Origin of the sequence: Microbacterium croceum (assembly GCF_023091245.1) — a bacterium.
In the GTDB taxonomy this organism is placed as follows: domain Bacteria; phylum Actinomycetota; class Actinomycetes; order Actinomycetales; family Microbacteriaceae; genus Microbacterium; species Microbacterium croceum.
Map to the genome: position 1 here is coordinate 2,153,844 of NZ_JAHWXN010000001.1, position 56,221 is coordinate 2,210,064.

Genomic DNA, 56,221 nt, shown 5'->3' on the forward strand with positions numbered 1-56,221 from the left:
GCGGCGCCGGAGAACGCGAGAGCGATGCAGGCGAGCACGATCAGCGCGATGTGCGGACTCGTCTCCGTCGCGGGGTCTGTCCCGGCGCCGACCAGCAGGACGAGTCCGAAGAGCAGGATGGCTGCACCGTAGGCTTCGACCGCGCGCTCGATGCCGCGCCCGTGCCAGCGGTACTGCACCACGCGGCCGGAGAACAGGCTCGATGCGAACGTGCCGACCGCTACGGCGGCGGTGAGCAGCCCCGTCGTGAGTGCTCCACCCCCGAGGAGGACGGTGCCGAGCGCGGGGAAGAGTACCAGGGGCTGCCCGAACGTCATCGCGATGATGTCGAGGATGTACTGCATCCGGATGTTGCCGGCTCGGCGCAGGAAGCGCCAGCCGTCGACCAGAGACGCCAGCCCTGGGCGCACCACGTCTCCCTCGGGTCGCAGTGATGGCAGCGTCCACAGTCCGAGGAACATCGAGAGCATGAGGACGACGTCGATCGTGTAGGTCCAGCCGTAGCCGGTCAGGGCGACCAAGAGGCCGGCCAGTGCGGGGCCGGCCATGACGGTGAGCCCGAAGGCGACCCCGTTGAGGGCGGAGGCGGCGGCGAGCTTGTCGCGCGGGATCAGGCGAGGCACGATCGCGGTACGGGTCGCCATCCCGACCGAGTTGGCGGCCGAGTTGATCATGCTGAGAGCGTAGAGCCACCAGATCGTCTCGCCGCCCGACCACGTGAGGGCGGCGAGCAGCGCGGTCGACGCGAACGTCACGGTGGCGGCGATGAGTGCCACCCGGCGACGGTCGAACGCGTCGGCGAGCATGCCGCCGTAGAGGCCGGCGAGGATCATCGGGATGAGGCCGGCCACCGCGATCATCGAGACGGCGAAAGTGCTGCCCGTGAGTGCGAACACGTGCAGCATCACAGTGACGAGTGTGAGCTGTCCTCCGATGCCCGAGAGCGTGGATCCGATCCACATGCGCGCGAACGCCGGATTCTCGGTGAGAGGGCTCAGATCGATGAGTACTCCGCGCCGCGCACTCATCCTGTGATCTCGCCGTATCGCACCTCTCGAGCGTATCGGAGCACGAGGTCGGCGGCCCGTGCGGGCGCGGTCGTCGAAGAGCGTCCCGGGCTGGTAGACTCTTCAGGTTGCCGTTTGATCGGCCGCGGATAAAGAGAGCCCACGTATCAGGCGTCGGGCGCCGCGCAACGAACTGAAAGGGGATCCCATCTATGCCGCTCGAGTCTGACGCCAAGAAGGCGATCATGGAAGAGTACGCGACGCACCCCGGTGACACCGGATCCCCCGAGGTGCAGGTCGCAATGCTGACGCAGCGCATCAAGGACCTCACCGAACACCTCAAGGAGCACAAGCACGACCACCACTCGCGTCGTGGTCTGTTCCTCATGGTGGGTCAGCGCCGTCGTCTGCTCGGCTACCTCCAGGACATCGACATCGAGCGTTACCGCTCGCTGATCGAGCGTCTCGGGCTTCGCCGATAACGCGACCCTGCGTACAATCGCGCAGAACATTCTTGAGAAGGCCGTCCCAGGTGTGGGGCGGCCTTCGTCGTCGTCGGAGTTGATTCACGTGTGAGTTTCCATTAGGAAAGTGGTGAGCTTTCCACTCGGAAACAGAATGCGAGGTCGTCATGGACCAGAAACCGATGCGGGGCGCAGCGCCACTCGACCCGCCTTCGCCCGAAGTCGCGCGCCGCTATATCGACGAGGTCGGTCGTGTTCGCGAGCGCCGCGATGATCAGGTGAATCTCCGTCCGCAAGGCTGGCTGACGATCGTCCAAGGCGTGCTGGTGGCGGGACTGGTCGGCTCCACGATCGTCGCGTTCCGTGCCGGCGAGACGTCGGTGGCGATGCTTCTCGTCCTGGCGTTCCTGATGGCCGGGCAGGTGCTGACGGGCGTGACCGAACGATTCGGCGGGCAGCGCCGCTTCACTCGCCGGCGGTGGTTCTACTACGGCGCACTCGTGCTCGCGGGAGCGGGCGTCATCGCCACGTACCTGCTGAGCCTGTTGTCCGAGAACGGATCCTTCCTCCCGCTGGGCCTGATCCTCGCTCCCGCCGGCTTCGCGGTCCTCGTGCTCCTCGCCATCGGGACCTGTCAGTTGTGGCTGTCGCGTGGTGCACCGCAGGCAGCCAGACGAGAGCTCCCGCCGTTCGTCTGGCCGGCGCGGGGGACGACTCTGGCGTTCGGGATCCTGCTCGGCACCATGATCGTCACTGCAGCGATGGGAGAGACGCTGTTCACGTCGGTGCTCACCGTGCTGGCCGGCATCGCGCTCATCGTCGCGAGCGTCGGCGGCGGAACAGACTGGGGCCTGGCATACCTCGGCCAGGTCTGGCGGTGGCCGCAGTTCCTGATGCTGTTCGCAGGGATCGCGGCGCTCGGTGTCACTGTCGTCGTCGGGTCGACGGGGGCCGTCAATGCTCACGTCGGTGTCCTGGCCGGAGCGGGCATCGTCGTCCTGGCCCTGATCGCGTCGCTCGCGCCGTTGTCGGCGAAGGCGGACGGGCGTGCCTGACATCCGCGCGGCTGCGGACAGAGGTCACCCGCGTACCCGCCTCGACGACAACTTCGCCACACCGATCCGTTTCTCGATCCTCGCGTCGCTCGGCGACGGGGTCGAACTCGACTTCGCGACCCTCGCCGGTGTTCTGCAGGCGAACGATTCCGTGCTCAGCAAGGCGATCGCCCACCTGCAGGACGCGGGTTACCTGTCGACACGGAAGGGGTACGTCGGTAGCCGGCCGCGCACCTGGGTTCGGTCGACGACTGCCGGGCAGCGGGCTTTCGCCGGTCACCTCGGCGCGCTGCGGGAGATCGTCGAGCTCGGCGGAGGTCAGCTGACCTGGTCGTCAGGCCCGCACGACTGAACCTCTGATCGCGTCAGGGAGCCTGATCATCAGGCGCTCGCAGAGGCACTCGACTGGTAGCCGAACGCCTCTGCGCGTGCGTCAGGCCGAGGTGCCGACGAGGTCCGCATGGTGGATGGCCGCGACGTCCGGATGTGCGCGCAGGCGCGACTTCAGGGCGTTCTCGCCGTACAGTGCATGGATCGGGTTGCTCGGGTCATCGGTGACACCGTTCGCTTCGGCGGCGAGCTCGGCCGGTAGCTCGATCAGCGGAAGGCGCTTGTCGAGTGCCGGGTTGAAGAAGAACGGGATGGAGATGCGCTCGTCCGGGGCCTTCGGGGAGACGACGCGGTGGTTCGTCGCTTTGAGGTAGCCGCCGGTGGCGTACTCGAGCAGCTCGCCGATGTTGACGACGAAGGCACCCGGCACCGGGGGTGCGTCCACCCAGGCGCCGTCGCGCTCGACCTGGAGCCCGCCCTTGCCCGGCTCCACCCACAGCAGGGTGAGCACACCCGAGTCCTTGTGTGCGCCGACGCCCTGTTGGGGCTCGGGCGCATCCGTCCCCGGGTAGCGCACGATCTTGATCAGCGTCGAGGGTTCCCCGAAGTGCTCGTCGAAGTATGTCTCTTCGGCACCGAGCGTCTGCGCCCAGGCGCGCAGGAGCTTGCGGGCGACATCGGACAGGGTGGCGTGCCACTCGGCGACCACGTCCTGCAGCTCCGGCTGCGCGGCCGGCCACAGGTTCGGGCCCACCAGGCGGTTGAACGCGGGGCCGCCGACGATCGGCTGGCGCTCGGGTCCGATGTCGATCTGCTCGCGCCAGTCGACCTTGCCCTGCGTGCGTTCGCCGCCGACGCGCGTGTAGCCCCGGAAGTGCGGGCTGTTGACGTTCTCGATCGCGAGCTTGTCGGCCTCCGGCAGGGCGAAGAAGTCGAGCGCGGCCTGGTGCAGTCGCGCCTCGAGCTCGGGGGAGATGCCGGTTCCGGTCAGGTAGAAGAACCCGACATCGTGCGTCGCGGCGCGCAGATCGTCGCGGAACCGCGTGGCCGACTCGGGGCCGTTGTCGAGCTCGGACAGGTCGAGGATGGGAAGCGAGAGTTCAGCCATGACCCGAGGGTAGATCCGCGTGCTCGGAGCGCGGCCGAGTGTTGCGTCGCGTTACTTTCCCCGACGACTGCCCGCATCTCCACTGTGGCTGCCCTTTGTCCGCACATCGGATGTCACGAACGGTCGACCTGCGGTGATAAAGTCTCGTTGGTAAGGGATGCCTTACCTCATCGATCTGCAGAGAGTTTCATTCCGTGCTCGCCACCTTCCTGATCGGCCTCCGCGAGGGGCTCGAAGCCGCGCTCGTCGTCGGCATTCTCGTCGCCTACCTCCGACGGCTCGGCCGCCAGGACGCGCTTCCGAAGCTGTGGGCGGGTGTGGGTCTCGCGATCGTCCTCGCCCTCGGAATCGGTGCGGTACTCACCTTCGGTGCGTACGAGCTGACCTTCACGGCGCAGGAGCTGATCGGCGGCCTGCTCTCCCTCCTCGCGGTCGGCATGGTCACCTGGATGATCTTCTGGATGCAGCGCGCCGGCCGCACCATGAAGGCGACACTCGAAGGCGGCGTGGACAAAGCTCTCACCACGGGGGGCCTCTGGGCGCTCGTCGCGATCGGGTTCGTATCCGTCTCGCGCGAGGGAATCGAGACCACCCTGCTGCTGTGGTCGATGGTGCAGTCCTTCGGCGATGCTCCGACTGCGATCGTCGGGGCCTTGCTCGGGCTCGCTGCCGCCGTCGTGATCGGCGGGCTGATCTCGCGGGGCGCTGTCACGCTCGATCTCCGACGCTTCTTTGCCTGGACCGGCGGATTCCTGGTCGTCGTCGCCGCCGGCGTGCTCGCCTATGCGGTCATGGATCTGCAGGAAGCCGGTGCGATTCCCGGGCCGTTCACGCCCGCAGCCCCCATCGACCCCGCCACCGGCGATGTCGCGATCGGGTGGGCTGCCTTCCCGTTCGGATGGGCCTTCGACGTGTCGACCGCCATCGCCCCGCGAGGACCGCTCGCGGCGATCCTGCAGGCGACCGTCGGCTTCATGCCCGCCATGACCTGGTTGCAGGTCGTCGGGTGGACCCTCTACATCACCATCGTCGGATCGTTCTACGTCCGCGGTCTTCGTCCGCGTCGTCCCTCGACGCCGCAGCCCGCTGCGGACCCGGACGCCGCCACGAAGACCTCTCTCGCACAACAAGGAGCAGCATGACCACCCCCTATCGGATCCTCGGCGTGCTCGCCGCCACCGGAGCTGCGGCGCTCGTCCTGAGCGGATGCGTCGCCAAGACCGACGTCGACGCTGCCGCCGCGTTCGATGTCTCCTCCACCGACAGCGACTGCGTCGTGTCGGGTTCGACGGCCGCCAGCGGAACCCTGACGTTCTCGGTGGCCAACGACACCGATCAGATCACGGAGTTCTACCTGCTCGCCGAAGACGGCCTGCGCATCGTCGGCGAGGTCGAGAACATCGCGCCGTCGGCGTCGCGTACCCTCACGGTGGTCGCGCAGCCGGGCGAGTACTACACCCTGTGCAAGCCCGGCATGATCGGCGAGGGCGTGGGCAAGGCCTCCTTCACAGTCACCGGCGAGCGGGTGAGCGTCGATGGTCCGGGCGCCGAGCAGAAGCAGCAGGCCGTCGACCTCTACGGCGCGTTCGTCAAGGATCAGGTCGGCCAGCTCGTTCCCGCCGTCGAGGACTTCGTCGCCGCCTACGAGTCCGGCGACGATGAGACCGCCCGCGCGCTCTTCCCGCAGACCCGCGCCTACTACGAGCGCATCGAACCGGTCGCCGAGGCGCTGGGCGACCTCGATCCGCGCATCGACTACCGCGAGGTCGACGCCGTCGCCGAGGGACTCGACTGGACCGGCTTCCACCGTATCGAGAAGGACCTGTGGGTGCCGGCGAAGGACGCGCTGAACGCCGACGGCGAGACGTCGGCGTGGCAGGACTGGGCGCCGTCGACACCCCAGGAGCGCGCCGACTTCGGTGACATGCTCCTCGCCGACGTGCAGGAGCTCTACGACTACGTGCACTCCGACGACTTCACCACCGCGCTCGACGACCAGGGCATCGGCGGCATCTCGAACGGGGCGATCGCGCTGCTCGACGAGGTCGCGACCGGCAAGATCTCCGGCGAGGAGGACTGGTGGTCCGGCACCGACCTCTACGACTTCGCGGCGAACGTCGAGGGATCGAAGATGGCCTTCTCTCTCGTGCAGGACTTCGCAGCGGCCCAGGGCGACGACGGCGCGGCGCTCGTCGCCGAGATCGAAGACGGCTACGCCGCGCTCGAGACATCGCTCGCCGCGCACGGCTCCCTCGCCGATGGCTTCGTGGGCTACTCCGAGCTCACCGACCAGGACAAGCGGGAATTCACCGATCTGATCAACGCCCTGGCCGAGCCGCTGTCGCAGCTCACCGGCACGGTGCTCGACTGATCCGCTGACCGGATACGATCACGCACGTGAATGAATCAGGAACGGATGCCGCGGCCGAAGAAGCGTCGAGCGCGGAGCAGGCTGCGGCATCCGCTCCGGCCGGTCTGAGCAGGCGGGGTCTGCTCGGACTCGCGATCGGCGGTGGAGTCGCGGGGCTCGCCGTCGGTGCGGGAGCCGGACTCGCCGGTGGAGTCGCGCTAGGGAGGGCGCGGGCCGCGGCGGACGCGCAGGACCCCTACGCCTTCTTCGGCGACCATCAGGCCGGAATCACGACTGCGGTGCAGGATCATCTGCACTTCGCGTCGTTCGACATGATGCCGCGCACCGACCGCGACGACCTGATCTCTCTCCTGCAGGACTGGTCGTACGCGGCGTCTCGCATGACCCAGGGCCTCGAAGTCAGTGCGACGGGTGCTGTCGGCGGTCCGGCGGAGCAGCCGCCGGAGGACACCGGCGAAGCGCTGGGCCTGCCCGCAGCGGGGCTCACGATCACCTTCGGCTTCGGTCCTGGACTGTTCGAGAACGAAGACGGCGACCGGTATGGAATCGCGGCGCTGCGCCCGAAAGGTCTCGAGCGACTTCCCGCCTTCCTTGGCGACGACCTCGATCCGCAGGGTTCGCACGGCGACCTGTGCATCCAGGCCTGTGCGGACGACCCGCAGGTGGCGGTGCACGCGATCCGCAATCTCAGCCGGCTCGCGTTCGGGCGTGCGCGACTGCGCTGGTCGCAGCTCGGTTTCGGCAAGACCTCGCGCACGACCGCGACCGCCGCGACTCCACGCAATCTGTTCGGCTTCAAGGACGGTACTGCGAACATCCTGGCCGACGACCAGAAGGCGCTGGACGCGCACGTCTGGGTGGCGGATGAGGACGAGCCGAGCTGGCTCGCCGGCGGGTCGTATCTCGTCGCCCGCAAGATCGCGATGCTGATCGAGACCTGGGATCGGGTGCGTCTCGCCGAGCAGGACACGATCGTCGGCCGAGACAAGGGGGAGGGCGCTCCGCTCTCCGGAGGCGACGAGTTCACGGCGCCGAACTTCAGCGGGACATCGATCGACGCGAACAGCCACGTCAGGCTCGCGCATCCGGAGCAGAACGACGGTATCCGCATCCTCCGCCGCGGCTACAACTACGTCGACGGCAACAACGACCTCGGGCGTCTGGACGCCGGACTCTTCTTCCTGTCATACCAGCGGGATCCGGCGCACTTCATCACACTGCAGCGGCGCCTGTCAACGGACCTGATGAACGAGTACATCCGCCACGTCGGATCAGGCATCTGGGCGATTCCGCGTGGGGCGCGGCCGGGTTCCTATGTCGGCGCCGAGCTGTTCGCCTAGCCGCGCAGGCGCTCCGGTCTGCGCCACAGGCTCAGGAGGCGAGCGTCTCGACCACGAAAGCCACCATCGCGTCGGCGCCGAAGTGGTCGTCGGCAGTGATGGTCACCACTGCGTCAGCCGTGAAGATGAGCAGCTGACCATAGGCGCCGTGGAGTCGCCAGGCGTCGCCGGGTCCACCCCAGCCGGCAAGCGCGTAGCGGTCGTACCCCGGGCTCTCACCCGCGACCACCCAGTCGGAGTGCATGGCATCGATCCACGCCGGCGCGACCAGCTGACGCCCCTCCCAGACACCGCGATCTCGGATCAGTCGCCCGAGGCGGGCCATCTCCTCTGTCCGCAGAGCCACGCCGCCACCGGCGACGATCCGGCCGTTCGGGCATCGCTCCCACGGGACCTGCGTCAATCCGAGCGGGGCGAACAGTCGGGGTTCGAGGTAGGCCGCGACATCGCCGACCTGCGTCTCGATGACGCGCATGGCGGTATAGGTGCTCGCGTTCGAGTACTGGAAGCGCCGCCCCGGCGTTGGCCGCCCGAGGAACTCCGACGCGAGGTCGGGCCAGTCGGTCATCATCGTCTCCGACCAGGGGAGGTCGATGCCGCTCGTCATCGTGAGCAGGTGGCGGAGCGTGACCTGATCGACCCCGTCACCGAGCGCGAAGCCCTTCAGATACGCCGCGACCGGTGCGTCGAAGGAGATGTACCCTTCCTCGGCGGCGATCGCGGCCGCCATGACGCAGATGCCCTTCGCCACCGAGTGGATGTCCTCTCGGATGTCGGGGGTCCATCGGTGCGTGGCCGTGTCCGCACCGATCAGCACGTGGAGGCCGTGTGCCCCGAATCCGGTCGAAGCTGTTTCCTGCACGATGCGGTCACGGATCGTCTCAGCACGGGTCACCCCTTCACGGTACCCGGAGTCGGTGGTTCCGCGGCGCCGTCATCGGCGCGGTCGGCGTGCCCCGGTGGGATCGTTCCGGCTGCCCTCTCGTGAGGCGAGGGCAGGGTCGGCGAACAGCCACTTCGGTCGCGGTTCGACGAGCGGCCGGAACACGCGTCGTACGGGCGCGGTGGCCAGTGCCAGCGCGACGAGCACCGAGAGCACGGTGACGAGCGGCAGCCAGAGCCAGGTCGGCTCCAGGTCGCGCAGCACCCCGGTCTCGCGGAAGGGGTAGAGGACGAAGGAGTGCAGGAGGAACACGTACATCGTGTACTGCCCGAACTTCGTCCACCAGTGCGTTCCCCGCGGGATCAGTGCGAAGAACGCCGTGCTCAGCACGACGGCGAGCACCATCAGCGCGAGGCGGACGCCGCCGGCCCACCACTGCTCGCCTCCGAGGTCGGCATAGGAGTCCTCGTAGAACAACCAGTGGCGCAAGTCGGCAGCCTGCCAGACGGGTAGCCAGTTCCAGGCGGCCCACCCGGTGGCGGCGATCACGCCGATCGCGACTGCGCGCACCCACCACGGACGGAGATCCAGAAGTCGGAAGCGGCGGACGATGTCGTGCTCGCGCAGCCACCACCCGAGGGCGAAGAAGGGCAGGAGTCCGAGGGTGCGGGACAACGAGAAGGTGCTGTCCACGTTGGGCAGGTAGCCGACTCCGAGGGATATCAGCACGGTCCAGGCCAACGGCCAGCGCAGCAGCGCCAGATAGGGGAGCACCAGGCGGAAGATCCCGAGCGCGAGCAGGAACCACAGCGTCCAGGACGGCTGCGTGATGTTCGGGTTCGCCTGACCCTCCACCAGCCACTTCGTCAGGGTCCAGAGCAGTTCGAAGATCACGTACGGCACGAGGATGTCGGTGATCACCCTGGCCATCTGCGTCTTGGTGGGCGAGCCCGACTTGGAGAAGTAGCCGGAGATGATCGCGAACGCCGGCATATGGAACGCGTACAGCGTGAGATAGAAGGCGAACGCGATGTCGGAGTCGTAGATGAGGCGCTGGATCGCGTGCCCGAGCACGACGAGCACGATGCACAGGTAGCGTGCGTTGTCCCAGAAGGGCACGCGGCGCCGCGGCTTGGCAGCGGAGCCCGCGCCCGTCGGTGGTCCTGCGATGTCCGCGCCGGCGCTGTTCATCCTCCGAGGCTACTCGGGGAATAAAGTTGCTCGTGTCACGTTGACTCAGATACATTCAAATGAATAGAAGCGGATGCCGAGTCATCCGGTTCGGAGAAGACGGAGCAATCATGAGCGAGCAGTCAGGCGCGCAGGCGATGCAGTTCGGCATCATGTCGGTCAGCGACATCACCCGCGATCCCACCACGGGAGTCACGCCCAGCGAGCAGGAGCGGATCAAGGCCACCCTGGCCATCGCGAAGCACAGCGAAGAGGTGGGCCTCGACGTGTTCGCGATCGGCGAGCACCACAACCCGCCGTTCTGGTCGTCCAGCCCCACGACGTTCCTCGCCGCCCTCGCCGCGCAGACCGAGCGTCTGATCGTCTCGACGTCCACGACGCTGATCACCACGAACGACCCGGTGCGCATCGCCGAGGAGTACTCGATGCTCCAGCACGTCTCCGACGGTCGCATGGACCTCATGCTCGGTCGCGGCAACACCGGACCGGTCTACCCCTGGTTCGGACAGGACATCCGCCAGGGACTCCCGCTCGCGATCGAGAACTACGCCCTGCTGCACAAGCTGTGGCGGGAGGACGTGGTCGACTGGGAGGGCAAGTTCCGCACCCCGCTGCAGGGGTTCACCTCGACGCCCCGTCCGCTCGACGGCGTCGCGCCCTTCGTGTGGCACGGCTCCATCCGCACGCCGGAGATCGCCGAGCAGGCTGCGTACTATGGCGACGGCTTCTTCGCGAACAACATCTTCTGGCCCAAGGAGCACTACCAGCGTCTGATCGAGCTCTACCGTCAGCGCTACGCCCACTACGGTCATGGCACGCCGGAGCAGGCGATCGTCGGGCTCGGCGGTCAGGTGTTCATGGCGGCGAAGTCGCAGGACGCCGTGAACGAGTTCCGGCCGTACTTCGACAACGCTCCCGTCTACGGCCACGGCCCGAGCATGGAGGACTTCACCGAGATGACGCCGCTCACCGTGGGCTCGCCCCAGCAGGTGATCGACCGCTACGCCGCGATGCGCGAGCACTATGGTGACTACCAGCGTCAGCTCTTCCTGATCGATCACGCCGGCCTGCCGCTGAAGACGGTGCTGGAGCAGCTCGACATCCTGGGGTCCGAGGTCGTACCGGTGCTGCGTAAGGAGCTGGCGAAGGATCGTCCGGCCGCGGTTCCCGACGCTCCGACCCACGCCGCGCGCGTGAAGGCGGAGTTCGGCGACGGCCCCACCCGCCAGGCGCGTCCCGGTGCGAATCGCGGAGACAACCTGACCGGGGACTCGCCCTACCAGGACACGCCCGCCCCCGCGGGCGCCGCGTTCGGTCTCAGCCGGAAGGAGGCCTGAGATGGCCACCCGCCGCATCGCGGTGATCTCCGCGGGGCTCTCGAATCCTTCCTCGACGCGGATGCTGGCTGACCGCCTCGCGGCCGAGACCGTGAAGGCGCTCGCCGGGCACGACATCGAGGCCAGCGTCGACGTGATCGAGCTGCGCGACTACGCACACGACATCACGAACAACCTGCTCACCGGGTTCGCGCCGCCCGCACTGGAGACCGCGATCAACACCGTGGTCTCCGCGGACGCGCTGATCGCCGTCACGCCGATCTTCTCCACGAGTTACAGCGGGTTGTTCAAGTCGTTCATCGACGTGCTCGACCCCGATGCGCTCACCGGGAAGCCCGTGCTCATCGGCGCCAATGCGGGGACGGCGCGGCATTCGCTCGCGATCGACTACGCCATCCGTCCGTTGTTCGCCTACCTGCACGCCGAGGCCGTGTCGACGGGCGTCTTCGCCGCGTCGAGCGACTGGGGCGGGGCAGGGGATGATGTGGCACCGCTCGCGAAGCGTGTCGAGAAGGGCGCACGCGAGCTCGCCGAGGCGATTGCACGCCGAGAGACCGCGGCCGTGGTCGACCCCTACGACCCGGCGACCTACCTCGGTGAAGGGCGCTCCTTCGGCCACATGCTCGGCGGTCTCGCGGGCGAGTGATCGTGCGGGGCATGACGCCGTCGACGATGTCCGAGGGGCATCATATGGTGGCGTCATGTCCCGTTTCACTGCATTCGACGACGTCCGCGGCGCGCTGACAGGATCCCTGATCCTTCCCTCCGACGACGGATACGACGAGGCGCGCCGCCCCTGGAATCTCGCCATCGCGCAGCATCCCGCCGTCGTGGCGACGCCCGCCGATGTGTCGGATCTGCGCATGCTCCTGGGGGCAGCGGCCGACCTCGGTGTGCAGATCGCGGTCCAGCCGGGCGGTCATGGGGCTTCAGGCGACCTCGCCGATGCGCTGCTGGTGCGCATGTCGGGCTTCGACGCGCTCGACATCGACCTCACGCGGGGAACGGCCGTCATCGGCGCCGGTGTGCGCTGGGGCCGGGTGGTCGACGCCCTCGAGGGAACGGGATGGGTGGCGCCCGCCGGCACGAGTCCCGTGGTCACCGCGACGGGCTACACGCTGGGCGGTGGGCATTCGTGGTTCAGCCGCACAGCGGGACTCGGATCCGACAACCTGCGCGCGGCGTGGGTGCTGCGCACGGATGGCACGCACGAGCGCGTCGACGACGAGACCGATCCCGATCTGATGTGGGCACTGCGCGGTGCCGGGGGTGTCGTCGGCATCGTCACCGCGATCGAGATCGACCTGGTCCCGGCCCCGTCGCTGTGGGGTGCGACGCTGGTGTTCGACGCGGCAGATGCACCCGCCGTGCTGCGTGCGGTGCGTGACCTCTCTGCCGACGCGCCCCCGACGCTGAACGTCTTCACGAACTCGATGCGCATGCCCGACGCGCCTCCGCTGCCGCCGGAGATCCGCGGACAGAGCTTCGTGATGGTGCAGGCTCTCTCGACGGAGGGCAGCGCAGACGCATTCCTCACGGCGATCCGGTCCGCCGGCACCGTGCGCCGAGACCAGTCCGGAGCGACCTCGCCGGCCCTCCTGAGCGCGCAGTCGAACGAGCCGACCGATCCGACGCCCAGCCGCGGAGCATCCGTGGCCCTGCGCACGCTCGACGATGCCGTGATCGACGAGTTGATCGCGTACCGCGATCGACCGGACCAGGCGTCGATCATCGGCATCGACATCCGCATGCTCGGCGGAGCACTCGATGCGCCGCGTCGGCCCGGCTTCGCCTCGCTGCAGGGGGTGGGGTGGATCGTCTACGCGCTTGCGCCGCTGTTCCCCGGCGCGCCGAGCGAACCGGGAGACGCCAGCCTGTCCGGTCTCCGTGCGCTCCTCGCGCCGAGCGCTGCCGAGCGCACGGTACCGACCTTTCTCAGTCCGGGGCGCACGCTCGAGCAGGCTGCCCCGGCGAGCGAGGTCGCGCGGCTTCGCGAGATACGCGAGAAGTCCGACCCTTCTGCGCTGCTCCACGAAGGGCGGCTGCCACGCTGACATTCACGCGGCCGGTGCGACGCGGCGCGGCTATCTCCAGCGGTACTCGGTCTCCGGCCGGCCACGGGCGCCGTAACGTGCGCCACGCGCCACCAGGCCCTCCGCCGCGAGATGCTCCAAATAGCGCCGCACCGCGACTCGCGACATGCCGAGATGTTCCGCTGCTTCGGTCGCCGACAACGGTCCTGCGGCGCGGACCTCGGCGGTGACGCGTTCCAGCGACGCGGAGGAGAGACCCTTCGGCAGAGTGATCGATCCGGTTGCGCGTCCCAGCAGCGCATCGATCTCCGCCTGCGTGGCTTGACCTGCTGTCGCGGTGGCCTGAGTCCGGTGGTCGCGGTACTGCGCCATCCGTTCCTCGAACACCGCGAAGGGGAAGGGCTTCACCAGGTACTGGAAGACGCCGAGCGCCGCCATCTGCCGCACGGTGTCCGCGTCGCGTACCCCGGTGATCGCGATCACATCGACCGCGGCCGCACGCGCCCGAAGGATGCGCAGCACATCGAGGCCGGAACCGTCGGGCATCGTGACGTCGAGCAGCACCAGATCGAAAGCATCAGGCCCCGGTCTGTCCAGCACCGCAGTCACGGCGGCGCGCGCGCCCGCGCACTCGCCGGCGACGACGAAGCCGTCCAGTCGCGCCACGTAGTTTCGGTGCAGCTCCAGAGTCAGGGCGTCGTCGTCCACGAGCAGGGTGCGGATCATCGTGGCCTCCGCGGCGTGTCTGCCCGCGGGAGCATCACGCGGAAGGTGGTCGGGTGTGCGAAGAGCTCGACAGTGCCTCCGGCGTCATCGACCACGGCCTTGACGAGAGCGAGACCGATGCCGCGTCCGTCCGTGCCGCCAGGTTTCGTGGAGAATCCGGAGGTGAAGATCCGCTCGCTGAGTTCTTCCGGCACCCCGGCCCCGCTGTCGGAGACCTCGAGGACGATCCCGCCCTCCGGGGAAGGGCTCAACGCCACGCTGACCCAGCGGTCGTCCGAGTCGGCGGCGGCATCCAGCGCGTTGTCGACCAGGTTGCCGAGCACGGACACGCTGTCCACGACGGAGAGCGGCGATCGAGGTGTGTCAGGTTCGATGCGCACACGCCAGTCGATCCCGCGTTCCTTCGCCTGTGACGCCTTGCCGAGCAGGAGCGCCCCGACGGCAGGGTCACCGTGTCGCCTGGCGGTCACCTGATCCACGAGCGACTGGCTCTGACGTGACGTCTCGGTCAGGATCTCGATCGCCTCCGCGCTGCGACCGAGCTCGAGCAGGGCGACGGCCGTGTGCATGCGGTTTCCGTGCTCGTGCGTCTGTGCGCGCAGCGCGTCGCCGAGCGTGCGGATGGACTCGTAGGACGAGACGGCGTCGCGCACCTGTCCCGGTGGCAGGTCTCCGGCGATTCTTCGGGTGATCCGGCGGGCGATCCACGCACCCAGTGCGCCGAAGACGACCAGGCCGGCGGTGATCGCGAGCGAGAGCGGGATGCGTCGGATCACCGTCTCGGAGATCGACTCGATCGTGACGCCTGCCGCCACCCACCCGAGCAACTCGCCGTCGCCGTCCGTCACGGGCTCGATCGTGCGGACCGATGGCCCCAGCGTCCCTGTGAAGACCTCGGTGAGGGGGCTCGGATCCTCCGGGATGGTCCCCAGATAGCGCCGACCGATCTGTTCGACGTCGGGGTGGGTGATCCGTACCCCCGTGGTCGTCATCACGGTGATGAAGTCGAGGTCGGCGTCCTCGACGATCGACATGGCATACGGCTCCAAGACTCGAGTCGCGTTCGCCTGGTCGCCCGCCGCGAGTGCGGAGCTGACGACGGGGGAGTTCGCCAGGGCGATGGCCGTGGCGGATGTCACGCGTTCGGCTTCCGCGCGGATGGCGCGCTGCGCATCGACGACCAAGAACACCGCGACGAGCACGCCGATGATCAGGGCGGCCGCCAGCAGGACCAGGAACACCCGTGATGCGGCGCTGCGAGCCGTATGAGCCAACGCATCCTCCGCTCGTCGTCGATCTCGGTCGTGACCAATACGACCACAAATGGTGCCAGACGGGGAAGTCCGCGACCGTGGGTGCACCGGCGGCGACGTGGCAACCGGGCATGAGACGAAGACGTTCATGATCAAGGAGGAAACATGGCCATCACGACAGGGTTCTCACTTCCGGGATTCCACTGGCGGCGAGGCAAGCAGGCCTGGGACCGGCACACCTGGCTGTACGTGTCGGTGATCATCGCGGTCGTGCTCGGTGCGGCCGTCGGCCTCATCTGGCCGGAGGTCGGGCAGAGTCTCGAGCCGATCGGCAAGGGCTTCGTGTCGCTGATCAAGATGATGATCGCCCCGATCATCTTCTGCACGATCGTCGTCGGTGTCGGGTCGATCGCGAAGGCGGCGACCGTCGGCAAGATCGGCGGGCTGGCACTGCTCTACTTCATGGTCATGTCCACGTTCGCGCTCGCGATCGGCCTGGTCGTCGGCAACATCATCCACCCCGGTGCAGGCCTCGACATGGCGAACGCGAGCTACGACGCGACCGAGACCGAGGCGAAGACGACGACCGAGTTCATCCTCGGCATCATCCCGACGACCTTCTTCTCCGCCTTCACAGGTGAGAGCGTCCTGCAGGTCCTGTTCATCGCGTTGCTGGTGGGCTTCGCCCTCCAGGGGCTCGGCGAGAAGGGCGCCCCGATCATGGATGCGGTCAAGAACCTCCAGAAGCTGGTCTTCCGCATCCTCGGCATGATCCTGTGGCTCGCCCCGCTCGGCGCCTTCGGTGCGATCGCCGCGGTGGTGGGCAAGACGGGCATCGCCGCTATCTGGAGTCTCGGCGTGCTGATGATCGCGTTCTACATCACCTGCATCCTCTTCATCGTGGTGGTGCTCGGGACGCTGCTCTACGCCGTCACCCGGGTCAACATCTTCCGTCTGGTGAAGTACCTGGCTCGGGAGTATCTGCTCATCGTCGGTACCTCGTCGTCGGAATCCGCGCTGCCACGCCTCATCGCGAAGATGGAGCACATCGGCGTCTCGAAGCCGGTCGTCGGCATCACCGTGCCGACGGGGTACTCGTTCAACCTCGACGGCACGGCGATCTACCTGACCATGGCGTCGCTGTTCATCGCGACCGGGATGGGACAGCCGATGTCGATCGGCGAGCAGATCGGTCTGCTGGTGTTCATGATCATCGCCAGCAAGGGAGCCGCCGGCGTCACCGGTGCCGGGCTCGCCACGCTCGCGGGAGGACTCCAGGCCTACCGTCCCGATCTCGTCGATGGCGTCGGCGTGATCGTGGGTATCGACCGGTTCATGTCGGAGGGACGCGCGCTCACCAACTTCACCGGCAACGCCGTCGCCACGCTGCTGATCGGCACGTGGACTCGTCAGATCGATCGGGACCGGGTGCAGCAAGTGCTGAGCGGCGCGATTCCCTTCGAGGAGTCGCAGCTCGACGGAGTCGACGAGCACGGGATGGCTGAAGAACGGGAGGCCGTCGACGTCCAGGGTCTGAAGGAGTCGGCGCTCGATGAGATGGCCGCGAAGGAGGCGCGCGCCCGGGTCCGGGCCGCAGCGAGATGACCACTCACAGAGCGGAGTGAGGGATGCGGGAGTCGACGAGCGTCGGCTCCCGCATCCGTGTGGTCAACCGCTCTTGCGTCGGAACTCGCGCCGCGTCTGCGGGGCGGGCGCGCCGTGCACGGCGGAATCGCCGTCGAGGTGTGCCTCGCCCTGCCGGTGGTGCGCGTTCTTCTTCTCGAGCGCTTCCTTGAACTTGCGCTTCATCTCCTCAGCGGAGGTGGCGCCTTCTTCGGTGCTCATGTTCGCCAGCCTAAGGCACAGGTGTGGGGACGGGGCACTCAGTTGCGGGCTCGGCGGGTGACGACGTCGATCAGCAGGCCGATACCGACGGCCACGCTGATCGACACCGGGACTGCGACGAGTGGTCCGCCGGGAAGGACCGCGGCGACGGCCGCGCCCACGGCCGCCTGGTAGGCCGCCCAGCCGATCGCTGCGAGCGTGACCAAGGTCAGGTAGCGCGGAGGATGGATGCGCGATGCACCGGCGACGAGATTGATCGCGAGTCGCGCGAAGGGGATGAACCGCGCCGTGAACAGCACCGTCGCCGTGCCGGTGTCCAGTCGGCGCCGCGCCCATCCGAGGGCTTGCTGGATGCGGGGCGCGCGCATCCAGCGCCAGCGTTCCACTCCGACCTGCCGACCGATCAGGTAGCAGCAGACATCGCCCAGCGTGGCAGCCACCGCGGCACAGGCGATGACGGCCCAGAGTGGTGGGGACCCGGTGGACACGGCGAGGGCTCCGAGCGCGGTGACGGCGATCTCCCCGGGGATGACCACGAAGAACGCGTCGCCGAGAACCAGCACGCTCATGAGGGCGAGGCTCCAGGGGCCGGTCAGAGACGCGGTGAGCAGGTCGGCAGGCACACCCACACGGTGCCTTCCGTGGGTGAACAGGAACCAAAGGGCGCATAGCCGGTGACCGGCGCTCCAGCATCCGGTGAACATCTGATGATGGCGACCGCATCCGCGGCTGAGAGGCTGCCGGGGCCGTCATCCTGGGGATGTGAGAGTCGCGATCGTGACAGAGTCCTTCCTTCCCCACATGAACGGCGTCACCGGGTCGGTGCTGCAGATCCTGCGTCACCTCGAGAACTCCGGGCACGAGGCCCATGTGATCGCTCCTGCTGCCGCGGGGATCCCCTCGTCGGTGAGCGGCGCCATGATCGAGTCCATCCCGAGTCTCGCGCTGCCGGGATACCGGAACGTCAGAGTCGGCACGTCATCCGCGCACCGGGTGGCCTCGTCGTTGCGGTGCTTCCAGCCGGATGTGGTGCACCTGGCGTCGCCGTTCGCGCTCGGGTGGCGCGGAGTTCTCGCCGCGGAGCGCCTCGGGACCGCCGCAGTCGCCGCCTATCAGACGGACGTCGCGGCTTACACGGAGCGCTACGGGATCGCCGCGACGACCGGGTTCGCGCAGACGCATATCGCCCGGCTGCACCGCAGGGCCACGCTCACCCTCGCCCCATCGTCCGACGCGCAGAGCCAGCTCGAGCAGCTCGGAGTGGATCGGCTGCGCCGCTGGGGGAGAGGAGTCGACGCGGAGCGCTTCCACCCGATGCGCCGTGATCTCGCGTTGCGTGCCCGGTGGGGAGTGGGGGGAGAAGCCGTGATCGGCTACGTCGGACGCCTCGCCCCGGAGAAGCAGGTGGAGGATCTTGCGGTGCTGCAGTCGGTGCCCGGGGCGCGGGTGGTGATCGTCGGGGACGGTCCGAGCCGTGCGCGCCTGGAGTCCCTGATGCCGGATGCGCTCTTCCTGGGACACCTGGACGGCGACGCGCTCGCCGCGGCCATTGCCTCCTTCGACGTGTTCGTGCATCCGGGGGAGAGTGAGACGTTCGGGCAGACCCTGCAGGAGGCGCACGCGAGCGGGATTCCCGTGGTCGCGACCGGGCGAGGAGGTCCGCTGGATCTCGTGCGGATGGGCGTGGACGGATGGCTGTATCGACCGGGCGACCTGGACGACCTGCGGATGCGGGTTGCCGACCTCACCGGTGATGCACGCAAGCGACGCGCCTTCGGAGAGGCGGGATTCACCGCGGTGCAGGGCAGGTCATGGTCCAGCGTCTGCGAACAGCTTCTCGGCCACTATGAGGAGGCCCGGGCGTTGAAGCGGGTGGACACGGCCGTGCGCGCTCGCCGCGTGGTGCGGCCTGAACGATCGAGGCCGGTCGCGTCGACACGGTGGCGGCGCTATGTGGCGCTGGGCGACTCGCTGACCGAGGGGCTCTGCGATCCTGCCCCCGACGGCGCCTTGCGTGGGTGGGCGGATCGTCTCGCCCTGCTCCTCGCCTCGCGGGGAGGTCTGCACTACGCCAACCTCGCGATCCGCTCGAAGCGAGTCAGCGATGTCTGCGGGTCCCAGCTGCAGAGAGCACTCGAGCTCAGGCCGGACCTGGTGTCGATCCTGATCGGTGCGAATGATCTCGTGAAGAGCCGGGTCGACATCCCTGCGCTCGCCGCATCGCTGGAGAGAGCTGTCGTGCAGCTGCGCGCGATCGGCGCAGATGTCGTGCTGGTGACGCCGTTCCTTCCCGGTCGTCGCGCCGCGGCGATCTACACCACGCGTTTCGCTGCCTTCGCGACCGCGCTCGCGGGGATCGCTGCGCGCACGGGGGCGATCCTGATCGACACGGATCTGCACCCCACGCTGGGGGACCGCCCGCACTGGGGTGAGGACCTCGTGCACCTCAGCAGCCGAGGACATCGCTTTCTGGCGTACCGCGTCGGCGAGGTGCTCGCTGTGCCGCATGCCGACGCGCTGGGGCTGCTCGACGCCGCACTGCATGAGCACGAGCCCATCGGTACCGGCCTCTGGTGGCGACGCCACGCACTGCCCTGGGTGTGGCGGCGGATGCACGGTCGTGCCGCGGGCGACGGTCGTAGCGCCAAACACGACGACTACGTGTACCTGGGGAGATCGTCGGCGGCGCAGGACGTCTCTGTGGGCTGAGCGGCGCTCTCGCTTCGCGGGCAGACTGCAGCGGGCCGCGCCTGTGGCTCACGTGGCGGAGTTGTCGAGCGGCTGCCCCCAAACCGCAGGGCGGGTGGGATCGAGTGGCCCTCACCCGCCGACGCTCATCGCCGCAGTCCGGTCGTGAAAGGTGCCGGCGCTGAGAGGTTTGCTGCGGGACCGTCGATGCCTCGCGAGCGGAGGTCGTGGTCGCCGCCATCGTCGTGCGGGGTCCCACCAGGCGGGTCCGCGGACGGTGGGGGTGCCGTTGTCCATACGGATCTCCCACCCGGACGTATCGAGGGTGCGGTGGTGATGCCAGCACAACGTCACGCCGTTGTCGGTATGGGTCGGTCCGCCGCGGGCATGTTCTTGCACGTGGTGGATCTCACACCACGACGCCGGAACATGGCACCCGGGGATGAGGCATTCTTTGTCGCGGAGGGTGATCGCCCGCCGTTGGTGGGTGGTGAAGATGCGGTCGGTGCTCCCGATGCCGATGATGCGCCCTTCGGGGTCGAACAGCACCCGTTGGATTGTGCCCCCGCAGGCGGTGTGTCGGGCGGCGGCGATCGTGGTCGGGGTGTCGATCCCGTCGATGTGCGCCCACCCGTGCCCGGTGGCGTAGTCCTCCGCGGTCACCGACACGATCAGCGTCGGCGCCGCCCCACCCAGTCTGGGCATGTCCTCGTGTCGGGCGGCGATGCCGAGCATCGCCGCCAACGCGTCGTGCTGCTTCTGCGCGCGCGAGCGGGTGTCGATTTGCCCACCCGGATCCCCGGACGGCAACACGTCACCATCCCGATCCTCCCTGTCCTGCACGTCCAGAGCCTCCCGTGCCTCCTGTGCCTCCCGTGCCTCCTGTGCGTCCCGTGCGTCCTGTGCGTCCTGTGCGTCCGACGCACCCTGCCCGTTCCTGTCGTCGGATGGCTCGAACCGCACGCCTGGCAGGGGTGGTCCGTCGACTTTCGGGTTCAGGTACGCGTCCCAGATCCGTTGCAGCTGCCCCGCTGTTTCCGGCAGCAGGTCTCCGCGGATCGGGATCAGTCCGTTCTTCGCCCGGCCCAGGATTACCCCACGCCCGCGCATCGCCGTTTCTTCGGCGGGTTCGGCCCCATCCGGATCGAGGAACATCACGATCCGTTGCGCGAGGATCCGCAGATCCTCCGGCGTCGCCACCGGCCCGGCGTCCGGACCGTCTGCATGCGCATCCGACACGGCATCGGCGTCGGCGTCCGTCTCAGTGTGGGCGAGCCCGCGCGCCCATGCCGCGAGCTCCGCGTCGGCCCGTAGCCGGTCCGCCGCCCCGACGCGCCCGCGCGCCTGTTCGATCGGCCCGGTCGCCGCCAACAGTCCAGTGATCCCGATCGCCCCGTCCACCAACGCCGCCCGCAACTGCGGCCACAACGCCGGCAACCAGCCCCCGGAACTGATATCGACCTCGCGGCGCACCAGCCGTGCGGCCTTCACCACCCGCCCCGCACCCGCCGCATCCGCGCGCAGCACCCGCTGCAACAGCTCGCTCATGCTGCGGCACCCGAACTGTCCGCAGAACGCCGGATCACCCGACCCCGCCGGTCGTGCGGGCACCGACGCCACCGTCTCCACGATCAGCGCTTCCGCCCGCCGCACCACATCACCCGCCGCGCGCAGCACGTCGAGCTTGTCCGCATCCGACCACCCCGAAACGCTCACTGCGCGCACCAGGCCGTCGAGGTCGTTCACGACCTGATCGAGCACATTCGCGGGGTGGTTCATACCCCTCATTCAACCCGGGACCACCGACATTCCCGCCCCAGAATCACCCGAAAACAACCCAGGTCAGAGCAATATTCCAGAACACGATCCCGGCCCACTCACCCTCCCCAGAAGCCCGCCAAACCGACTTCTCCGCAAGCCTCGAACATCCGAGGGCAACAGCCTCAGCGGCGCCCCATCCCGCGGTAGTCCCAACCCGCCGCGCGCCAGGCCACCGCATCCAGGCAGTTGCGGCCATCGATGACGATGCGCCGACGCACGAGCCCAGCCGCATGCAGGGGCGAAAGGTCTCGCCGATACTCGTCCCACTCGGTCACCACCACGACGGCGTCCGCATCACGGAGAGCGTCGTCCCGCTCCCGCGCGTAGCCGAGCTGCGGGTGCAGGGCGGCCGCATTGTCGATGGCCGCAGGGTCGGTCACCACCACGTCTGCTCCCAGACCCCGCAACCGCACGGCGACGTCGAGAGCGGGAGAGTCGCGGATGTCATCGCTGAACGGCTTGAACGCCGCACCCAGCACGGCGATCCGACGGCCGAACACGAGACCGCCGAGCGCATCCACGACGAGCTGCACGGCGCGATCACGCCGCCGGAGATTGATCATGTCGACCTCGCGGAGGAAGCCGACCGCGTCACCGCGGCCGAGCTCCTCCGCTCTCGCCGCGAAAGCGCGGATGTCCTTGGGCAGGCAGCCCCCGCCGAAACCGATCCCGGCGCCGAGGTAGCGACGGCCGATGCGGGTGTCATATCCGAGTGCATCGGCGAGCAGGGTCACGTCAGCGCCGGCAGCCTCGGCGATCTCCGCCATGGCGTTGATGAACGAGATCTTCGTGGCCAGGAACGCGTTCGCGGCTCCCTTGACCAGCTCAGCAGTCGCCAGGTCAGTGACCAGATACGGCGTACCGGCGTCGATCGCGGGGGCATACACCTGCCGCAGCATGTCCGCCGCGCGGTCGCCATCAGGACCGGACAGCACCCCGACCACCAGCCGGTCCGGCGTCAGTGTGTCGTGCACCGCCCATCCCTCACGCAGGAACTCCGGGTTCCACAAGAGTATCGCCCCCGTCGGCGACAGACGCTCGGCCAGCCGCTCGGCGGTTCCGACCGGCACCGTGGACTTCCCGGCCACGACGTCCCCCGAGCGCAGGTGGGGGAGCAGCCCGTCGATCGCGGCCTCGACGTACCGGAGGTCGGCGGCGTGCCCGCCGGGAAGCTGCGGCGTGCCGACCGCGATGAAGTGCACCGTAGATCCGGCCGCATCCTCCATGCGCGTGCTGAACCGCAGGCGGCCCGAGTCGAGGCCGGCCTGCAGCAGACCTGAAAGCTGCGGCTCGAAGAACGGAGCGTCCCCGGACGACAGCATCCCGACCTTGTCCTCGTCGACGTCGATCCCGATGACGTCGTGTCCGATCGAAGCCATCGCCGCGGCGTGGACGGCACCGAGGTACCCACAGCCGATCACTGACATGCGCATCCCGTCAGCACACTCGACGACGGCCACGGGCGATCGACGCGCGGGTGAACAGCACGTGTCGGCGCGATGACGGAACCGCCGATGCGGTCGGACCCAGTGGTTTCGCGGGACACGCTGATAGGGTTGACGCGGTTGCAATCTGTCAACCGCTCCAATTTCATATCGACTCATGGAGCGATCGGCGGAGAAGCTGGTCCCCTGTGGTGGGTTCCTCGGCGCACGATGTCGGGTGGCTTTCTACTGGTGGCCAGCGCAGGCGAGATTCGCGGGAATGCCCGCGCGCCCATATCCGGCCGTATCCGCTCCTTTGGAACACGCTCGCGCGTCATACGGATTCGCGAGTCTAAACAAAGAAGGAGAGACCTCTTGGAAGGTCCTGAAATCACCGCCACCGAGGCCGTTCTCGACAACGGCCGCTTCGGCACCCGCACCATCCGCTTCGAGACCGGCCGCCTCGCGCAGCAGGCTCAGGGCGCAGTCGCCGCGTACCTCGACGGCGAGACCATGCTCCTCTCGGCCACCAGCGCAGGAAAGCACCCGCGCGAGGGCTTCGACTTCTTCCCGCTGACGGTCGACGTCGAGGAGCGTTCCTACGCTGCAGGCAAGATCCCGGGTTCGTTCTTCCGTCGCGAGGGCCGCCCCTCCACCGAGGCGATCCTGGTCTGCCGTCTGATCGACCGTCCGCTGCGCCCGTCGTTCGTCGACGGACTCCGCAACGAGGTTCAGATCGTCATCACCGTTCTCTCGATCGCTCCGGGCGAGTTCTACGATGCTCTCGCTATCAACGCCGCGTCCGCCTCGACTCAGATCTCGGGTCTGCCGTTCTCGGGTCCCGTCGCCGGTGTGCGTCTCGCGTTCATCCCCGGCCACGGCGAGCACGCCGACCAGTGGGTCGCGTTCCCGACCGCCGAGCAGGTCAGCGAGGCCGTGTTCGACCTGATCGTCGCCGGTCGCGTCGTCACCAAGTCCGATGGCACGGAAGACGTCGCCATCATGATGGTCGAGGCTGAGGCCACCGAGGGCAGCTGGAACCTGATCAAGGCCGGCGCCACCAAGCCCGATGAGGCTGTCGTGGCCCAGGGACTCGAGGCATCGAAGCCCTTCATCGCCCAGCTGGTCAAGGCTCAGGCTGAGCTCGCCGCGACCGCGTCGAAGGAGCCGGGTGTGTACCCGGTCTTCCCGCCTTACACCGACGAGGTCTTCACCTTCGTCTCCGAGCGCGCGTTCGCCGAGCTCAGCGACGTCTACCAGATCGCTGACAAGACCGAGCGTCAGAACGCCGACGACGCGATCAAGGACCGCGTCAAGGGTGAGCTCGCCGCCGCAGTCGAGGCGGGCACGCTGCCCGAGTCGGCACTGGGCGAGTTCTCCGGTGCGTACAAGTCGGTCACGAAGAAGATCGTCCGTGGTCGCATCCTCACCGAGAGCGTGCGCATCGACGGCCGTGGCCTGGCGGACATCCGTCCGCTCGACGCCGAGGTGCAGGTCATCCCGCGCGTGCACGGTTCCGCGATCTTCCAGCGCGGTGAGACCCAGATCCTGGGCATCACCACGCTGAACATGCTCAAGATGGAGCAGCAGATCGACTCGCTGTCGCCCACGACGAGCAAGCGCTACATGCACCACTACAACTTCCCGCCCTACTCGACCGGTGAGACCGGCCGCGTGGGTTCGCCGAAGCGTCGCGAAATCGGGCACGGCTTCCTCGCCGAGCGCGCACTCGTGCCGGTTCTGCCGAGCCGCGAGGAGTTCCCGTACGCCATCCGTCAGGTGTCCGAGGCACTGAGCTCCAACGGCTCGACCTCGATGGGCTCCGTCTGCGCGTCGACGCTGTCGCTGCTCAACGCGGGTGTGCCGCTGCGCGCCGCGGTCGCCGGTATCGCCATGGGTCTCGTCTCCGACGAGGTCAACGGTGAGACCCGTTACGCCGCGCTGACCGACATCCTGGGTGCGGAGGATGCTCTCGGCGACATGGACTTCAAGGTCGCCGGTACCAGCGAGTTCGTCACGGCCATCCAGCTCGACACGAAGCTCGACGGCATCCCGACGTCCGTGCTCACGGGCGCGCTGACCCAGGCCCGCGACGCTCGTCTGACGATCCTCAACGTGCTGAATGCCGCGATCGATGCTCCTGACGAGATGGCGCCGACCGCGCCGCGCGTCATCAGCGTGCAGATCCCGGTCGACAAGATCGGCGAGCTGATCGGCCCGAAGGGCAAGACGATCAACGCGATCCAGGACGAGACCGGTGCGCAGATCTCGATCGAGGAGGACGGCACCGTCTACATCGGCGCGACCGATGGTCCGTCGGCCGAGGCCGCTCGTGCGCAGGTCAACGCGATCGCCAACCCGACCAACCCCGAGGTGGGCGAGCAGTTCCTCGGAACCGTCGTGAAGATCGCCACCTTCGGTGCGTTCGTCTCGCTGCTCCCGGGCAAGGACGGACTGCTGCACGTCACCGAGGTGCGCAAGCTCGCCGGTGGCAAGCGCGTGGAGAACGTCGATGACGTCCTCTCGGTCGGCCAGAAGATCCTCGTGAAGATCACGAAGATCGACGACCGCGGCAAGCTGTCGCTCGAGCCCGTGCTCGACGACGCCCCCGCGGCCGAGGCTGCTCCCGCTGAGGAGTCCGCCGCCGAGTGATCGGAACCGTTCGATCAGAACCCGGGTGTCTCCGTTGCGGAGGCACCCGGGTTCTGTCATATGCGGTGTGACCAAACCGTTATGCGAAGTTTTCGCGCCGTTCCCCGGATTGGTCGGAGTGTTCGCCGAAGTCGCTTACCCTCGAAGTACGCACCGGGGGGTGCAGATCATGGCAGGTACGCAGGTCGGAACGCACTGACCGATGCGGGGGTGAGAGTATGCGGTTGTTCAGCGTAGGCGCAGGGGCGTCCGCAGAGCGTGCCCCGCAGGAGGTTGCGGAGCATCCATCCGCGCCCATTCCGATCGTCGGCCCCGGAATAGGAGAGTCCATCCGCGTCCCGCTCGGCGAGACCGGTCTGGAGACGTTCCCGCTGATGCTGGGAGCTGCGGAGTTCGGATGGAACGTCGACCTCGAGACGAGCCACGGCATCCTCGATCGCTACGTGGAGTTCGGCGGCAACGCCGTGCACACCGCCGACGGCTTCTCGGGAGGACGCAGCGAGCACATCATCGGTCAGTGGCTGCGGTCACGGGGCCTTCGCGATCGCACGCTTCTCAGCGTCAGGATCGGCGCGCACGCCGATAACCCGGGTCTGGGGTCGGTGAACCTCGTCCGCGCTGTGGAGGGATCGCTCACGCGGCTCGGAGTCGAACGCATCGACGTGCTGCATCTCGACGCGACGCTCGACGCCACCACGAACCTGGAAGACACCCTCGCCACTGTCGAGTGGCTGTCGGATGCCGGCAAGGTCGGAGCGATCGGAGCCTTCGGTTTCGCCCCGGAGCGGCTCGTGGAAGCGCGTATCCTCGCATCGGCGGGTTACCCCCGCATCCAGGTGATCGACGCCCCGTACAACCTCATCCGCCGTCAACCCTTCGAGGGCGATCTCCGTCTTGTCGCCGGCGCTCAGGGCCTTGCCGTCACGCCCTCGCACGCGCTGGAGCACGGATTCCTGTCCGGGCGCCATCGCCGGAAGGCGCTGACAACTCAGGGCGTGCGCGGCGAGCAGCTGCGGGGGCACCTCAACCGTCGAGGGATCAAGATCCTCCGTGCACTCGACCAGGTAGCCGAAGAGCTGTCCGTGCCTGTCGCGGCGGTGTCGATCGCCTGGCTGCTGGCGCAGCGCACTGTCGCCGCCCCTATCGTGAACACGTTCGCGACTGAGCATGTCGATGAGCTGATGCAGGGTGCCGGTGTCACACTGTCTCGCGTACAGGTCGCAGAGCTCACGCGTGCGGGGAACTGAGCACCGTCGCACCCGTGACATAGAGTGGAAGAGAAGCCCGGCAGATGCTGGCAATGAAGCGAGCGGGTTGTGACGCACTACATATATCTGGTCAGACACGGTGAACATCAGGATGCCGAGCACGGCCTCGCCGACGGACCCTTGTCGCCACGAGGACAGCGCCAGGCAGAGCTGATCGCCGACCGGCTCTCCGGGCTCCCACTGGATGCCGTCTGGCATTCGCCGCTGTTGCGCGCGAACGAGACCGCTCGTGCGATCGCCGGTCGTCTGCCCTCGGTCGACCCCGAGCCGACCGCGCTGCTGTTCGACTGCGTTCCGACGGGGATGACCGAGGAGACTCCGGCCGTCTTCGAGCCGTTCTTCGGCTCGGTCACCGAGGCCGAGATCGAGGCCGGCGGCGCACAGATGTTCGACGCGGTCAACGAGTTCCTGGTGCGCAAGCCGGGTGATGTGCACGAGGTGCTGATCACGCACAACTTCGTGATCTCGTGGTTCGTCCGCGAGGTTCTCGGCGCACCGGAATGGCGGTGGATGACCCTGAACCAGGCCCACTGCGGTCTGACGATCATCGCGCAGAAGCAGGGACGCCCCTGGACCTTGTTGACGCACAATGACACCGGACACCTGCCGGTTGAGCTGCGGACCGGTATCCCGGACGCGCTTCCCGTCTGAGCTGCGCGCGGTCGGTCCCCGGTCCTCGCGGTCACGCCCCGCGCGCCCCGGCCGTCAGGTCAGCCCCGCTCAATAGACTGGATACATGACCACGCAGGTAGCACTCGTCGGCGGAACCGGGAAGCTCGGCACGATCATCCATGCGGTGGTCGACGAGCTCGAGGGGTTCGAGGTGAGCCGAGTGCTGACCTCTCGCAGCGACCTGTCGGAGCTCGCCGGCGCCGACCTCGTGGTCGACGCGTCGACTCCGCAGGTGAGCATCGACGTGGTGCGTTCGGCGATTGAGCACGGCGTCAACGTCCTGGTGGCGACGTCGGGCTGGTCGGCAGAGCGCATCGCTCTCGTGCGTCCTCTCGCCGAAGCGGCCGGCACAGGTGTCGTGTTCATCCCCAACTTCTCGTTGGGCTCGGTTCTGGGCTCGGCACTGGCCGCGGCCGCTGCGCCGTTCTTCGGCTCGGCAGAGATCATCGAGGCTCACCGCGAGACCAAGATCGACTCGCCCAGCGGCACCGCTGTGCGCACGGCAGAGCTGATCGCCGCCGCCCGCGTCGAACAGGGACCGGTGAGCGCTCCGCATGCAGACCAGCGTGCGCGCGGCCAGCAGGTCGGCAGCGTTCCGATCCACTCCCTGCGTCGGCCCGGTGTGGTCGCCAAGCAGGAGGTCATCCTGTCCGGGCCCGGCGAATCACTCACCTTCACGCACGATACGACCGACCCCGCGCTGGCCTATGCGCCGGGCATCCGTCTCGCCGTGCCGTTCGCCGCGCAGGCCACCGGCGTCGTCGTCGGGCTCGAGAACATGATCGACATCGGCATCCGCTCATGATCTCGCGCATCGGCGTGGGCGTCATGGCGCTGTGCCTTGCGCTGTACATCGTGGTGGTGGGACAGCGGGCTGTCCTGATGCTCACGACGGGGGAGCCGATCGCGATCGCCATCGGGGTCGCCCTGATCGTGATGCCGTTGATCGGTGCCTGGGCGCTGGTGCGCGAGATGCAGTTCGGTTTCGCGGCCGACAAGCTCGGCCGCACCTTGGACGCGGAGGGCGGGATGCCGCAGGCGGAGACCGAGCTCACCCCCAGCGGCCGCATCGCCAAGGGCGACGCCGATCCGATGATCGCGCGCTACACCGCCGAGGCGGAAGCCGCGCCGGCCGAATGGCGCGCCTGGTTCCGGCTGGGAGTCGTGCAGGACGCGGCCGGGCGCCGCAAGGACGCCCGGGCCAGCATCCGCGAGGCGATCCGCCTCTCGCGCTCCTGAGAACAGCGTCAGGCGAGTGTCGCCTCGAGCGTGATCTCGATGCCGGCGAGAGCCTGTGAGACCGGGCAGCCGGTCTTGGCCTCGTCGGCGATGTCCTGGAACGCCTCCGGGCTGAGTCCCGGCACGACCGCGTTGACGTTGAGGTGGCTGCCGGTGATGCCGACTCCGGGCTTGAAGGTGACCGAGGCACTGGTGTTCACGCGCTCCGGTGGGGTGCCGTTCTCGCTCAGCGCGTGCGAGAGCGCCATGCTGAAGCACGAGGCGTGAGCCGCCGCGATGAGCTCTTCCGGGGTGGTGGTGGTGTCGCTGCCCTCGCTGCGCGCCTTCCAGTTGATCGGGAAGGTGCCCAGGTTCGAGGTCGAGAACGCGACGGTGCCGGAACCTTCGGCGAGTGATCCGGTCCAGGTGGTGGTCGCTTCGCTGGTGACGGGCATGATTCCTCCGGTTCTCGCGCTCTGCTCGGTGTGCACGGCGCGCGTCCCGGCCAGCCTATCCATCCCGCACGGGCGACGGAACAGGGCTCAGACGGTCGAGGCCCCGCGTCCCAGGAGCCCCGCGCGCTGGAGCAGCAGGTAGAGCTGGCAGCCGAGGCAGAGCCCGAACGCGGCGTTGAGGAACGCGGCGATGAAGGCCGCTCCTGTGGCGATGGGCAGCGCCCACGGCACGCCGGCGAGGTGCAGTATCAGTCCGACTGAGACCACGAAGAGACCGACGCCCTGGGCGAAGCGCGGCGGACGCGGATCCTCGAGCTCGGTGGGGGCGGACAGGCGTGGACGGATGACACGGCGGAAGATCACGCCCCACGGTGCGGTCTGCGGCGATGCCACACTCCAGACGAAGAGCAGGGCGATCACGACGGTGAGGAGGAATCCCGGATCCAGCGCGCGCTGCAGCAGGGGAGCGGCGCTGACCGCCCAGGACTGCGGAGCCACGAACGCGAAGTCGAAGCCGGGGGAGATCGCGAACCAGCTCCCCGGAAACCTCGCCGTGGAGATGCCGATCAGTGCCAGGAAGGTCGCCACGATCAGCAGCAATGCGGTGATCGTGGCGGCGAAGCGAGGACCGCGGGGGTCGATGCCGGCGGGAGTGGTCATCTCTGCTCCAGTCTTCGCGCGTCAGACGGCGGCGAGGGCTTCGGTGAGGGCGTGCTGGTGAGGCACACCATGGAACCGCGCGCGGACGGCGCCGGTGTTGTCGATCAGGAAGGTCGTCGGCGTCTGCAGCACCTTGTAGCGCGCAGAGAGGTCAGGGCGATGGGTGAGGTCGACCTCGATGTGGGTCAGACCGTCGTGGTTCTCCGTGTAGCTGTGCAGCATGCGCCGCACCTGCGGGCAGCGGGTGCACATCTCGGTGCTGAACTGCACGAGCGTCGCGCGCGAGCCGAGGGCGGCGGATGCCGCGTCGCGCGCATCGAATCGTAGTGCGCCACCGGCACGGCGGCGGCCGTCGAGGCGCCTCTGCATCACGCCGATCATCACGGCCAGCACGAGGAGTGCTGCCGCGATTCCCAGAGCGAGCGCAGGCGACATGGGACGAGAGTACGCCGCTGCAGAGGGGGCGAGCGTCGATGTGTCACACCATGACATCCGCATCCGGCGCGCGTCGGCATCCGCCCGCACGGGGGAGTCGACGGGTATCGTTGCATTCATGAGCGCAGCCGTCCCGACGCCGTATGAAGACCTGCTCCGCGACGTTCTCGAGAGCGGTACGCACAAGTCCGATCGGACGGGTACGGGCACGACCAGCGTGTTCGGTCGCCAGATCCGCTTCGACCTCTCGCAGGGCTTCCCCCTGATCACGACCAAGCGCGTGCATTTCAAGTCGATCGCCTACGAGCTGCTCTGGTTCCTCCGGGGCGATTCCAATGTGCGGTGGCTGCAGGACAACGGCGTGACGATCTGGGACGAGTGGGCCGACGAATCCGGCGACCTCGGTCCGGTCTACGGGGTGCAGTGGCGTTCCTGGCCCAAGCCCGGCGGTGAGAGCATCGACCAGCTCTCCGAGGTCGTCGAGCAGATCCGCCGGTCTCCCGATTCGCGGAGGCTCATCGTCTCGGCCTGGAACCCGGCCGACATCCCCGACATGGCGCTCGCTCCGTGCCATGCGTTGTTCCAGTTCTATGTCGCAGACGGCAAGCTCTCGTGCCAGCTCTATCAGCGCAGCGCGGACCTGTTCCTCGGAGTGCCGTTCAACATCGCCTCCTACGCGCTGCTCACTCTGATGGTCGCCCAGCAGGTCGGCCTCAAGCCCGGCGACTTCGTCTGGACCGGTGGCGACTGCCACATCTACGACAACCACGTCGACCAGGTGCGCGAGCAGCTGTCGCGCGACCCGTACCCTTACCCGACCCTCCGGTTCGGGCGGACGCCGGAGTCGATCTTCGACTACACGTTCGATGACTTCGTGGTCGAGGACTATCAGCACCACCCGGCGATCCGGGCGGCGGTGGCGGTATGACCTGGGTCGGACTCATCTGGGCAGAGGCCGACGGCGGCGTCATCGGCGCAGAGGGTGGCATGCCGTGGCATGTGCCGGAGGACCTCGCGCACTTCAAGGAGGTCACCCTGGGCGCGCCCGTCGTGATGGGACGCAAGACCTGGGATTCTCTGCCTGAGCGCTTCCGCCCTCTGCCGGGGCGCCAGAACATCGTCGTCACCCGCCAGCTGCACTGGAGCGCGGAGGGAGCGCACCGTGCCGCGACCGTCGCCGAGGCCGTGCGAGGCCTGGACAAGGTGTGGATCATCGGAGGCGCGGAGATCTTCCGTCAGGTGATCGGTGACGCCGACCGCCTCGAGGTCACCGAGTTGGATCTCGCGGTCGAGGGTGACGCGTACGCGCCGTCGAAGGCCGGATGGCGGCTCGTCGATGAAGGCGAGTGGCAGACCTCCCGCACGGGCATCCGCTACCGCTTCGTGGGATACGAGCGCTGATGCCCACTGCACTGATCACCGGAGCGAGCGCGGGGCTCGGCGCGGAGTTCGCACGTCAGCTCGCGCGCCGCCGTGCTGATCTCATCCTGGTCGCCCGCTCCGGCGAGGCGCTGGAACAGCTGGCGGCGGAACTGCGCAGCTCACACGGTGTCGCGGTCGAAGTGCTCACGGCAGACCTCGCCGTCGAAGCCGATGTCGAACGCGTCGCCGACCGTCTGCGCGATGCAGACGATCCCGTCGATCTGCTCGTGAACAACGCCGGTTTCGGCCTGCCGCTGCAGTTCGCCGACAATGACATCGATGACGAGGTCCGGCATCTGCGCGTACACGTCGAGGCTTCGATGCGATTGATGCACGCCGCGTTGCAGACGATGCGCGGTCGTGGTGGTCGGATCATCAACGTGGCCTCGGTCGCCGGATTCATCTCCCGCTCCACCTACTCGGCCTGCAAGGCCTGGCTGATCGGTTTCAGCCGCTGGGCCAACGTGGAGTATGCACGCGATCGCGTGAGCGTCACAGCGGTGTGCCCCGGGTTCACGCACACGTCGTTCCACGAGCGCATGGGTCTCGCCGTCGGTGAAGAGGGAATTCCCGGAATCATGTGGCTGAACGCCTCCGCTGTCGTGCGGGAGGGGCTGCATGACGCCGCTCGCGGCAAGGCAGTCTCGATCCCGTCTTGGCGCTACAAGGCGATCGTGGCGCTGACGCGCGTGCTGCCGAGGCCTCTGACGTCCGGCGTCGCGCGGCGCGGCCGCGTCTGAGCAGCGCGAAGAGATCGGCTGGGCTGCCGTCGCGAGGTGAGGTCGCCGTCGCGCGCGGTGACGTCGACGGGGCCGTCGCGTCCGCGTGACCAGCATCCGAGACGATACGCTGGGTGCATGACGCACTCGGGCAACCCCTTCGGACAGGTTCTCGTCGCGCTCGTCACTCCGATGACGGCCGATGGTGAAGTCGATTGGCCCGCCGTCGAGAAGCACATCGATGACGTCATCACCGCGGGTGCGGACGGCATCGTCGTGACGGGGACGACCGGCGAGACCTCGACTCTGACGGACCCCGAGAAGCTGAAGCTCGTCGAGGTCGGCAAGTCGGTCTCCGCCGGGAGGGCGAAGATCATCACCGGCGGTGGCTCAAACGAGACAGCACACGCCATCGAGCTCTACAAAGCCAGCGAGAAGGCCGGCGCCGACGGCATCATGATCGTCACGCCGTACTACAACAAGCCGACCCAGGCGGGCATCCTCACTCACTTCCGGCTCGTGGCGGATGCCACTGATCTTCCGGTGATCCTCTACGACATCCCCGGTCGCACCGGCGTGCCCATCAAGTACGAGACGATCCTGCGCCTGGCCAAGCACCCGAACATCCTCGCCGTGAAGGACGCCAAGGGCGACTTCTCCGAGGTGAGCCGCGTGCTCAACCAGACCGATCTGATGTACTTCTCGGGGGACGACGCGAATGTGCTGCCCCACCTCGCCATCGGCGCGACCGGTCTGATCGGTGTCACCGCGAACATCACGGCCACGCCGTATCGCACGATCATCGATGCGGTGAACCGGGGCGACCTGGCCACAGCGACCGCAGAGCACAAGCGGCTCGAGCCGTTGGTCCGCGCCGTCATGACCCACGTTCCCGGCACCGTCGCAGCGAAGTACATCCTGCACGGCCTGGGACGCATCTCGAGTCCGCGCGTCCGTCTGCCCCTGGTCGGTCCCGAAGAGTGGGAGGCAGCGCTCATCGAGGACGAGCTCGACCTCGTGAACAGCGTCGCCGGCGCCGACTTCTCCAACTTCCGCCCTGACCGCAACGCGGCCGCGGGCGGTGCCCTGCCGAAGGTGCACGGCACGACGCGCTGACGCGTCCCCATGAACGAACGGACGCGCTCAGCGTCCGACTGAGGAGACAGCATGTCCATCCCCATCGCAGAACCTGCCGCTCTCGAAGAGGGCACTCTCCGCGTCACGCCGCTCGGCGGACTCGCCGAGATCGGTCGTAACATGACCATGTTCGAGTACGACGGCAAGATCCTGATCGTCGACTGCGGCGTGCTCTTCCCAGAGGAGCACCAGCCCGGCGTCGACCTGATCCTCCCGGACTTCGAGCCGCTCCGCGGCCGTCTCGACGATATCGTCGGCGTCGTGCTCACCCACGGGCACGAGGACCACATCGGCGCCGTGCCCTACCTGCTCCGTCTGAAGAGCGACATCCCCCTGATCGGCTCCGGGCTCACCCTCGCCCTCGTCGAGGCCAAGCTCAAGGAGCACCGCATCAAGGCCTTCACCCTCACGGTGAAGGAGGGGCAGCGCGAGCAGGTCGGACCGTTCGACCTCGAGTTCGTGGCCGTGAACCACTCGATCCCCGACGCCCTCGCCGTCGCCATCCGCACGCCTGCGGGACTGGTGCTGGCCACCGGTGACTTCAAGATGGATCAGCTGCCCCTCGACGGCAGGATCACCGACCTGCGTGCGTTCGCGCGCCTCGGCGAAGAGGGAGTCGATCTGTTCCTGGTCGACTCGACCAACGCCGACGTTCCCGGCTTCACACCGACAGAGCGCTCGATCGGTCCCGTGCTCGATCAGGTCATCGGCAAGGCCCCTCGCCGCGTCATCGTCGCGAGCTTCTCCAGCCACGTCCACCGCGTGCAGCAGGTCCTCGACGCCGCGCACGCGCACGGTCGCCGGGTCGCGTTCCTCGGGCGCAGCATGGTGCGCAACATGACCATCGCCGAGCAGCTGGGCTATCTCAAGGTGCCGGACGGACTCCTGATCGACTTCAAGAAGGCCCGCGATCTTCCCGACGAGCAGATCGTCTACATGTCCACCGGTTCGCAGGGCGAGCCGATGGCGGTGCTGAGCCGCATGGCGAACATGGACCACGCGATCGAGGTCAGCGAGGGCGACACCGTGATCCTCGCGTCCAGCCTCATCCCGGGCAACGAGAACGCGGTCTATCGCGTGATCGACGGACTCACCAAGCTCGGTGCGAACGTCGTGCACAAGGCGAACGCGAAGGTGCACGTCTCCGGGCACGCCGCCGCGGGCGAGCTCATCTATTGCTACAACATCCTGAAGCCCAAGAACGTGCTTCCGGTGCACGGCGAGTACCGGCACCTGATCGCCAACGCCAAGCTGGCGCAGGACACAGGGATCGCAGCGGAGCGGACGATCATCGCCTCGAACGGCACCGTGATCGACCTCAAGGACGGTGACGCGCGCGTCGCAGGACAGCTCGACCTCGGGTTCGTGTACGTCGACGGCTCCACGATCGGTGAGATCACCGACGCTGATCTCAAGGATCGTCGCATCCTCGCCGAGGAAGGCTTCATCTCCGTCATCGTCGTGGTGGATGCCGCGACGGGGCGCATCATCTCGGGGCCGGAGATCCACGCACGTGGAGTGGCGGAAGACGACTCGGTCTTCGACGACGTCACCCCGAAGATCGTGGCTGCGCTCAAGGAGGCGGCAGGCAACGGCGTTCGTGACACGCACTCGCTCTCGCAGGTCGTCCGTCGGACGATCGGTCGCTGGGTCAACCAGCGACTGCGTCGTCGTCCGATGATCGTGCCGCTCGTCATCGAGGCCTGATCGGCTCACTCGATGCGGTCGCGCTTTCACGGCTGACCGACATCGGGGTGTAACACCGCGGGCCTATGCTCGCGTCATGCACACGGGATTCTCGACGAGGCCGGCGGAGCAGTCCGACGCCGTCTTCCTCGGTGACATGCTCGTGGAGGCGGCGAACTGGCGGGCCGGGGGCGTGCGGCCTCGTCATGAAGTGCTGACCTCGGCAGAGCATCGACGGTACATCGCGGGTTGGAAGCGCTCGGCGGACGACGGGCTGATCGCGATCGATGCTGACGGCATCCCGATCGGCGCGTCGTGGTTCCGGATGCTGCCCCAGAACGAACCGGGCTTCGGGTTCGTCGCCGCGTCGGTGCCAGAGCTCATCGTCGGCGTCCATCCGCTGTGGAGAGCACGAGGAGTGGGACGGATGCTGCTGCGCGGTGTCGTTCAACTGGCGGGCGCACACGGGCATGCGCGCATCTCGCTGAGCGTCGAGCGCGACAACTTCGCGCGCAGTCTCTACCGGTCAGAGGGCTTCACGGTCTCTGCGGAGGGCATGCTCCGTGACACGATGGTGCGGCGCACCGGGTGAGTCCGCGGCCACCTGGATCGTCGGATAGCCGCGTCATTACGGGGAGATGTCGGCGCCAGAGCGTAACGTGAGGGCATGGCCAGGAGCACCACGAAATCTGCGCGCGCGTCTGAGAGCGCCCCGACACGCCCGAAACGGCAGACGGCTCCGAAGGCTCAACCGGCGCCCAAGAAGTACATCGACGAAGCCGACAAGCCGCCGCTCATCGTGCGGGCGTGGGGCGGATTGGCGCACGGCGTCGGCGGTCTGTTCCGAGCGTTCGGCCCTGAGACCCTCGAGAAGGATGATCGCCGCGACGGTTTCCCGTTCCTGCTCGTGCTTGTCGCCGTCCTCGGCGCGATCAACGAATGGTTCTTCATCGGCAACGAGGTCGCTGCGAACATCAGCGCGTATTCCGTGGGCATGCTCGTCGGTCGTGTCGCCTTCATCCTGCCCTTGCTGTTGCTCCTTCTCGCCGGCTGGTTGTTCCGGCACCCCGCTTCCGTACATGACAACGGACGCATTGGCTTCGGTTTCGGCCTCTTTCTGATCGCGTTGGCAGGTATCTGCCATGTGGCCGGAGGGCAGCCGCAACCGCAACCTCAGATCACTGCCCTCAGCGAGGCCGGTGGCCTCCTCGGATGGCTGATCGGCGAACCTCTGTCGTATCTCACGACGGTCGTCGCTTACATCGTGCTGACGCTCCTGTGCGGTCTCAGCGTCTTGATCCTCACCAAGACTCCGCCGAACCGGATCGGCGCTCGCCTCGGCGACCTCTACGCCTGGATGTTCGACGCCGAGCGCGCCGAGAAGCCGGCGAAGGAGGCCGCACCGGTCGACGAGGCCGACAAGGTCGACGATCCGGACGTGCTGCCCTGGTGGCGCCGCAACAAGACCGGTCGCGAGGAGGACCCCGACGACGGCACGCTCGGCTCGGATGACATCACTGCGCTGCTGTCGACCCCGGATGCCACGCCCGCCTACGATCAGGCCGTGATCGTGGCCAACGCCCAGGATGCGGCGACCGAGATCCTCTCCGACGTCCGCTCGGTGACGGAGTCGCTCGCCGGACAGCAGACGACGGCGCTGCTCGACGACGAGTCGGACACGGGTGAGATGCCCGAACTTCCGGGCCTCGACGGCTTCGGCACGGAGGGGCCCGGGGACCGTGGCCCGCAGGCTCCTGTCGCTCCGTACATCCTTCCGCCTCCCGGGTTGCTCGTAGAAGGTCCCGCGCCGGTCGAGCGCTCCGAGGCGACGGACAAGGTGATCGAGCAGATCACGAGCGTGCTGTCGCAGTTCAAGGTCGACGCGAAGGTCACCGGCTTCTCGCGCGGGCCGACGGTGACGCAGTACGAGGTCGAGGTCGGCCACGGTGTCAAGGTCGAGAAGATCCTGCAGCTGAGCAACAACTTCGCGTACGCGGTGGCGTCGAACGATGTCCGCATCCTCTCGCCCATCCCCGGCAAGAGCGCGATCGGCATCGAGATCCCGAACGCCGACAAGGAGATGGTCGCGCTCGGCGACGTGCTGCGGTCGCAGGCTGCCCAGAAGAGCACCCACCCGATGACCATCGGCGTCGGCAAGGACGTCGGCGGCAACATCGTGATCGCGAACCTCGCCAAGATGCCTCACCTGCTGGTCGCCGGTTCCACCGGTTCCGGTAAGTCCAGCTTCGTGAACTCGATGATCACGAGCCTGCTCATGCGGGCACGGCCCTCCGACGTGCGAATGGTCCTCATCGACCCGAAGCGCGTCGAGCTCACGAGCTATGCCGGCGTGCCCCACCTGATCACGCCCATCATCACGAACCCGAAGAAGGCCGCAGAGGCGCTGCAGTGGGTCGTGAAGGAGATGGACATGCGGTACGACGACCTCGCGTCGTTCGGCTTCCGTCATATCGACGACTTCAACCGCGCCGTGCGGGCGGGAGAGGTCGAACTCCCGGTGGGCAGCGAGCGAGTGCTCAAGCCATACCCCTACCTCCTGGTCGTGGTCGACGAGCTCGCCGACCTCATGATGGTCGCCCCGCGCGACGTCGAGGACTCGATCGTCCGCATCACGCAGCTCGCGCGTGCATCCGGTATCCACCTCGTGCTCGCGACCCAACGACCGAGCGTCGACGTGGTCACGGGCCTGATCAAGGCCAACGTCCCGTCCCGCCTGGCGTTCGCCGTGACCAGCGTCACGGATAGCCGCGTGATCCTCGACAGCCCGGGTGCCGACAAGCTGATCGGCCAGGGTGACGCCCTGTTCTCGCCCATGGGATCGTCGAAGCCGTTCCGTCTGCAGGGAGCGTGGGTCGATGAGAAGGAGATCGACGCGGTCGTCAAGCACGTGACCCGTCAGGCTCGTCCCGAGTACCGTTCCGACGTCCAGGAGGCGATGGAGCCGAGCAAGAAGAAAGAGGTCGACGAAGACATCGGAGACGACCTCGAGCTCCTGCTCGCGGCCGCGGAGCTCATCGTCTCGTCCCAGTTCGGTTCCACCTCGATGCTCCAGAGGAAGCTGCGCGTCGGTTTCGCGAAGGCCGGCCGCCTGATGGACCTGCTGGAATCGCGCGAGATCGTCGGTCCCTCCGAGGGCTCGAAGGCCCGGGACGTGTTGGCGACGGCCGAGCAGCTGCCTCAGGTGATGGCCAAGCTGCGCGGGGAGGACTCGCCCACAGCCTCTGCCGCCCCCGCCGCCCCCCCTGTTCCCCCGCTTCCGACCGGGGTCGACCCGATCGAGGGGCAGTTCGACGGGCTGCCCGTCGTGGAGTCCGAGGGCGACGAAGACGCCTGGGGTCTGACGGGACGCGATTGATGACCATTCCCCGGCAACTTCCCAACGCGATCACGGTCGCCCGTATCCCGTTGGCGGTCATCTTCTTCGTCGTGCTGTTGCTCGGCGGCACCTACGGCATCCCGAGCCCCGCACTCCGGTGGACGGCAGCGATCCTCTTCATCATCGCCATCTCGACGGACTGGGTCGACGGCTACCTGGCTCGCAAGTACGACATCGTCAGCGACTTCGGGAAGCTCTGGGATCCGATCGCCGACAAGCTCCTGACCGGAGCCGGTTTCATCGGTCTCGCGATCCTCGGCGAACTGCAGTGGTGGATCGTGCTGATCATCCTGGTGCGCGAGTGGGGGATCACCGTGCATCGGCTGGTGGTCGCCAGGGAGCACGTCGTGGCGGCCGCATGGATGGGCAAGATCAAGACGGCATTCCAGGGCGTGGCTCTGGGGTGGGCGTTGCTCCCGTTGCATGGGCTCATCGGGCTCGGACCTTGGACTCTGATCACCGCAGTGCTGATGATCATCGTGCTCATCCTCACCGTGGTGAGTGGGATCGACTACATCGTCGCGCAGGTGCGGGGCTCGCGGCAGAGGACATGACGTCGTCTGCGGCCGTTGTCCTCGACGCTCTCGCTCGACGGGGGTGGACGCTCGGCGTCGCCGAATCGCTGACCGGCGGATCGGTCAGCGCCGCGCTCGTCGAGGTGCCCGGTGCGTCTGCGGTGCTGTGGGGAGGGGTGGTCGCGTACGCGACGCCGATCAAGCATTCTCTGCTCGGCGTCGATGCGGAGCTTCTCGAACGCCACGGACCGGTGCACCCCACCGTGGCGCTGCAGATGGCGGAGGGGGTGCGTCGCGCCGTGAGCATCGACGGCCTCGCCGCTGACGTCGGAATCTCGACGACAGGTATCGCCGGACCGGACTCTCCGGACGGTCAGCCGGTAGGGACGGTCCATGTCGGTGTGGTCACGCCTGAGGCGTCGCGCACAGCGGCGTTCCTGTTCGATGGGAACCGGGCGCAGATCCGTTCTGCAACGGTCGACGTGGTGCTGCGCACGCTGTGGGATGTGCTCGGGGAATAGCCGGCGTCGCTCCGCCGTTACGAATGATGTGCTCACATTCAAACCACAGAGTGCAGGGGTAGATTTTGTGAAAGCCAGTAGGACTAGACTGGCGATCTCGTCGGAGGAGACTCCGAATTCACGATCCGGGAGGAGGTTCCGATGATTCTTGTACGACAGGAAATCGGCGATGTGCTGAGGGACTTCCGCCTGCAGAAGGGCCGCACCCTCCGGCAGGTCGCGAGCAAGGCATCGGTGGCGTTGGGCTACCTCAGTGAGGTGGAGCGCGGCCAGAAGGAAGCGTCGAGCGAGATCCTCGCTTCTGTAGCCGACGCACTTGACGTGCCGATCTCGACCATCATGCGAGAGGTCGGCGATCGCATCTCCGTGCTCGAGGGTATCCAGGTCTTCCCTGACGTGGTTCCGGACGACCTGGTGGCCTCTATCGAGCCCGAGCTCTCGCTGCGCTGAGGCGCGGGTTCTACGTTCCTCGATGCGTCGAAGCGAATTCCTCCGCGCTGTGGAGTCGGAGTTCGGAACACGCGTGTCCTCTCTTCTCCAGGATCTGGTGCTCACCCCGCTGCGTGATCGCACGGCCGCGGAGGCCCTCGAGGCGGGCGTTCCCCCGCGGGACATTTGGTTCGCCTTGTGCGATGAGATGGATGTGCCTGAAGATCGTCGCCATGGTGCCGGGAGGCTCGAGCCGCGTAAGCGCTGATCTGTACCGGTGTTCGATGTTTCCGGCTCCCAACCCGCCGTGATCGGCGTGTCGTCGAAGATGCGTTCGAATCGGGCGTAGTCTTCTGCACAAGTGGTTCAGAGCTAGTGCTCTCCACCGTTCGTGGGCTCCTCGGCCGAATGTCGGAGGCCTCACATACGGTGAAGACATGGCCGATGAGCCATACGCCTTGTCGGAGAGTTTCTCCCAGCCGGGAGCGCCGCGACAGCCTACAGGCGGCACCACGCGAGCAGAAGGAACACATCATGCCATCACCTGCAGACCGCGAGAAGTCTCTGGAAACAGCTCTCGCTCAGATCGATCGCCAGTTCGGAAAGGGCTCGGTCATGCGGCTGGGCAGCGACGAGCGTGCTCCTGTCGCCGTGATCCCCACCGGATCCATCGCTCTCGACGTCGCTCTCGGCGTGGGGGGCCTGCCGCGCGGTCGAATCGTCGAGATCTACGGTCCGGAGTCCTCTGGTAAGACGACTTTGACCCTGCACGCGATCGCCAACGCCCAGCGCGCCGGCGGTATCGCTGCATTCATCGATGCCGAGCACGCGCTCGACCCTGACTACGCGGCGAAGCTCGGCGTCGACATCGACGCATTGCTGGTGTCTCAACCCGATACAGGAGAGCAGGCGCTCGAGATCGCCGACATGCTCGTGCGCTCCGGCGCGATCGACCTGATCGTCATCGACTCGGTGGCTGCACTCGTGCCGCGAGCCGAGATCGAGGGTGAGATGGGCGACTCGCATGTCGGTCTCCAGGCACGTCTCATGTCGCAGGCGCTTCGCAAGCTCACGGGTGGGCTCAACCAGACCAACACCACGATGATCTTCATCAACCAGCTGCGCGAGAAGATCGGTGTCTTCTTCGGCTCTCCCGAGACCACGGCCGGTGGAAAGGCGCTGAAGTTCTACGCGTCCGTGCGACTCGACATCCGTCGGATCGAGACGCTGAAGGATGGCACGGATGCTGTCGGTAACCGTACTCGTGTCAAGGTCGTGAAGAACAAGATGGCGCCACCGTTCAAGCAGGCGGAGTTCGACATCCTGTACGGAATCGGCATCTCGCGCGAGGGCAGCCTGATCGACTTCGGTGTCGAGCACGCCATCGTGAAGAAGTCCGGCTCCTGGTACACCTACGACGGCGATCAGCTGGGGCAGGGCAAAGAGAACGCCCGGACGTTCCTGCTGAACAACCCCGACATCGCGCTGGCGATCGAGACCCAGATCAAGCAGAAGCTCGGCATCGGTCCGCAGGTGGCAGCGGTTGCCTCGGCGGACGAGCTCGCTGAGCGTCGTCCGGCCTGATCATGACCAGTGAGAGCGGGGGCGGACCGCAGAACTCTGACGAGCGGCTCGCCCCCGTTATCCCGCTGTTCGGCGGACGTGCACGCGCTCGCGCTCGCGTCGCAGACTCCGGCGAGGACGCGACGACTGGGCGCGGATCGGCCACCGGTGGCGGTCCAACCGCCGGGAGCGCGAAGGAACGGCTTTCTGGCAGAACGCACCCCGGACGAGGAGAGGTAGAGGCGTCGGACATCGCTGCGCAGGCGGCTCCCGTCGCGCCGCGGGGGACCGGCGATCCCGGGCTCTGGCGTTCGACCTGGGACGCGGCACCGCAGGGCGCCTGCCCCACTGATGCGCACGCTGATGGCGATCCGAGCGATCGGCATCCCGCGCGTGGGGGAGCACCGACGAAGAGTGCCCCGCGGCTGCGCGCGTTGAACGGTCAAGGCGGTCATGATGAAGATATTGCTGAAGGCCTCGATCCCGAGGAGACTCGGAAGATCGCGGCCGACAGTCTTGTCCGCAAACTCCGAACGCGTTCGTTGTCGATCTCCGAGGCCCGCACGGTCCTGAAGACGCACGGGCTCGTCGGCACTCAGATCGATGATGTGCTCGACGACTTCAATAGGCGGGGATATCTCGATGATGCCGCTCTCGCGCGCCAGCTTGTGGAGTCCGGTACGCAGCGCAAGGGTCAGGGGCGTGTCGCTCTATCTCGTGCTCTCTCGCAGCGGGGAATTCCCCGTGACGTGATCAACGCGGCGCTCGACGAGTTGCCCGACGATGACGCGGAGCGGGCGCTCGACTTCGCGCGGACCAAAGCCCGATCCCTCAGCAGGCTCGACCAGGAGACGGCTCTCCGGCGACTGGTGGGCCAGCTGTCCCGCCGTGGCTACAACGGGTCTGTCGCGATGACGGCCGCGAAGACCGCCTTGGCCGAGGCGACCTTCGGCGGTCGAACAAGCGGCGTGCGTTTCGTGGATTCCGACTGACGCCTTCTCGCGCTGACCCACGGGATCACGCTCGTACAATGGGATCATCATGACTATCCCGCGCAGCGAACCGACGATCATCACCGCCTCGTCGGCAGCCGTCGACGTCGACGGCCGACAGCGATCCTATGAAGTGCGCACCTTCGGGTGCCAGATGAACGTGCACGACTCGGAGCGATTGTCCGGGTCGCTCGAGAGTGCCGGATACATCCGCGCAGAGGCGGGAACCGAGGCGGACGTCGTCATCATCAACACCTGCGCGGTGCGCGACAACGCCGCAGGCAAGCTGTATGGAACGCTCGGTCAGCTCGCCGGGGTCAAGCGGCGCAAAGACGGCATGCAGATAGCCGTGGGCGGCTGTCTCGCCCAGATGGACAAGCAGGCCGTGCTCGACAAGGCGCCCTGGGTCGATGTCGTCTTCGGGACGCATAACATGGGCTCGCTGCCAGGTCTGCTCGAGCGCGCGCGCCACAACGGTGAGGCTGAGCTCGAGATCCTCGAGTCCCTCGAGGTGTTCCCCTCCACACTCCCGACGAAGCGCGATGCGGCCCACAGCGGCTGGGTGTCGATCTCGGTGGGCTGCAACAACACCTGCACGTTCTGCATCGTGCCCAGCCTGCGGGGCAAGGAGAAGGACCGCCGCCCCGGTGACATCCTGAACGAGATCCGACTCCTGGTGGAAGACGGCGCGCTCGAAGTCACCCTCCTGGGCCAGAACGTCAACTCCTACGGCGTCGAGTTCGGTGACCGCCAGGCGTTCAGCAAGCTCCTGCGGGCTGCAGGAGCGATCGACGGACTCGAGCGCATCCGGTTCACCAGCCCGCATCCGGCAGCCTTCACGGACGACGTGATCGATGCGATGGCGGAGACTCCTAGTGTCATGCCGCAGCTCCACATGCCGCTGCAGTCCGGCAGCGATCGCATCCTCAAGGCCATGCGACGCTCCTATCGAAGCGAGCGGTTCCTCGGGATCCTCGAACGCGTGCGCGAGCGCATCCCGCACGCCTCCATCACGACCGACATCATCGTGGGGTTCCCCGGTGAGACGGAGGAAGACTTCGATGACACCCTGCGCGTCGTGGAACGGGCGCGTTTCTCTGGCGCCTTCACTTTCCAGTACTCCATCCGCGAGGGCACCCCGGCTGCCACGATGGAAGACCAAGTGCCGAAGGAGGTCGTCCAGGAACGGTACAACCGGCTCATCGCGCTCCAGGAGCGCATCTCGCTCGAGGAGAGCCGGAAGCAGATCGGTCGTGAGGTCGAGGTGCTGGTCTCCACCGGCGAGGGCAAGAAGGATGCGACGACTCACCGTCTGACCGGTCGCGCGCAGGACAATCGTCTCGTGCACTTCGAAGTGCCCGAGGGATCGGATCTTCCCCGTCCCGGGGACATGGTCACCGTGACCATCACACACGCGGCTCCGTTCCATCTGCTCGCCGACGACCCGTCAGGACGTCCGCTGCAGATCCGTCGCACCCGCGGTGGCGACGCCTGGGACCGTGCACAGGCGGAGTCTTGCGCGGTGCCGGTATCGACGAGCGAGGGAGGGCCACGAGCCGTCTCCCTCGGGCTGCCGACGCTGCGCGTCGGGGTGTGAACGAGATTCCCGAGCACGAATCGGCGAGGGCGTCGGCGCCACGTCTCTGGGCTGTCGTCGGCGCGACGGGGACGGGGAAGAGCGATCTCGCGCTCGACCTCGCCGAGGCGCTGCGTGAGCGAGGGAACCCGGCCGAGATCGTCAATGCCGACGCGATGCAGCTGTATCGCGGCATGGACATCGGCACCGCCAAGCTGCGCTTCGACGAACGCCGAGGCATCCCACATCACCTGTTCGACGTACGTGAGGTGCATCAGGAGGCCGCGGTCGCTTGGTATCAGCCCCTTGCACGCGCAGCGGTCGCCGCGATCCACGAGGGTGGTGGCGATGCGATCCTCGTCGGAGGGTCCGGGCTGTATGTGTCGAGCGTCGTCTACGACTTCCAGTTCCCGCCGCGCGATCCGGCGGTGCGCGTACGGCTGGAACGGGAGTTGAGGGAGCACGGCGTTGCTGCGCTGATCGAGCGGATCCGTGCCCTCGACCCGACGACGGCAGAGCGCGTCGATCCACGCAACGAGCGCCGTGTGGTCCGCGCGCTCGAAGTACTCGAACAAGGCGGCGCGAACCATGGCGCCGCCTTGCCTGAGCAACCGGTGCTGTGGCACCCGCGCACACGACTCATCGGCGTGCACATCGACCGTTCAGAGCTGGTCGAGCGGCTCGATGCGCGCGTCGAGAGGATGTGGGCAGCCGGCCTGCCCGAGGAGGTCGCCGGGCTGCGCGTCGAGGGTATCGAGCGAGGAGCCACTGCCCGGCGGGCGATCGGCTACGCCCAGGCGCTGGGGCAACTCGAAGGTCGCCTGACGCGTGCAGAGGCGATCGCCGAGACGCAGGCCCTCACGCGCCGCTACGCCCGCCGGCAGGTGTCGTGGTTCAAGCGCTACAGCGGGCTCGAATGGCAGCAGCAGCCCGTCGATGTGCGCTCGCTTCTCGAAGGCTGAGCGCCTCGCTGCGGCGATGTCGGTGGGTCCTGCGACGCTGGGAGCATGACCACCTCCTACTACACCGCGTCCAGCCTTGACGGCTTCATCGCAACTCCCGAGCACTCGCTGGAGTGGCTGCTGAAGCAGGACATCGATCACGCGGGGCCGATGGCGTACAGCGCGTTCGAGAAGGGCGTCGGCGCGCTGGCGATGGGGGCGTCGACGTACGAGTGGCTGCTCCGCAACCAGGGCGAGGAACCGTGGCCGTACCCGCAGCCGACCTGGGTCTTCACCCACCGGGAACTCCCGACCCCGGAGGGAGCGGATGTCCGCTTCGTCCAGGGCGATGTGCGCAGGGCGCACGACGCGATGGCCGCCGTGGCGGGGGAGAAGGACATCTGGATCGTCGGCGGAGGAGAACTCGCCGGAGAGTTCGCCGATGCTGGACTCCTCGATGAGGTGTGGGTGCAGTACGCGCCGGTCACGCTCGGCGAGGGCGCGCCGCTGCTGCCGCGTGCCCTCGACCTCGAACTGCTCGAGGTCGCTCGGAATCGGAGCTTCCTCTGCGGACGGTATCGCGTGACGGGGAGTTGAACGCGCTGTTCTAGACTCGTGAGTCGGTTCGAGCGGCAGTACGAGGAGGACAAGGCGTGCAGTGGATCATTCGCGCATTCCAAGACAGCGACACGGAAGCCGTGGTGGCACTGTGGCAGGCGGCGGGGCTGACCAGGCCGTGGAACGACCCTCACCTCGACATCGCGCGCAAGCGCGCTGTGCAGCCGGAGCTCTTCCTGGTCGCTGCGCGCCCGACGGCGGGAAGCGCCGCGGAGGAGGCCGTGATCGGCACGGTGATGGCCGGATATGACGGGCACCGGGGCTGGCTGTACTACCTCGCCACGGCGGAGTCCGCGCGAGGACAGGGTGTGGCTCGCAGCCTGGTCCAGGAGGCGGAGCAGCTCCTGGAGCAGATGGGCTGCCCGAAGGTGCAGCTCATGGTGCGGGAGGGGAACGAGGCGGTCCTCGGGTTCTACGATGCACTCGGCTACGAACGCTTCACCGTCGCGAACACGGGGAAGCGGCTCGTCGCCGACGCCTAGCGCGGATCCCTAGACTGGGCTGATGGTCGCATTCACCAAGGGACATGGCACCGGCAACGACTTCATCATCATTGCCGACGCGGATGGAGAGCTCGATCTGAGCCCGGAGCAGGTCGCCGTCCTGTGCGATCGCCACTTCGGCATCGGTGCGGACGGTGTCCTTCGTGTCGTCCGGTCATCGGCGATCCCGGAAGGCGCGGCGAGCCTGGCGGAGGAGCCCGCTGCGGAGTGGTTCATGGACTACCGCAATGCCGACGGTTCGATCGCGGAGATGTGCGGCAACGGTATCCGCGTCTTCGTGCACTTCCTGCTTCGCTCGGGTCTCGCGGAGATAGAGCCGGGCTCCACGCTGCCGATCGGCACCAGAGCCGGAGTGCGCGACGTGACCAGGAGCGAGTCCGGCTACCAGGTGGACCTCGGTCGTTGGCGGCTGCCGGGCGATGAACCGCTGGTGAAGGCGGACGGGCTCACGATCACGCGCCCTGGTCTCGGCATCGATGTCGGAAACCCGCATGTCGTCGTGGCGCTCGCTTCGGAGGTCGAGCTCGCCGCCCTCGAGCTGCACCGTTCTCCCGAGTTGGATCCGGCGCCCCCGGCCGGCGCGAATGTCGAATTCGTGGTTCCTGGTGACCCGCTGGTGCGCGACGGCATCGGGCATGTCCGCATGCGCGTGTCAGAGCGCGGCGTCGGCGAGACCCTCAGCTGCGGTACGGGCGTGGCTGCGACCGCTTTGGCTGTCCGTTATTGGGCGGGTGATGCGGCGCCGGACAACTGGCGCGTCGAGGTCCCCGGCGGCACTCTGGGCGTTCGGATGTTCCCGGCGGAGGACGGCGAGCACGTCGCTCTCTCGGGCCCGGCTCAGCTCGTCTTCCACGGCGAGGTCGACCTCATCTGAGGTCGGCGCGCGTGAGACTCAGCCCAGGGTGATCGGCTCTGTGGGCGGGCTGCCGTGCTTGCGCACCTTGAGCACGCGGTAGCCCTTCGCCGTCGTGGTGCGGAACACGCTGTAGCCAGGGTGGAAGGTCGCCCCGATCCAGCGCTGGAGCGAGTCGGCGCCGAGGTTGCGTTGCACGACGAGCCAGGCGTCGCTGCGTTCGTCGAGTCGAGGGATCCATCGTTCGAGCAGCCCGTGCAACTCGTTCTTGCCGACGCGGATGGGCGGGTTGGAGCGGATCGTGCGGAAGGTGACCTCGGCGGGAACATCATCGGGCAGCGATGCGTTGACATTGGTGAGCCCGAGCGCTGCCGCATTGCGTCGGACCAGATCGAGCGCCCGCTCGTTCACGTCGACAGCCCACACCGTCGCATGCGGTGCCGCGATGGCCATCGACAGCGTGATGGGACCCCATCCGCTGCCGAGGTCGAGAAGGTGGCCTCCCGGCGGCACCGGAGGCATGTTGGCGAGTAGCACTGCGGTGCCGGCATCCAGACGATCCGGGCTGAACACGCCTCCCGCAGTGGTGACGTCCAACTCTCGGCCCGCGAGCGTCACACGGATCGCGCGCAGGTTCTCAGGGCTTGCCGGGGCCGCAGTGAAGTAGTGGTCGGACCCCATACGGCGAGCGTACCGGAGACCGGGGGCTAAGGTTAAGGCTCGCAACAAAAGCCAGAGACAAGGAACGGATGACGGATACCACGACACCCTCGACGGGCGACGACGCGATGGATCGCGTGCTCGCACACGCGGACAAGCGCACGGAGGTACGCACGTTCGGCGCTGCACAGGCGCTTCAGGACGAATCGACCGCGGCGCACTCCACGACCGACGGCAACCAGTGGGACCTCGAAGATCGACACGCCCTTCGTCGTGTGGGCGGTCTGTCCACGGAGCTGGAGGACGTTACCGAGGTCGAGTACCGTCAGCTGCGCCTGGAGAACGTCGTCCTGGTCGGGGTGTATCCGCAGGGCGCTCAAGAGGACGCGGAGAACTCTCTGCGTGAGCTCGCGGCTCTGGCCGAGACCGCCGGCGCCGTCGTGCTCGACGGGGTGCTGCAGCGTCGTCCGCATCCCGATGCCGCAACCTACCTCGGTCGAGGCAAGGCGCAGGAACTCAAGGACATCGTCGCCGCAGTCGGAGCCGACACGGTGATCGCCGACACGGAACTCGCCCCGAGTCAGCGCCGTGCGCTGGAAGATGTGGTGAAGGTCAAGGTCATCGACCGTACGACCGTGATCCTCGACATCTTCAGCCAGCACGCCAAGAGTCGCGAGGGCAAGGCGCAGGTCGAGCTCGCGCAGCTCGAGTACCTACTCCCGCGTCTGCGCGGCTGGGGAGACTCCATGAGCCGCCAGGCCGGTGGCCAGGTCGGTGCCGGTGGTGCCGGTATGGGTTCGCGGGGTCCGGGTGAGACGAAGATCGAGCTCGACCGTCGCCGTATCCGTACCAAGATGGCTCTGCTGCGTCGACAGATCCGCGACTACACGCCGGCCCGAGAGGCCAAACGCGCCGAGCGCAAGCGCAACACGATCCCCTCCGTGGCGATCGCGGGCTACACGAACGCGGGCAAGTCCAGTCTGCTGAACGCGCTCACGAGCGCCGGCGTGCTGGTCGAGAACGCCCTGTTCGCGACGCTGGACGCCACCGTGCGGCGGTCCGAGACCTCAGACGGTCGCGTCTACACGATCACCGACACGGTCGGATTCGTGCGGAACCTGCCGCACCAGCTCGTCGAAGCGTTCCGCTCGACCCTGGAAGAGGTCGGTGACGCCGATGTCGTGCTCCACGTCGTCGACGGGTCGCACCCTGACCCGGCCGGTCAACTGCAGACCGTCCGCGATGTGATGGGTGACGTGGGCGTGCGCGACATGCCGGAGATCGTGGTCTTCAACAAGGCCGACCTGATCCCGGACGATGAGCGCCTCGTGCTGCGGGGCCTCGAGCCGCGTGCGCACTTCGTGTCCTCACGCTCCGGCGAGGGCATCGTAGAGCTGCGGGCTGCGATCGAAGAGGCGCTGCCCCAGCCTGCCGTCGAGGTGCGCGCGGTTGTGCCGTACGATCGTGGCGACCTGGTCGCGGCGATCCACGAGACCGGGATGCTGCTGTCCGTGGAGCACCAGGAGGACGGCACCGCCGTTCACGCTCGCGTCTCCGAACGCCTGGCTGCGGAACTGGCCCCGTTCGCTCGCTGACGGACGTCGTCCGCGGCGGTGATGGGCGTGCTCGTCCGATGCGTCAGCGGGCGACGAAACGGGCTTCCACCGTCGCGGTGATCGTGAGCTCTTCCGGCTCGTACTCCATCGCGGGGGCGGAATCGGCGGCGAACGCACCTGCCCGTGCTTTCATCAGGGGAGCTCCCGGGGCGGGCTGTCCGCTCGAGATCAGTCCGACGTCCGCGATCTCCAGCGGGGTGACGGTCGAGAGGCCGAGGGCACCGGCATATGCCTCGGCGCGAGTGACGGCGACGCCGACTGCGGCAGCGGCGACCTCGCGCTCGACGCGATCCCGCGTGGTCGGTGTCAGGTGCCAGTCGACCCATCCGACCTCGACGCCATCCCACGCGGAGATGTCGGAGACCCAGATCGAGAGCTCGGATGCTTCGGTGAACGTCGCTGTGAAGTCGATGCTCGCGTAGTAGACGGGGGCGAGGCGGTTGCCCTCGTTGTTCCACGGGCGCTCGGCGCGCACGGACAGTCGCTTGCTCGACCAGTCGACCACGACATCGGTCGAGGCCCGTTCTGTGATGCTCACGCGCACGGGCTCGCTGAGCCGCATGACGTCGTCGACCACAGAGCCGCGCTCCGGGCCCTCCGCGCGGACGGTGACGCGGATGGTGGCGCGCTCGGGCGCGATGCGTGCCTCATGCTCGCCGCGGACGGTGACGGTGACTTCGCTCATGCGCCGACTCTACGCCAGCGGTCCGCGGGAATGGCGAGCCGGCCGTATCCGTTGTAGTCTGTAGTGCTTGGGTCGCTCACACGGCGCAAGCAGACAACTCCACAGCGTGACAGCGGCTCCTTCGAGAGAAGGACCACGGGGCTGATCGGTTTCGACAGCGCCTGTGAATCCACGAGAAGCGGGCCGAGGATGCAGAGTTATCTCGTAAACGCTCTCTGCAAAAAAATAGTTGCCGAAACCAAGCGCAACGACTTCGCCCTCGCTGCATAAGCGAGCCCGATAGTCCGTCAGGCCGTATGTGATTCCGATACGGATCCTGGCGTCATTTAGGAATCTTGCTGCGTGATGGCGTCTGGACGTCACGTGGGACTCTTCCCAGGCTGGGCTCGTCGACTTAGGTGTCTGTGACAAAGGTCGGAGCCGAGCAGAACGTCTTCACAGACTGCGCCCGGAGAAGGCGTGGAGACTCAGCGTTGGACGGGGGTTCGATTCCCCCCAGCTCCACCAGGTCGCTGTCACAACTCAGAACCCCGTGCTTCCCTGTTTCAGGGGGAGTGCGGGGTTCTTCCGTGTCTGCTCCTTCCGTGTCCGATCAGGCACGCTCGAGGGGGCTATTACCGCATTCACTGCCTCTTGCTCCTGATCGTGGAGTATTTCGTTCCAAATTCAGTCACATATAGGGGGCGAATTGTGGCTCGGATATCCACGCGCGTGAGTGCATTGAGGTGCCGATCGAAGTATTTGTCGCTCAGCGCAAATTCGCCATGACTGGGGTCGTGAAGCCCTTGTAGCATCCGAGCTATGTCAGAGGCGATATCCGCGGCGAATCCGCCTGTCGGGAGTTTCGACCGGGTTGCACAGGTCCTGGTCGCCGTCTCTCGCATGGACGCTCCTCGCGTCGCACAGATCGGCGCACATACCGGTCTTCCCCCGAGCGCGGTCTACCGCTGCCTGTCGTCGCTGATCGAAGCGGGTCTTGTGGAGGAGGGGCCGAGCAGGGGGCGCTATCACGCCGGCGTCGTGGCAGTCGCGTTGGCCGAACGATATCGACGCAGTGTTCTGAGCGGGGATATCACTTCTCGCACACTTCATACGTTGGCTGCGCACACGCTCGAGTTCGCCGCGTTGCTGGTACGTCGGGGCGACGACATCGTCTGCATCGATGCCGCAGACGGCTCACGGGTGTTGCGCTGCACTTTCGTGGTGGGGGAGGTCGTGCCCATGGTGGCGGGCGCGAGCGCGAGCGCGATACTCGCTTATCTCCCGGACGATGAGGCCGCAGAGATCCTGGCACGGCACGACATCACCGGGTCGGATGCTGCTCCGATGCTGATGTCGCGTGCCGATGTGCGTGAGCGAGGGTTCGCGACGAGCGCCGGCGAAGTCGATGAAGGCGTGTGGGGCGTTGCTGCACCGGTGTTCAGAGACGGCCTCGTCATCGGCGCCGTCGCCACCATGGCGCCGGTGTTCCGCGCGTCCAGACTCGCTCGCACCGTCGTTCCAGCGACGGTGATCGCTGCGAAGACGCTCTCTGAGCAGCGGCTCCGCCTGTGATCGTCATGTTCTACGTGACCTCGAACCACCCGAAGGGGTCGGCATCCCGCTGGTCGTCGCTCTGCGCGACAATGCGCGCGGCCGCTCTCGGACAACCGAAAGGAGAGTTGACACGATGACGAGTCAACAGACGACGACGACCGGAACCCTGGTCATCGAGCGGAGAACCATCGATATGGTGCCGACGAACGAGCGGCACGGGACACCACTGAGTCAGTTCACTCTGTGGTTCGGCGGCAACATGCAGATCACGGCGATCGTGACCGGGCTTATCGCGGTGGCGATCTTCCACGCCGAGCCGCTCACCGCCATCACCGCCGTGCTCATCGGCAATGTCATCGGCGGCGTGACGATGGCGCTGCATTCGGGCCAAGGTCCACGGATGGGCCTGCCGCAGATGATCTCGAGCCGTGCGCAGTTCGGCGTGATCGGCGCTACTCTGCCGCTCGTGCTCGTGATCTGCATGTATTTGGGCTTCGCGTCGACCGGCGCCGCACTGGCAGGGGACGCCATCAGTCATCTCCTCGGCCTGCCCTCCACCGCCGGCTCCGCTCCCGTCGTCGGGATCCTCATCTTCGGTGTGTTGACCGTGATCGTCTCCGTCTTCGGGTATCAGCTGATTCATGTGATGGGTCGGATCGCGACCGTCGCGGGGATACTGGGGTTCGCGTACCTCTTCGTCCAGTTGTTCGCCAACTACGACGTCGGCGCCACCTTCGGAGAGGGCGCGACAGACGCAGCGACGTTCATGGTGTGCCTGACGCTGGGCGCGAGCTGGCAGATGACCTACGCGCCTTACGTCGCCGACTATTCGCGGTACCTTCCAGCGGACACCCCGGTATCGACGACATTCTGGTCGACGTTCCTCGGTAGCGTCACAGGGACGCAGATCTCGATGACGCTGGGCATCTTGATCGGTGCGGTGTCGGGGGAGGCGCTGCTCGGCAGCCCCGTGGGCTTCGTCGGACACCTCGCGGGGCCCGCCGCAGCGGCGCTCGTGATCTACCTCGTGATCATCGTCGGCAAGCTCACCGCCAACACCCTCAACGCCTACGGGGGCATCATGAGCACCGTGACGGTGATCACGAGCTTCAACGCCGAGACACGCATCTCGTCTCGTGCGCGCTCGCTCTACATCGTCCTCTTCGTCGCGCTGACGATGGTGATCGCGATCGCCGCGAGCGCGGACTTCCTGAACAATTTCAAGAACTTCGTCCTGCTGCTTCTCGCGGTCTTCATCCCATGGAGCATCATCAACCTGGTCGACTACTACCTCGTCTCCAAGGAGCGCATCGACATTCCCGCGCTCTACGATCGGCGCGGACGTTATGGCGCTGTCAATGGGACGGCGCTCGTCTCATATGCGATCGGTATCGCCGTACAGATCCCGTTCCTGACGAGCGACACCTATAGCGTGCTGGGTACGTTCAATGGTCCCTTGGCCGATGTCATGGGCGGCATCGATATCTCCTGGGCGGTGTCGATGGTCGTCACCTTCGCGGTCTACTACCCGTGGGCGAAGCGCACGATGAGGCCGCCGTCGACGATGATCTACCCGCGGAACTACACACCGGAACAGACCGGCCAGATTCCGGTGGTCTGACGTGCCATCTCCCATCGAACCAACGACCAATGACCAGCGACCAGGAACCCTCATGCCCGGCATCGACGACGTGCACGTGGACGATGTGCAGCCGCTCCCCGGGATCACCCGTCTTCCTCGTTACCGACCCGGAAAGCCGGCGGTCGGGCGACCGGGGCTGACCGCATTCAAGCTCTCCTCGAACGAGAGCCCGTTCGACCCCCTGCCGGCCGTCGTCGCGGCGATGCGGCAGGCTGATCGCCTGAACATCTACCCGGATCCGACGGCATTGCCGCTGCGGGAGAGCCTCGCCGATCTGCTCGGCGTCCGTCCGTCGAACATCGTGGCAGGCACGGGGAGCCTCGCGGTGCTGAACGATGTCCTCCAGGTGTTCGCGGGGCGTCGTGCTGACGGCACGACAGACGAGGTCGTGTATGCCTGGCGCTCGTTCGAGTCGTATCCGATCTCTGTGGGGCAGGTCGGCGCGCTCGGGGTTCCGGTCGCGCTTCGTCCGGATGGGACACACGATCTCGAGGGCATGCTCGCAGCGGTGACCGAGAGGACACGCGTTCTGATCCTGTGTACTCCCAACAACCCGACGGGGCCGGCGCTCCGCCACTCTGCGGTGAGGGACTTTCTCGTACGAGTGCCGTCGCATGTGCTCGTCGTGATCGATGAGGCGTACGTCGAATACGTGCGCGGCGAGGACAGGATCGACGCGATGGCGCTGCACCGCGAGTTCACCAATGTGCTCGTTCTGCGTACCTTCTCCAAGGCTCACGGGCTCGCAGGTCTGCGCGTGGGCTACTGCGTCGCACAGGAGCACGTCATTCAATACCTCGAGACCGTCGCAGTGCCGTTCTCGGTCCCGCACCCGGCGCAGATGGCGGCGATCGCCTCTTTGCAGGTGCTGCCCGCGGTGCTCGAACGGGTCGAGCAGACCGTGCAGGAGCGGGAGTGGTTCCGCATGGAGCTCCTGGGTTCGGGGCTGCGCATCCCGGATGCACAGGGGAACTTCGTCTGGTTGCCATGGGGCGAGCTGTCGGCGGAATTCACCGCCCTCTGCAACGCGCAGGCGGTCGCGGTGCGTCAGTTCGGTGCGGAGGGCGTCCGCGTCTCGATCGGTGTCCGCGAGGCACATGAGCGTGTCCTCGAGGTCGCCCGAGACATTGCTCTTCCGAGTGTGAAGGAGTAGTGGAAGCGATGTGGGATGCACAAGGCTCCGCCGGGAACGCGGATGGTGGAGCGCAGGAGCTCATCGATGCGCTGGAGCGCGTAGTGCCTGGACGGGTGCTCTGGCATGCCGCCGACACCAGCGAGTACTCGCACGATCGCTCGCATCACGGGTGGGCGCCGGCGACCGCCGTCGTGCGAGCGACAAGCACAGAGGAGGTCGCGGCCGCGGTGCAGGTGTGCCGCGCGGCGCGGGTGCCGGTCATCGCACGGGGTACCGGAACCGGTCTGGAGGGGGGAGCCAATGCTGTCCCCGGCGCGGTCGAGCCGGCGACAGGCATCGCCGCGCAACGATCGAGAGCCGTCATCATCGATCTGCGGGGGATGAACCGGATTCTCCGGATCGATCCCGATTCCGCAGACGCCACGGTCGAGGCGGGCGTGCTGCGGAGCGAGCTCAATCCGGTTCTGGCCGTCCACGGCCTGCAGTTCGTGGCGGGCCCGGGCGTGGACGCATCGATCGGAGGGATGGCGGCGACCCGGGCCAGCGGGACGAACGCGGTGAAGTACGGCACGATGGCCGAGAACGTCCGTGGTCTCACCGTGGTCATGGCCGACGGTGCGGTGGTGAAGACCGGAGGTCGTGCGCGCAAGTCATCTGCTGGTTACGACCTCACCCACCTGTTCATCGGCTCGGAGGGGACGCTCGGGATCATCACCGAGCTGACGCTGAAATTGGCTCCGACTCCCGAGGGTCGTACGCTCACGGTGCTGTCGTTCCCCTCTGTCGATGCTGCTGCGCGCGTGGTGCAGCGCTGTCTGCAGGCGGGTGTCGACCTGGCCCGTGCGGAGCTTCTCGACACCGCGCAGATCGCGGCGATCAACGCGTACTCGCACACCGACTTCCGTGAGGCGTCCACCTTGTTCGTGGAGTTGAGCGGTGAGGCGCGGAGTCTCGAAGGTCAAGCGGCGCGACTCGACGCCATCGCGGACGCCCAGGGCCTCCTTGAACGACGAAGAATCGACCCTGCGGATCAGGAGCGCGTGTGGCAGGTGCGTCATGACGCGCTCCCCGCTGCTCAGGCCCTTCGTCCCGATTCCTACACCTGGTCGACCGACGTCTGCGTGCCGATCGCGCACCTCGCGCAGTGCATCACCGAGACGCAGGCAGACATCGAATCCAGCGGACTCCTCGCGCCGATCGCCGGGCATGTGGGGGACGGGAACTTCCACCTCGCGTTCGTGCTCGCGAACGGAGATGATGCGGAGCGGCAGCGTGCGGCCGCACTGTATCGTCGGATGATCCGTCGTGCGCTCTCGTTCGGGGGAACGTGCACCGGCGAGCACGGCATCGGCGAGGGCAAGATGTCCGACCTGATCGATGAACATCCGACGGGTGTGCCGGTTATGCGGGCGATCAAACGAGCTCTCGACCCGGAGGGGCTGCTCAACCCGGGGAAGATGGTCGACCTCCGAGGGGATTGACCGTCACCCCGTGAGGCGAAGGTCTTCGACAACCGTGGCGACGCGCCGACGTTGCTCGTCGTCGAGTCCCCGGATCGGTAGCGGCAGACACTGAGACGGCGCCTGCCCGAGGTGCTCGGCGACCGCGGCAATGACGCGCAGGCTCCCGCCGAACTCAGCGAAGAGATCCCACAACGGCGCGAGCCGCGCCGACTCGCTCAGCGCCCTATCGGGCACACCCTCCTGCATGCTCCGGGCAATCCGCAGCGCCGGCTCCGGCAGAGTTCCGGCCAGGACCGAGTACCAGGCGTCGCACCCCGCGACGAGGCCGGCGGCGCCGAACGCGTCACCGGAGACCCCGATGGTCACCTCTGCCGGG

The 56,221-nt window shown here is 67.3% G+C and carries 55 protein-coding genes and 1 other RNA gene (2 of these 56 only partly in view); 40 read left to right on the forward strand and 16 right to left on the reverse strand.

The window, feature by feature from the left end:
- A protein-coding gene (locus KZC51_RS10135; RefSeq protein ID WP_247629857.1) for an MFS transporter crosses the window boundary here: on the reverse strand, positions 1 to 1,028 show its 5' portion. 265 nt of this gene lie to the left of the window's left edge; only the first 1,028 of its 1,293 coding nucleotides appear in the window; the start codon lies at positions 1,026 to 1,028; its stop codon lies beyond the left edge, outside the window.
- 191 nt (positions 1,029 to 1,219) lie between these two features.
- Between KZC51_RS10135 and rpsO the strand changes: the two genes are divergently transcribed.
- From rpsO to KZC51_RS10150, 3 genes are all read left to right on the forward strand, one after another.
- The gene (rpsO, locus tag KZC51_RS10140; RefSeq protein WP_046014407.1) at positions 1,220 to 1,489 is read left to right on the forward strand and encodes a 30S ribosomal protein S15; all 270 of its coding nucleotides are present in this window, start codon (positions 1,220 to 1,222) and stop codon (positions 1,487 to 1,489) included.
- Positions 1,490 to 1,638: 149 nt separating this feature from the next.
- Entirely contained in the window at positions 1,639 to 2,526 is an 888-nt protein-coding gene (locus KZC51_RS10145; RefSeq protein WP_247629858.1) for a hypothetical protein, read from the forward strand.
- Positions 2,519 to 2,878 carry a transcriptional regulator gene (locus tag KZC51_RS10150; protein WP_247629859.1) on the forward strand — a complete coding sequence of 120 codons (360 nt, stop codon included), beginning with the start codon at positions 2,519 to 2,521 and terminating at the stop codon, positions 2,876 to 2,878. The genes KZC51_RS10145 and KZC51_RS10150 overlap by 8 nt, the downstream gene beginning before the upstream one ends.
- 81 nt (positions 2,879 to 2,959) lie before the next feature.
- On the opposite strand, the gene KZC51_RS10155 is transcribed toward KZC51_RS10150, so the two are convergent.
- The gene (locus KZC51_RS10155) at positions 2,960 to 3,964 is read right to left on the reverse strand and encodes an isopenicillin N synthase family dioxygenase (RefSeq protein WP_247629860.1); all 1,005 of its coding nucleotides are present in this window, start codon (positions 3,962 to 3,964) and stop codon (positions 2,960 to 2,962) included.
- A gap of 194 nt (positions 3,965 to 4,158) precedes the next feature.
- Between KZC51_RS10155 and efeU the strand changes: the two genes are divergently transcribed.
- From efeU to efeB, 3 genes are read left to right on the forward strand one after another with little or no spacing between them, the layout of a single operon-like run.
- Positions 4,159 to 5,106 carry an iron uptake transporter permease EfeU gene (efeU, locus tag KZC51_RS10160; protein WP_247629861.1) on the forward strand — a complete coding sequence of 316 codons (948 nt, stop codon included), beginning with the start codon at positions 4,159 to 4,161 and terminating at the stop codon, positions 5,104 to 5,106.
- Entirely contained in the window at positions 5,103 to 6,335 is a 1,233-nt protein-coding gene (gene efeO, locus KZC51_RS10165) for an iron uptake system protein EfeO (protein WP_247629862.1), read from the forward strand. The genes efeU and efeO overlap by 4 nt, the downstream gene beginning before the upstream one ends.
- A gap of 26 nt (positions 6,336 to 6,361) precedes the next feature.
- Positions 6,362 to 7,675, forward strand: a complete 1,314-nt coding sequence (gene efeB / locus KZC51_RS10170; protein WP_247629863.1) for an iron uptake transporter deferrochelatase/peroxidase subunit — start codon at positions 6,362 to 6,364, stop codon at positions 7,673 to 7,675.
- A 31-nt stretch (positions 7,676 to 7,706) separates the two neighbouring features.
- On the opposite strand, the gene KZC51_RS10175 is transcribed toward efeB, so the two are convergent.
- Together KZC51_RS10175 and KZC51_RS10180 are read right to left on the reverse strand one after the other, a co-directional pair.
- Positions 7,707 to 8,570 (reverse strand): serine hydrolase domain-containing protein, encoded by an 864-nt coding sequence (locus KZC51_RS10175; RefSeq protein WP_247629864.1) that lies wholly within the window; start codon positions 8,568 to 8,570, stop codon positions 7,707 to 7,709.
- A 39-nt stretch (positions 8,571 to 8,609) separates the two neighbouring features.
- Positions 8,610 to 9,749 carry an acyltransferase family protein gene (locus tag KZC51_RS10180; protein ID WP_247629865.1) on the reverse strand — a complete coding sequence of 380 codons (1,140 nt, stop codon included), beginning with the start codon at positions 9,747 to 9,749 and terminating at the stop codon, positions 8,610 to 8,612.
- Between the two features lie 110 nt (positions 9,750 to 9,859).
- Here KZC51_RS10180 and KZC51_RS10185 point away from each other — a divergent pair, with 110 nt between their 5' ends.
- The 3 genes from KZC51_RS10185 to KZC51_RS10195 are packed head-to-tail and all read left to right on the forward strand — an operon-like array spanning position 9,860 to position 13,140.
- Positions 9,860 to 11,086, forward strand: coding sequence for an LLM class flavin-dependent oxidoreductase (locus KZC51_RS10185; RefSeq protein ID WP_247629866.1), 1,227 nt, complete (start codon positions 9,860 to 9,862; stop codon positions 11,084 to 11,086).
- 1 nt (position 11,087) lies between these two features.
- Positions 11,088 to 11,732: an FMN reductase gene (locus tag KZC51_RS10190; protein ID WP_247629867.1), complete on the forward strand. Its 645-nt coding sequence runs from the start codon at positions 11,088 to 11,090 to the stop codon at positions 11,730 to 11,732.
- Positions 11,733 to 11,787: 55 nt separating this feature from the next.
- Positions 11,788 to 13,140 carry an FAD-binding oxidoreductase gene (locus tag KZC51_RS10195; RefSeq protein ID WP_247629868.1) on the forward strand — a complete coding sequence of 451 codons (1,353 nt, stop codon included), beginning with the start codon at positions 11,788 to 11,790 and terminating at the stop codon, positions 13,138 to 13,140.
- Between the two features lie 30 nt (positions 13,141 to 13,170).
- Here the strand turns inward: KZC51_RS10195 and KZC51_RS10200 are convergent, their stop codons facing one another.
- Together KZC51_RS10200 and KZC51_RS10205 are read right to left on the reverse strand one after the other, a co-directional pair.
- Positions 13,171 to 13,845: a response regulator gene (locus KZC51_RS10200; protein WP_247629869.1), complete on the reverse strand. Its 675-nt coding sequence runs from the start codon at positions 13,843 to 13,845 to the stop codon at positions 13,171 to 13,173.
- Complete coding sequence (locus tag KZC51_RS10205; RefSeq protein ID WP_247629870.1) at positions 13,842 to 15,119, reverse strand: sensor histidine kinase; 1,278 nt, start codon at positions 15,117 to 15,119, stop codon at positions 13,842 to 13,844. Before KZC51_RS10205 ends, KZC51_RS10200 begins: the two co-directional genes overlap by 4 nt.
- Positions 15,120 to 15,263: 144 nt before the next feature.
- On the opposite strand from KZC51_RS10205, the gene KZC51_RS10210 reads away from it, so the two are divergent.
- Positions 15,264 to 16,703 carry a cation:dicarboxylate symporter family transporter gene (locus KZC51_RS10210; RefSeq protein WP_247629871.1) on the forward strand — a complete coding sequence of 480 codons (1,440 nt, stop codon included), beginning with the start codon at positions 15,264 to 15,266 and terminating at the stop codon, positions 16,701 to 16,703.
- A gap of 63 nt (positions 16,704 to 16,766) precedes the next feature.
- On the opposite strand, the gene KZC51_RS10215 is transcribed toward KZC51_RS10210, so the two are convergent.
- A complete protein-coding gene (locus KZC51_RS10215) occupies positions 16,767 to 16,943 on the reverse strand; it encodes a DUF5302 domain-containing protein (protein ID WP_247629872.1) in 177 nt (58 codons plus the stop codon).
- A gap of 38 nt (positions 16,944 to 16,981) precedes the next feature.
- Positions 16,982 to 17,566, reverse strand: coding sequence for a DedA family protein (locus KZC51_RS10220; protein WP_247629873.1), 585 nt, complete (start codon positions 17,564 to 17,566; stop codon positions 16,982 to 16,984).
- A gap of 154 nt (positions 17,567 to 17,720) precedes the next feature.
- Between KZC51_RS10220 and KZC51_RS10225 the strand changes: the two genes are divergently transcribed.
- Positions 17,721 to 19,652: a GDSL-type esterase/lipase family protein gene (locus KZC51_RS10225; RefSeq protein WP_247629874.1), complete on the forward strand. Its 1,932-nt coding sequence runs from the start codon at positions 17,721 to 17,723 to the stop codon at positions 19,650 to 19,652.
- A 111-nt stretch (positions 19,653 to 19,763) separates the two neighbouring features.
- Here KZC51_RS10225 and KZC51_RS10230 read toward each other — a convergent pair whose 3' ends face one another.
- Complete coding sequence (locus KZC51_RS10230) at positions 19,764 to 21,410, reverse strand: HNH endonuclease signature motif containing protein (RefSeq protein WP_247629875.1); 1,647 nt, start codon at positions 21,408 to 21,410, stop codon at positions 19,764 to 19,766.
- A 164-nt stretch (positions 21,411 to 21,574) separates the two neighbouring features.
- Positions 21,575 to 22,885 (reverse strand): UDP-glucose dehydrogenase family protein, encoded by a 1,311-nt coding sequence (locus tag KZC51_RS10235; RefSeq protein WP_247629876.1) that lies wholly within the window; start codon positions 22,883 to 22,885, stop codon positions 21,575 to 21,577.
- A 366-nt stretch (positions 22,886 to 23,251) separates the two neighbouring features.
- On the opposite strand from KZC51_RS10235, the gene KZC51_RS10240 reads away from it, so the two are divergent.
- From KZC51_RS10240 to KZC51_RS10260, 5 genes are all read left to right on the forward strand, one after another.
- On the forward strand, positions 23,252 to 25,528 hold the full coding sequence (locus KZC51_RS10240) for a polyribonucleotide nucleotidyltransferase (RefSeq protein WP_247629877.1): 2,277 nt from the start codon (positions 23,252 to 23,254) through the stop codon (positions 25,526 to 25,528).
- A 218-nt stretch (positions 25,529 to 25,746) separates the two neighbouring features.
- Positions 25,747 to 26,775: an aldo/keto reductase gene (locus KZC51_RS10245; RefSeq protein WP_247629878.1), complete on the forward strand. Its 1,029-nt coding sequence runs from the start codon at positions 25,747 to 25,749 to the stop codon at positions 26,773 to 26,775.
- 69 nt (positions 26,776 to 26,844) lie between these two features.
- Complete coding sequence (locus KZC51_RS10250) at positions 26,845 to 27,447, forward strand: histidine phosphatase family protein (protein WP_247629879.1); 603 nt, start codon at positions 26,845 to 26,847, stop codon at positions 27,445 to 27,447.
- A gap of 85 nt (positions 27,448 to 27,532) precedes the next feature.
- Positions 27,533 to 28,273, forward strand: coding sequence for a 4-hydroxy-tetrahydrodipicolinate reductase (gene dapB / locus KZC51_RS10255; protein ID WP_247629880.1), 741 nt, complete (start codon positions 27,533 to 27,535; stop codon positions 28,271 to 28,273).
- Positions 28,270 to 28,707 carry a hypothetical protein gene (locus KZC51_RS10260; RefSeq protein WP_247629881.1) on the forward strand — a complete coding sequence of 146 codons (438 nt, stop codon included), beginning with the start codon at positions 28,270 to 28,272 and terminating at the stop codon, positions 28,705 to 28,707. The genes dapB and KZC51_RS10260 overlap by 4 nt, the downstream gene beginning before the upstream one ends.
- 8 nt (positions 28,708 to 28,715) lie before the next feature.
- On the opposite strand, the gene KZC51_RS10265 is transcribed toward KZC51_RS10260, so the two are convergent.
- The 3 genes from KZC51_RS10265 to KZC51_RS10275 form a co-directional block, all read right to left on the reverse strand.
- Positions 28,716 to 29,141 (reverse strand): OsmC family peroxiredoxin, encoded by a 426-nt coding sequence (locus tag KZC51_RS10265; protein ID WP_247629882.1) that lies wholly within the window; start codon positions 29,139 to 29,141, stop codon positions 28,716 to 28,718.
- A gap of 87 nt (positions 29,142 to 29,228) precedes the next feature.
- A complete protein-coding gene (locus KZC51_RS10270) occupies positions 29,229 to 29,801 on the reverse strand; it encodes a DUF4395 domain-containing protein (protein WP_247629883.1) in 573 nt (190 codons plus the stop codon).
- 21 nt (positions 29,802 to 29,822) lie between these two features.
- Entirely contained in the window at positions 29,823 to 30,236 is a 414-nt protein-coding gene (locus KZC51_RS10275; RefSeq protein WP_247629884.1) for a thioredoxin family protein, read from the reverse strand.
- A gap of 118 nt (positions 30,237 to 30,354) precedes the next feature.
- Here KZC51_RS10275 and KZC51_RS10280 point away from each other — a divergent pair, with 118 nt between their 5' ends.
- The 18 genes from KZC51_RS10280 (at position 30,355) to dapF (ending at position 47,129) form a co-directional block, all read left to right on the forward strand.
- A complete protein-coding gene (locus KZC51_RS10280; protein WP_247630632.1) occupies positions 30,355 to 31,164 on the forward strand; it encodes a thymidylate synthase in 810 nt (269 codons plus the stop codon).
- Entirely contained in the window at positions 31,161 to 31,637 is a 477-nt protein-coding gene (locus KZC51_RS10285; protein WP_247629885.1) for a dihydrofolate reductase, read from the forward strand. Before KZC51_RS10280 ends, KZC51_RS10285 begins: the two co-directional genes overlap by 4 nt.
- Positions 31,637 to 32,398 (forward strand): SDR family NAD(P)-dependent oxidoreductase, encoded by a 762-nt coding sequence (locus KZC51_RS10290; protein ID WP_247629886.1) that lies wholly within the window; start codon positions 31,637 to 31,639, stop codon positions 32,396 to 32,398. Before KZC51_RS10285 ends, KZC51_RS10290 begins: the two co-directional genes overlap by 1 nt.
- 117 nt (positions 32,399 to 32,515) lie before the next feature.
- Positions 32,516 to 33,493: a 4-hydroxy-tetrahydrodipicolinate synthase gene (dapA, locus tag KZC51_RS10295; protein ID WP_247629887.1), complete on the forward strand. Its 978-nt coding sequence runs from the start codon at positions 32,516 to 32,518 to the stop codon at positions 33,491 to 33,493.
- 51 nt (positions 33,494 to 33,544) lie between these two features.
- Positions 33,545 to 35,221, forward strand: a complete 1,677-nt coding sequence (locus tag KZC51_RS10300; RefSeq protein ID WP_247629888.1) for a ribonuclease J — start codon at positions 33,545 to 33,547, stop codon at positions 35,219 to 35,221.
- A 76-nt stretch (positions 35,222 to 35,297) separates the two neighbouring features.
- Positions 35,298 to 35,792: a GNAT family N-acetyltransferase gene (locus KZC51_RS10305; protein ID WP_247629889.1), complete on the forward strand. Its 495-nt coding sequence runs from the start codon at positions 35,298 to 35,300 to the stop codon at positions 35,790 to 35,792.
- A 75-nt stretch (positions 35,793 to 35,867) separates the two neighbouring features.
- Complete coding sequence (locus KZC51_RS10310) at positions 35,868 to 38,576, forward strand: DNA translocase FtsK (protein ID WP_247629890.1); 2,709 nt, start codon at positions 35,868 to 35,870, stop codon at positions 38,574 to 38,576.
- Positions 38,576 to 39,151, forward strand: coding sequence for a CDP-diacylglycerol--glycerol-3-phosphate 3-phosphatidyltransferase (gene pgsA, locus KZC51_RS10315; RefSeq protein ID WP_247629891.1), 576 nt, complete (start codon positions 38,576 to 38,578; stop codon positions 39,149 to 39,151). Before KZC51_RS10310 ends, pgsA begins: the two co-directional genes overlap by 1 nt.
- Positions 39,148 to 39,633 (forward strand): CinA family protein, encoded by a 486-nt coding sequence (locus KZC51_RS10320; RefSeq protein WP_247629892.1) that lies wholly within the window; start codon positions 39,148 to 39,150, stop codon positions 39,631 to 39,633. Before pgsA ends, KZC51_RS10320 begins: the two co-directional genes overlap by 4 nt.
- A 141-nt stretch (positions 39,634 to 39,774) precedes the next feature.
- Positions 39,775 to 40,083 carry a helix-turn-helix domain-containing protein gene (locus KZC51_RS10325; protein WP_046014377.1) on the forward strand — a complete coding sequence of 103 codons (309 nt, stop codon included), beginning with the start codon at positions 39,775 to 39,777 and terminating at the stop codon, positions 40,081 to 40,083.
- A 22-nt stretch (positions 40,084 to 40,105) separates the two neighbouring features.
- Positions 40,106 to 40,330, forward strand: coding sequence for a DUF3046 domain-containing protein (locus KZC51_RS10330; protein ID WP_247629893.1), 225 nt, complete (start codon positions 40,106 to 40,108; stop codon positions 40,328 to 40,330).
- A 266-nt stretch (positions 40,331 to 40,596) separates the two neighbouring features.
- The gene (gene recA / locus KZC51_RS10335; RefSeq protein ID WP_247629894.1) at positions 40,597 to 41,646 is read left to right on the forward strand and encodes a recombinase RecA; all 1,050 of its coding nucleotides are present in this window, start codon (positions 40,597 to 40,599) and stop codon (positions 41,644 to 41,646) included.
- Between the two features lie 521 nt (positions 41,647 to 42,167).
- Positions 42,168 to 42,617, forward strand: coding sequence for a regulatory protein RecX (locus KZC51_RS10340; RefSeq protein WP_247629895.1), 450 nt, complete (start codon positions 42,168 to 42,170; stop codon positions 42,615 to 42,617).
- 49 nt (positions 42,618 to 42,666) lie between these two features.
- Positions 42,667 to 44,214, forward strand: coding sequence for a tRNA (N6-isopentenyl adenosine(37)-C2)-methylthiotransferase MiaB (gene miaB, locus KZC51_RS10345; protein ID WP_247629896.1), 1,548 nt, complete (start codon positions 42,667 to 42,669; stop codon positions 44,212 to 44,214).
- On the forward strand, positions 44,211 to 45,155 hold the full coding sequence (miaA, locus tag KZC51_RS10350) for a tRNA (adenosine(37)-N6)-dimethylallyltransferase MiaA (RefSeq protein WP_247629897.1): 945 nt from the start codon (positions 44,211 to 44,213) through the stop codon (positions 45,153 to 45,155). The genes miaB and miaA overlap by 4 nt, the downstream gene beginning before the upstream one ends.
- 45 nt (positions 45,156 to 45,200) lie before the next feature.
- Positions 45,201 to 45,731 (forward strand): dihydrofolate reductase family protein, encoded by a 531-nt coding sequence (locus KZC51_RS10355; RefSeq protein WP_247629898.1) that lies wholly within the window; start codon positions 45,201 to 45,203, stop codon positions 45,729 to 45,731.
- A gap of 56 nt (positions 45,732 to 45,787) precedes the next feature.
- A complete protein-coding gene (locus tag KZC51_RS10360; protein WP_247629899.1) occupies positions 45,788 to 46,234 on the forward strand; it encodes a GNAT family acetyltransferase in 447 nt (148 codons plus the stop codon).
- Between the two features lie 22 nt (positions 46,235 to 46,256).
- Positions 46,257 to 47,129 (forward strand): diaminopimelate epimerase, encoded by an 873-nt coding sequence (gene dapF, locus KZC51_RS10365; protein WP_247629900.1) that lies wholly within the window; start codon positions 46,257 to 46,259, stop codon positions 47,127 to 47,129.
- 18 nt (positions 47,130 to 47,147) lie between these two features.
- Here the strand turns inward: dapF and KZC51_RS10370 are convergent, their stop codons facing one another.
- Entirely contained in the window at positions 47,148 to 47,789 is a 642-nt protein-coding gene (locus tag KZC51_RS10370; protein ID WP_247629901.1) for a class I SAM-dependent methyltransferase, read from the reverse strand.
- Positions 47,790 to 47,857: 68 nt separating this feature from the next.
- On the opposite strand from KZC51_RS10370, the gene hflX reads away from it, so the two are divergent.
- On the forward strand, positions 47,858 to 49,363 hold the full coding sequence (gene hflX / locus KZC51_RS10375) for a GTPase HflX (protein WP_247629902.1): 1,506 nt from the start codon (positions 47,858 to 47,860) through the stop codon (positions 49,361 to 49,363).
- 43 nt (positions 49,364 to 49,406) lie between these two features.
- On the opposite strand, the gene KZC51_RS10380 is transcribed toward hflX, so the two are convergent.
- A complete protein-coding gene (locus KZC51_RS10380) occupies positions 49,407 to 50,069 on the reverse strand; it encodes an SIMPL domain-containing protein (protein WP_247629903.1) in 663 nt (220 codons plus the stop codon).
- A gap of 137 nt (positions 50,070 to 50,206) precedes the next feature.
- Here KZC51_RS10380 and ssrA point away from each other — a divergent pair.
- From ssrA to KZC51_RS10405, 5 genes are all read left to right on the forward strand, one after another.
- Positions 50,207 to 50,576: a transfer-messenger RNA gene (gene ssrA / locus KZC51_RS10385) on the forward strand.
- Between the two features lie 294 nt (positions 50,577 to 50,870).
- Positions 50,871 to 51,623, forward strand: a complete 753-nt coding sequence (locus KZC51_RS17945) for an IclR family transcriptional regulator (RefSeq protein WP_443677131.1) — start codon at positions 50,871 to 50,873, stop codon at positions 51,621 to 51,623.
- A gap of 115 nt (positions 51,624 to 51,738) precedes the next feature.
- Positions 51,739 to 53,226 (forward strand): purine-cytosine permease family protein, encoded by a 1,488-nt coding sequence (locus tag KZC51_RS10395; RefSeq protein ID WP_247629905.1) that lies wholly within the window; start codon positions 51,739 to 51,741, stop codon positions 53,224 to 53,226.
- A 52-nt stretch (positions 53,227 to 53,278) separates the two neighbouring features.
- Positions 53,279 to 54,400 (forward strand): histidinol-phosphate transaminase, encoded by a 1,122-nt coding sequence (locus KZC51_RS10400; protein ID WP_247629906.1) that lies wholly within the window; start codon positions 53,279 to 53,281, stop codon positions 54,398 to 54,400.
- A gap of 8 nt (positions 54,401 to 54,408) precedes the next feature.
- A complete protein-coding gene (locus tag KZC51_RS10405) occupies positions 54,409 to 55,863 on the forward strand; it encodes an FAD-binding oxidoreductase (protein ID WP_247630633.1) in 1,455 nt (484 codons plus the stop codon).
- A gap of 3 nt (positions 55,864 to 55,866) precedes the next feature.
- On the opposite strand, the gene KZC51_RS10410 is transcribed toward KZC51_RS10405, so the two are convergent.
- Positions 55,867 to 56,221, reverse strand: the 3' portion of a protein-coding gene (locus tag KZC51_RS10410) for a dihydrodipicolinate synthase family protein (protein WP_247629907.1). 548 nt of this gene lie beyond the right edge of the window; the window shows 355 of its 903 coding nt (coding positions 549-903); the start codon falls outside the window, past its right edge; the stop codon is at positions 55,867 to 55,869.

Coding starts and splice junctions, on each gene's coding strand:
- rpsO (WP_046014407.1), top strand. CDS start 1,220: ATGCCGCTCGAGTCTGACGCCAAGAAGGCGATCATGGAAGAGTACGCG.
- KZC51_RS10145 (WP_247629858.1), top strand. CDS start 1,639: ATGGACCAGAAACCGATGCGGGGCGCAGCGCCACTCGACCCGCCTTCG.
- KZC51_RS10155 (WP_247629860.1), bottom strand. CDS start 3,964: ATGGCTGAACTCTCGCTTCCCATCCTCGACCTGTCCGAGCTCGACAAC.
- efeO (WP_247629862.1), top strand. CDS start 5,103: ATGACCACCCCCTATCGGATCCTCGGCGTGCTCGCCGCCACCGGAGCT.
- KZC51_RS10180 (WP_247629865.1), bottom strand. CDS start 9,749: ATGAACAGCGCCGGCGCGGACATCGCAGGACCACCGACGGGCGCGGGC.
- KZC51_RS10185 (WP_247629866.1), top strand. CDS start 9,860: ATGAGCGAGCAGTCAGGCGCGCAGGCGATGCAGTTCGGCATCATGTCG.
- KZC51_RS10190 (WP_247629867.1), top strand. CDS start 11,088: ATGGCCACCCGCCGCATCGCGGTGATCTCCGCGGGGCTCTCGAATCCT.
- KZC51_RS10195 (WP_247629868.1), top strand. CDS start 11,788: ATGTCCCGTTTCACTGCATTCGACGACGTCCGCGGCGCGCTGACAGGA.
- KZC51_RS10200 (WP_247629869.1), bottom strand. CDS start 13,845: ATGATCCGCACCCTGCTCGTGGACGACGACGCCCTGACTCTGGAGCTG.
- KZC51_RS10210 (WP_247629871.1), top strand. CDS start 15,264: ATGGCCATCACGACAGGGTTCTCACTTCCGGGATTCCACTGGCGGCGA.
- KZC51_RS10215 (WP_247629872.1), bottom strand. CDS start 16,943: ATGAGCACCGAAGAAGGCGCCACCTCCGCTGAGGAGATGAAGCGCAAG.
- KZC51_RS10230 (WP_247629875.1), bottom strand. CDS start 21,410: ATGAACCACCCCGCGAATGTGCTCGATCAGGTCGTGAACGACCTCGAC.
- KZC51_RS10235 (WP_247629876.1), bottom strand. CDS start 22,885: ATGCGCATGTCAGTGATCGGCTGTGGGTACCTCGGTGCCGTCCACGCC.
- KZC51_RS10245 (WP_247629878.1), top strand. CDS start 25,747: ATGCGGTTGTTCAGCGTAGGCGCAGGGGCGTCCGCAGAGCGTGCCCCG.
- dapB (WP_247629880.1), top strand. CDS start 27,533: ATGACCACGCAGGTAGCACTCGTCGGCGGAACCGGGAAGCTCGGCACG.
- KZC51_RS10260 (WP_247629881.1), top strand. CDS start 28,270: ATGATCTCGCGCATCGGCGTGGGCGTCATGGCGCTGTGCCTTGCGCTG.
- KZC51_RS10265 (WP_247629882.1), bottom strand. CDS start 29,141: ATGCCCGTCACCAGCGAAGCGACCACCACCTGGACCGGATCACTCGCC.
- KZC51_RS10270 (WP_247629883.1), bottom strand. CDS start 29,801: ATGACCACTCCCGCCGGCATCGACCCCCGCGGTCCTCGCTTCGCCGCC.
- KZC51_RS10275 (WP_247629884.1), bottom strand. CDS start 30,236: ATGTCGCCTGCGCTCGCTCTGGGAATCGCGGCAGCACTCCTCGTGCTG.
- KZC51_RS10280 (WP_247630632.1), top strand. CDS start 30,355: ATGAGCGCAGCCGTCCCGACGCCGTATGAAGACCTGCTCCGCGACGTT.
- KZC51_RS10285 (WP_247629885.1), top strand. CDS start 31,161: ATGACCTGGGTCGGACTCATCTGGGCAGAGGCCGACGGCGGCGTCATC.
- KZC51_RS10290 (WP_247629886.1), top strand. CDS start 31,637: ATGCCCACTGCACTGATCACCGGAGCGAGCGCGGGGCTCGGCGCGGAG.
- dapA (WP_247629887.1), top strand. CDS start 32,516: ATGACGCACTCGGGCAACCCCTTCGGACAGGTTCTCGTCGCGCTCGTC.
- KZC51_RS10300 (WP_247629888.1), top strand. CDS start 33,545: ATGTCCATCCCCATCGCAGAACCTGCCGCTCTCGAAGAGGGCACTCTC.
- KZC51_RS10305 (WP_247629889.1), top strand. CDS start 35,298: ATGCACACGGGATTCTCGACGAGGCCGGCGGAGCAGTCCGACGCCGTC.
- KZC51_RS10310 (WP_247629890.1), top strand. CDS start 35,868: ATGGCCAGGAGCACCACGAAATCTGCGCGCGCGTCTGAGAGCGCCCCG.
- pgsA (WP_247629891.1), top strand. CDS start 38,576: ATGACCATTCCCCGGCAACTTCCCAACGCGATCACGGTCGCCCGTATC.
- KZC51_RS10320 (WP_247629892.1), top strand. CDS start 39,148: ATGACGTCGTCTGCGGCCGTTGTCCTCGACGCTCTCGCTCGACGGGGG.
- KZC51_RS10325 (WP_046014377.1), top strand. CDS start 39,775: ATGATTCTTGTACGACAGGAAATCGGCGATGTGCTGAGGGACTTCCGC.
- KZC51_RS10330 (WP_247629893.1), top strand. CDS start 40,106: ATGCGTCGAAGCGAATTCCTCCGCGCTGTGGAGTCGGAGTTCGGAACA.
- recA (WP_247629894.1), top strand. CDS start 40,597: ATGCCATCACCTGCAGACCGCGAGAAGTCTCTGGAAACAGCTCTCGCT.
- miaB (WP_247629896.1), top strand. CDS start 42,667: ATGACTATCCCGCGCAGCGAACCGACGATCATCACCGCCTCGTCGGCA.
- KZC51_RS10355 (WP_247629898.1), top strand. CDS start 45,201: ATGACCACCTCCTACTACACCGCGTCCAGCCTTGACGGCTTCATCGCA.
- dapF (WP_247629900.1), top strand. CDS start 46,257: ATGGTCGCATTCACCAAGGGACATGGCACCGGCAACGACTTCATCATC.
- KZC51_RS10370 (WP_247629901.1), bottom strand. CDS start 47,789: ATGGGGTCCGACCACTACTTCACTGCGGCCCCGGCAAGCCCTGAGAAC.
- hflX (WP_247629902.1), top strand. CDS start 47,858: ATGACGGATACCACGACACCCTCGACGGGCGACGACGCGATGGATCGC.
- KZC51_RS10380 (WP_247629903.1), bottom strand. CDS start 50,069: ATGAGCGAAGTCACCGTCACCGTCCGCGGCGAGCATGAGGCACGCATC.
- KZC51_RS17945 (WP_443677131.1), top strand. CDS start 50,871: ATGTCAGAGGCGATATCCGCGGCGAATCCGCCTGTCGGGAGTTTCGAC.
- KZC51_RS10395 (WP_247629905.1), top strand. CDS start 51,739: ATGACGAGTCAACAGACGACGACGACCGGAACCCTGGTCATCGAGCGG.
- KZC51_RS10400 (WP_247629906.1), top strand. CDS start 53,279: ATGCCCGGCATCGACGACGTGCACGTGGACGATGTGCAGCCGCTCCCC.
- KZC51_RS10405 (WP_247630633.1), top strand. CDS start 54,409: ATGTGGGATGCACAAGGCTCCGCCGGGAACGCGGATGGTGGAGCGCAG.